The sequence below is a fragment of the Candidatus Pantoea deserta genome (assembly GCF_003813865.1).
Taxonomy (GTDB): Bacteria; Pseudomonadota; Gammaproteobacteria; order Enterobacterales; family Enterobacteriaceae; genus Pantoea; species Pantoea deserta.
The window spans coordinates 1-55,249 of record NZ_RMVG01000013.1; the positions used below are offsets into that span (position 1 = coordinate 1).

Genomic DNA, 55,249 nt, shown 5'->3' on the forward strand with positions numbered 1-55,249 from the left:
TTCTGTAAATCATCTTAATTTCGCAGCCAGAATCTTCTTAGCGACACGATTGTCAATTAAAAGAAATAAAAACAAAAAAAATGCGCAACACACTCTTTGATCTGGATCAAAATTTACTATTATGACAGGCGCATCATATAGCGAAATTGCAAAAGTTTATTTAATAAGGTCACGACGATGAGACATTATTCAATAAGGTTTTGCTGAGCGTTCTCCGGCGCGCGAATAATCAACCGCGCCTCAACAAAGCCTGAATAGTTTCCTTTTAACTTGCAGACCACACTATGAACATGAAAACGACGCTGAAAGACGCTGCGCAAACCGCGCCCGTCCCGCCGCCGGGACAACATAAACGCTGGCTGATGCTGGCTCTTCCCATTCTCGTTACCGTGCTGTTGCTGCTGGTGCCGACGCCTGCGGGGCTGGAGCCTTACGCCTGGCACTTCTTCGCCATTTTCGTCGGCGTCATTGTCGGTCTTATCTTTGAGCCGCTGCCGGGCGCAGTGATCGGCCTTACCGGCGTGGTGGTCATCGCGCTGTTCAGCCAGTTCGTGCTGTTCAGCCCCGCTGAGCTGGCTAAGCCGGGCTTTAAGGTCGCCTCCGAAGCCTTTAAATGGGGCGTGAGCGGCTTCGGCAACTCCACCGTCTGGCTGATTTTCGGCGCCTTTATGTTCGCCGCAGGCTACGATAAAACCCAGTTTGGCCGCCGTCTGGCGCTGATCCTGGTGAAATATCTGGGCCGCCGCAGCCTGACGCTCGGCTACGCCATTACCTTCGCCGATCTGCTGCTGGCGCCCTTTACCCCGTCCAACACCGCGCGCAGCGGCGGCACTATCTACCCGATTATCGCCAACCTGCCGCCGCTGTACGGTTCTAAACCTAATGACCCCAGCGCGCGCCGTATCGGCTCCTACCTGATGTGGGTCGCGATCACCGCCGCCTGTATCACCAGCTCAATGTTCCTGTCGGCGCTGGCCCCGAACCTGCTGGCGCTGGCGCTGGTAAAAAATATTATCGGCTTCGATATTTCCTGGGGGATGTGGTTTATCGCCTTTCTGCCGCTCGGCGTGCTGTTGATTTTAACCATGCCGCTGCTGGCTTACTGGCTCTATCCGCCTGAAGTGAAGGTGAACGATGAAGTGCCGCGCTGGGCCACGGCCGAACTGCAAAAGTTAGGCAAGCTGTCGCGCAATGAAATCCTGCTGCTGATTTTTGTGGTCTGTGCCCTGCTGATGTGGATTTTCGCCACCTCATGGATTGAACCGGCGATGGCCGCCCTGCTGGTTATCGTGCTGATGCTCTGGACCGGCGTGCTGAACTGGAATGACATTACCAGCAATAAAGCCGCGTGGAATACCTTTGCCTGGTTCGCCACCCTGGTGGCGCTGGCGGACGGGCTGGCGCGCGTGGGCTTTATCGCCTGGCTGGGTAAAGAAGGCGGAATGCTGTTGCAGGGTTACGATCCGCAAATTTCCGCCGTGGTGCTGCTGATCGCGTTCTATCTGCTGCACTATCTGTTTGCCAGCACCACGGCGCACACCACCGCCCTGCTGCCCGCGATGCTGACTATCGCCGCCGCTATCCCAGGCATCAACATGCCCGTGTTCTGTCTGATGCTCTGTACGTCGCTCGGCGTGATGGGGATCATTACCCCTTACGGCACTGGCCCTAGTCCGATTTACTATGGCAGCGGCTATCTGCCCACTAAAGACTACTGGCGTCTTGGCACCATCTTCGGCATGTTGTTCCTGGCGCTGCTGATGCTGGTCGCCTATCCATGGATGGAAATGCTCTATTAAATCAGGCGACGAACCAGGTTAATAAAGTGTAAAATCTTTTCCCTTCTGCTTACGTCGGCCGCGTTCCGCGCGGCTGACGAAATAAAAACCAACAATATTTGCCGCTGTTAATCGCGCGTCAGGCGCGCCAGCGACGCAGTATTAAGTGAGCCGAGATGTCAAACAAACCTTTCTACTATCAAGATCCGTTTCCGCTGTCCCACGATGATACCCAATACTATCTGCTGACCCGCGAGCACGTCTCCGTCGCCAGCTTCGAAGGTCAGGACGTCCTCAAGGTCGAGCCGCAAGCGCTGACGCTGATGGCGCAGCAGGCATTTCACGACGCCTCCTTTATGCTGCGCCCGGCGCACCAGCAGCAGGTCGCCTCTATCCTCGCGGACGATGAGGCCAGCGAAAACGATAAATATGTTGCGCTTCAGTTCCTGCGTAACTCGGAAATCGCCGCCAAAGGCGTGCTGCCCACCTGTCAGGACACCGGCACGGCGATTATTATGGGCAAAAAAGGGCAGCGCGTCTGGACCGGCGGCGGTGACGAAGCCGCGCTGTCGAAAGGCGTCTACAACACCTTTATCGAAGACAATCTGCGCTACTCGCAGAACGCCGCGCTGGATATGTATCGCGAAGTGAACACCGGCACCAACCTTCCCGCGCAGATCGATCTCTACAGCACCGACGGCGATGAATATAAGTTTCTCTGCATTGCTAAAGGCGGCGGCTCCGCGAACAAAACCTATCTCTATCAGGAGACCAAAGCGCTGCTTGCGCCCGGCAAGCTGAAAAACTACCTGGTGGATAAGATGATGTCGCTGGGTACGGCGGCCTGTCCGCCCTACCACATCGCCTTTGTCATCGGCGGCACCTCGGCAGAGAGCACGCTGAAAACCGTGAAGCTGGCCTCAACGCACTACTATGACGCTTTGCCAACCGAAGGCAACGAGCATGGTCAGGCCTTCCGCGACGTGGCGCTGGAGCAGGAGCTGCTGGAAGCGGCGCAGCAGCTCGGCCTGGGCGCGCAGTTTGGCGGCAAATATTTCGCGCACGATATTCGCGTCGTGCGTCTGCCGCGTCACGGCGCATCCTGTCCGGTGGGCATGGGCGTCTCCTGCTCTGCCGACCGCAATATCAAAGCGAAAATCAACCGCGACGGTATCTGGATTGAGAAGCTGGAAGATAACCCGGCGCAGTATATTCCCGAAACGCTGCGTCAGCAGGGCGAAGGCGACGTGGTCAGCGTCGATCTGAACCGTCCGATGAGCGACATCCTGGCGCAGCTCTCCGCTTATCCGGTCTCGACGCGCCTGTCGCTGAGCGGCACCATTATCGTGGCGCGCGACATCGCCCACGCGAAGCTGAAAGAGCGTATCGACAATGGCGAAGGGCTGCCGCAGTACGTGAAAGATCACCCGATCTACTATGCCGGTCCAGCGAAAACGCCGGCGGGCTATGCTTCTGGTTCGCTGGGTCCGACTACGGCGGGCCGCATGGATTCCTATGTCGATCTGTTGCAGTCGCACGGCGGCAGCATGATTATGCTGGCGAAAGGCAACCGCAGCCAGCAGGTAACGGATGCCTGTCATAAACACGGCGGTTTCTACCTCGGCAGCATTGGTGGTCCGGCGGCCGTACTGGCGCAGCAGAGCATTAAAAAGCTGGAGTGCGTGGAATATGCTGAGCTGGGTATGGAAGCGATCTGGAAGATTGAAGTGGAGAATTTCCCGGCGTTTATCCTGGTGGATGACAAGGGCAACGACTTCTTTAAGCAGATCCAGGACAGCACCTGCGCACGCTGCGTGAAATAGCACCTCAGGCGCGCCCTGTCGATAAGGCGCCTGCGCGAATGGCTGAGTCCAGTCGCAAAGGCGCTTAACGCTTCTCGTCCTGCGACATCACTGTTGCGGGACGTTTTGCTTTTCAGGCCCGGCTATTGGCGTTGTAAACGGACTCGCCGTCCTGAATGAGCCGAATGTGAAATTGCGGCGGGTTACCAGAAACGAGGCGTCTCTGGCGTAGGACACGCCTCTGCCGCGAGCAGCCGCTCGGTTTCATCGCTGTCCAGCCGGTAAGCCGTCTGACGGCCCGGCAGGTTAACGGCAATAATGCTGTTCTCCAGCCCGTCCAGCACCTCATCATGTTCAGTCAGTACGTTATAGAACTCGTTCATCAACATTCCTTATTCAGTTCGGCCTCTGGCCCGTCAGGAACCACCGTCCTGACCATGCCACAGCAATCTTACGCTGTCATGACAGTAAACAATGGGTCGAAAAAACGCTAAATACGCCGGGATAAATATGAAACAAAAACGGCGTGTTGCCCAGCGCGCAACACGCCGACCGCCGCAGAATCAGAAGAAACCGAGCGGCTGCACGCTATAGCTCACCAGCAGGTTTTTGGTCTGCTGATAGTGGTCCAGCATCATTTTATGCGTTTCACGCCCAATACCCGATTTCTTGTAGCCGCCAAAGGCGGCGTGCGCCGGATAGAGGTGATAACAGTTTGTCCAGACGCGCCCGGCCTTAATGGCGCGCCCTACCCGATAGGCGCGGTTAATGTCGCGCGTCCAGACGCCTGCGCCCAACCCATAAATAGAGTCATTGGCGATGGCGATCGCTTCCGCTTCATCTTTAAAGGTGGTGATGCCGATAACCGGCCCAAAAATCTCCTCCTGGAAGACGCGCATGCTGTTATTGCCCTTCAGCAGGGTGGGCTGAATGTAGTAGCCGCTGGCGAGATGCCCCTCCAGTTTCTCTACGCCGCCCCCGGTCAGCACCTCTGCGCCCTCCTGCTGGGCAATCTCCAGATAGGAGAGGATTTTGTCGAACTGCTGCTGCGACGCCTGCGCGCCCACCATCGTCTCGCTGTCCATGGGATCGCCGCGTTTGATGGTTTTAATGCGCTTCATGACCGCCGCCATGAAAGGCTCAAAGATCGACTCCTGCACCAGCGCGCGCGACGGACAGGTGCAGACTTCGCCCTGATTCAGGAAGCCGAGCACCAGACCTTCGGCGGCCTTGTCGATAAAGCTCTCTTCCGCCTGCATGATGTCTTCAAAAAAGATATTCGGCGATTTGCCGCCCAGCTCGACGGTCGAGGGGATCAGGCTTTTCGCCGCCAGCTCCAGAATATGGCCTCCGGTCGCGGTCGAGCCGGTAAAGGCGACTTTGGCGATGCCCGAATGCGACGCCAGCGCTTCGCCCGCCTCTTTACCGTAGCCATGAACCACGTTCACCACGCCCGGCGGCAGCAGATCCTTAATCAGCTCGATAAACAGCGTAATACTCAGCGGCGTCTGCTCAGCCGGTTTCAGCACCACGCAGTTTCCTGCTCCCAGCGCCGGCGCCAGCTTCCAGGCCGCCATCAGCAGCGGGAAGTTCCACGGGATAATCTGTGCCACCACACCCAGCGGCTCATGAAAATGGTAGGCGGCGGTAAACTCATCAATCTCGGCAGCGGTGCCCTCCTGCGCGCGGACGCAGCCCGCAAAGTAGCGGAAGTGATCCACCGCCAGCGGCATATCAGCGGCCAGGGTTTCCCGTACCGGCTTGCCGTTATCCCAGGTCTCATTCACCGCCAGATATTCGAGGTTTTGCTCCAGCCGATCAGCAATTTTCAGCAATACCAGCGCCCGCTGCTGCGGCGAGGTTTTGCCCCAGCTGTCGGCGGCAGCCTGCGCGGCCGCGACGGCGTTATCCACGTCCGCCTGGTCAGAGCGCGGAAACTCGCCGGCAACCGAGCCGTTAACCGGCGAGGTGTTAGTGAAGTAGTTCCCGTTCACCGGCGTAACAAACTCACCGTTGATAAAGTTGCCATAACGCTGTTGTAGCTGGATCAGAGAACCCTGTTCTCCGGGAGGGGCATAACGCATGGTGAATCTCCTTATGGGCCAGGAAATGAAACATCATTGAAACTTGTCATTAACAATGAATGAACAAACCAAGCCTGTCAGATGTTGCTGTCGGAAACTGTGACCGCCGCAGAGGAAAAGCGCGCCGCGCGCGCCCACAGATAATTCTGAGAATATGCCGGGAGGCGAAACCTCCCGCGAGAGAAGGGTCAATACAGAAGGTTATCAACAGGAGAGTGACATGCTGGCTTCGGCTTTTACCCTTATGCGCGCAAAAGCAGACTTTATTCACCAGTTTATTCGCCATCCGCGCAAGATGGGCAGTGTTACGCCCTCTTCGGCGACGCTGTGCCGCGCCATGAGCGACAGCGTTTGCTGGAACAGCGCTCTGCGCGTGGCCGAACTCGGCGCAGGAGACGGCGTGCTGACGCGTCATCTGCTGGAACGCATGCTGCCGCAGGCGCAGCTGGATGTGTTTGAGATCAACGCTCAGCTGGCCGATAAACTACGCGCGCGGGAGGATGCGCGCATGCAGGTGCTGACCTGTTCCGCTGAATACCTGAACGGCGAGTATGACGCGATTTTTTCTGGCTTGCCGCTGCTTTCGCTGCCGCCTGCGCTGCGCGACCGCATTCTGCGCGCGGTATTTAACGCCATCGGCGAAGACGGCGTGTTTATCCAGTTTCAGTACACCTCGGCCACCCAGCCCGACCTGTCGCGCTACTTTATCTGGCAGCGGCAGCGGGTGCTGAAAAATCTGCCGCCCGCCTGGGTCTATCGCTGCACGCGATCCTATGCGCCCTGAGCCTGCTTCGCCTGCGGGCGCGTCTGCTGCCAGAAGGCCACCAGCAGCTGTCGCGCCCAGTCGGTGCCCTCTACCTCCGCCACGCTGCTGTCGCGGCTCTCCGGCGGCAGGCAGGCCAGCATAATGCGACGTGAGAACTCTGGATGAAACTGCACCGACAGGGCATGCGGCGAGTAGCGCAGGATCTGGCAGCCATCTTTATCAGAGGTAGCCAGCACCTGCGCCTGCGGCGGCGGCGTAATCACGGACTGGCGGTGCGACAGCCAGGCGCTGAACCGCGCGGGCAACGTCGCCAGCAGCCCGTCGCGCTGCGCCTGCTCTTCGCACACCACCGGCAGCAGGCCGCGCTCCCAGCCGTTGGGATTATCTTCCACCTTTCCCCCCAGCGCGTAAGCCATTAGCTGATGACCGTAGCACACGCCCAGCAGCGGCAATCGGGCGTCGATGGCCGCGCGCACCCAGGCGGCGCTGCGCTCGCTCCACTCTGCATGATCGGTCACCATCGCCCAGGAGCCGCTGAGAATGGCGCCGCTGATCTGGTCAAACTGCGGCAGAGATTCGCCCAGGTGGGGCCGTACAATCACATATTCATCTGGTTGCAGGTCAAGCGCGTCGATAAACCAGCGCGGCTGCTCGCCAATGCGTTCAACAACGGCAGCAGGCGGAACTTCTAACTGAATCAGAGCAAGAGGTAAGGCAGAAGTGAGAGTCATACCGAATCGAATCCTTGGCAGATGAACGTTTCGGTGAACCAGTCTGACAGCAAAGCGGCAGCTTGTCTTATGATTTTCCCGCCGCGGTCATAACAGAAAAATATTTATCGCCGCCTGTCGGCAGCGCCCTGCTTCATGCCATCATTAGGGCGTGGCGAAAAATAAAAGCGAAGGATGTGACTGTGGCGTTGCGGCATTTTTTTCTGGTGTTAATGGTGGTGTCCATCTGGGCATTTAATAACGTCGCGGTGAAGTGGGGATTACTGGAGCTGCCGCCGCTGTTTCTGACCTGGATGCGCTTTGTGGTTGTCGCCATCGTGCTGATCCCCTTTTGTCGTATCACGCGTCAGCAGCTCCCCTGGCTTATCGCGCTGGCGTTTACCTTTGGTTTTATGCACTTTTCGCTGCTGTTTGTCGGGATGCGCTACACCGACGCCGGAACCGGCGCGATTGTGGTACAGCTGGGCACGCCCATTGCCATGCTGCTGGCGATGGCGGTGCTGAAAGAGCGGTTAAAGGCAATCCAGCTGGTCGGCATCGCCATTTCGCTGTGCGGCGTGGCGGTGCTGTCAGGCAGCCCGACCATTCCGTCCTGGTGGGTGCTGCTGATTTTACTCTGTAGCGCCACCGGCTGGGCGGTGAGTAATCTGATCGTGAAGAAATCGCCGCCGATTAATCCGCTGGCGATGACCGGCTGGATCGCTTTTCTGGCGGTGCCGATCGTCGGTCTCTCTACCTTTGTGATGGAGTCACATCAGTTTTACGCCCTGAGCCAGGCGGGATGGCGCGGCTGGTTTGGCATTCTTTACAGCGCGCTCGCCTCCTCTATTGTCGCCTATACCCTCTGGTACGGGCTGCTGAAGAAGTACAACGTTAATCTGATTATGCCCTACTCGCTGCTGACGCCGGTTCTGTCGGTGCTGATGGGAATTGTAGTGCTCGGCGACAGTCTCAACAGTTTTAAAATTATCGGAGCCTCGCTGGTGGTGTGCGGCACGGCGATCGCGGTGATCAATCTGCGCAGCCTGCGCATGCACGCCCGCTTTCCGCGTCTGCGCCGCCGCTGAAAAAGCGGTGCTATGCTTCAGAGACATTCTTTTCTGGAGAGCCATTATGGATTATCAGCGCGCCGCGTCGCTGTGGCAGCAGCTGTGGCAAGGATTGCGTGGCCCTGGCGACGCAACCGCCCCACCCACCTTTCTCGATCGGGCCGCCTTTGTCTCCGCCTTTGCCGTCAGCGAGCTGGCGGCCGCCAGCACCGCCCTGGCGACGCGCGCCGCGGCGGATTTTATCGGTTCCGACCAGCCCGTCAGCGTTAACGTACGCCTGGCTTCGCGCTGGTTTCAGTCGAGCTTTATGCCGCATAACCGCCCTGCGCCGGCGCTCTGGGACGCTTTTGCCGGTGATTACCGCAGCGCAGACGGCTGGATCCGGCTCCACACTAATGCGCCTCACCATCGGGCCGCGATGACGCGCGTGCTGGGTCAGCCGCGTGACCGCGACGCGCTGGCGCAGCAGGTTGCGCGCTGGCAGGCTGAGGCGCTGGAGCAGGCGGTGATCGACGCTGGCGGCTGTGCCGCGCGCATGCGCAGCGAGTCAGAGTGGCGCGCGCATCCTCAGGGCCAGGCCGTAAGCAACGAGCCGCTGATTAGCTGGCAGCCAACTCTGAACGGCGACACGGTAAGCTGGCCAGTGCCCACGGCCCGACCGCTGCTCGGCGTGCGCGTGCTGGATCTGACGCGGGTCATTGCCGGACCCGTCGCCACCCGTTTTCTCGCCAGCCTGGGGGCGCAGGTGCTGCGCATCGATCCGCCCGACTGGGATGAGCCGTCGCTGAATGAAGAGATGAACTGCGGCAAACGACGCGCCGTGGTGGATGTTAAAACGGCGGCAGGCCGCGACCGGCTGCGCCAGCTGCTGCAACAGGCTGATGTGCTGGTGCATGGCTATCGCGCCGACGCGCTGGAACGGCTGGGGTTTGACGCCGAATCTCGTGCGCGCCTGTCGCCCGGCCTGGTCGATATCGGCCTGAACGCCTGGGGCTGGCAGGGTCCCTGGCGCAACCGGCGCGGCTTCGACAGTCTGGTACAGATGGCGTGCGGCATTGCGCACAGCGGCATGACCTGGTCTGGTCGGGATACGCCGACACCGCTGCCGGTGCAGGCGCTGGATCACGCCACCGGCTATCTGATGGCCGCCGCCGCGCTGGAGGGGCTGCGCCAGCGGCGCGCAACGGGCTACGGCGTACAGGCGCGGCTGTCGCTGGCGCGCACGGCGCTGTTGTTGCAGCAGCATCCTGTCAGCGACGCGCCGTTGTCAGCCGGTATCAGCGCGCACAGGCAGGATACGCTGTCGACGACGGAGCTTACCCCCTGGGGCATTGGCGAACGACTGCGCGCCGCCGCCCGCCTGCCGGGCACGCCGCAGCTGTGCGCCACGCCGGGTTGCCAGCCAGGCACGCATCCGGCGCGCTGGTAGAAAAAGATGCAGCCAGCATGCCCGGCCCGGCTGAAAGCCGTAGGCTTAGTTAAAGCGGTAAGCTTAGTTAAAGCCGTAGGCTTAGTTAAAGCGGTAGGCTTAGTTAAAGCCGTAGGCTTAGTTAAAACCGTAGGCTTAACTAAAGCGCCAGGCTTAGCCAAAGCGCCAGCTTAGCCAAAGCGCCAGCCTGGCTAGTGCGCCAGGCTTAGCCGTTGTCCTCTGCCGCCTCGTTCAGTTCATCCCACATCGCCTGAATAGCCTCACGGCTCAGCGCCGCCAGCGTGCGATAGAAAGCCGTGGCGGCATGCGCCTCGACTTTACCCAGAAACGCGCCGCACCAGGGGAGCAGATACTCATCGAACAGCGCGAACTGCGCCGCGCTCTCATCCTCTGCCGACTGATCTTCCAGCCATGAGGCCGCCAGCATCAGCACGCCGAAATGGTCGGCCGGCGCGTCGCTGAGCGGCATTCCGCGTGACGACAAAAAGGCGCGCACCTCGGCTTCCGGCTTGCCCTGCGGCCACTGCGACGCATAAGGCGGCACGCGGCAGTCAGGACCCACGAACAGCGCATTGTAGTCCGCCGCCAGCGCCTGGGGATCGCTGTTCTGTTGCAGACGCTGCAACAGTTCATCCTGCTCCAGCGGCCATTGCGCGCTGAGTTTGCCCTCACGCAGCAGCGTAAACAGCGGAACCAGCAGAGGATCCTGCGGCTGACGATTAAACAGGGAGCCGATCACGCGGCACAGGATAGAGAACTCGTTCATGCACTATTCCAGAGGCAAAGGGTTAAAAGTCCGCCAGTTCGGCAATCTGCTTGCCGGTGCGCTGCTCCAGAAAATCAAGCAGGCGGCGCGGCGTGACATTTAACACGCGATCTTCCGGAAAATCCACTTCGCGCGTAATACGCAGGCAGTGCGCGAAGTCTCCCAGCGTAAAAGCGGTATGGGAATCAGAGCCAAACGCCAGCCTGCCGCCCGCGTCGCGTACGGCTTCGGCAATGGCGCGGCAGTTGGGTTCGCTGCCGGGACGGGAGGTGGTAAAGGAGGAGTTGTTGATTTCCAGCGCGACGTTATAGTGCGCTGCCGCCTCGGCAATGGCGCGGATGTCTACCGGGAACTTCGGGTTGCCCGGATGGCTAATAATATGCGCGACGCCGTTGGCCATAGTGGCGATCATGGCGTCGGTGTGATGGGTCTTATCCCGCGGCGCGTAAACCGGCTCGTGGAAACCGGCGATGATCAGATCCAGCGAGGGGAGCATGGGACCGGAACAGTCGATCTCCCCCTGCTGATTTTTGATATTGGCTTCAATGCCGCGCAGAATGCCGACGCCGTCGATCACGCGCGGCCAGATTTTCATATTAACGAAATGCCAGTAGTGCGGCGCGTCGGCCATATCAGGGCCATGATCGGTGATGGCAAATAGCTTAATGCCGTTTTTTTTCGCCTGGGCTACATAGTCATGCAGCGTGCTGTAGGCGTGCGTACTGGCGACGGTGTGCATATGTAAATCAACCGGATACATCATTTTCTCCTTAGCGCCGCCCGCACCGGGCGGAAAATACATGGGCTGTGACTATCAGTAACCACGCTGTCGGTCAACGCAGCCCGCTGGCTGCCTGCCCGCTTCCAGATCCTGAATTCCCTGGGCAATCGCGTCCATCGCGTTATCCACCAGCGTTAATGCGGCAATATGCGGCGTTACGGTGACGCGCGGATGACGCCACAGCGGATTGTCCTGCGGCAGCGGCTCCTGCTGGAAGACATCCAGCGCCGCCGCGCGCAGCTGGCCGCTATTCAGCGCCGCCAGCAAATCGGCCTCGACGACCTGCGCGCCGCGCGCCATATTGAGAAAGCAGGCGCCCTGCGGCAGCTGGCTCAGGGTCCGGGCATCAAACAGGTTTGTGGTTTGCGGCGTCGTCGGCAGCAGATTAATTACCACCTGCGTGCCGCGCAAAAAATCATCCAGCGCTTCAGGCCCGGCAAAACAGGCCACATCCGCAATCTGCTTTGGCGAACGGCTCCAGACGCGCAGCGGAAACTGCCAGGGCTTCAGCGCCTCCACCACGCTCAGCCCCAGCACGCCGGCCCCCATGACGCCCACGCTGAACGCTTCGCGCGCGACCGGCTGAAGCGGCTGCCACTGCGCCTGCTGCTGCTGTTGCCGGTAGTCGTCAAAGCGACGATACCAGCCGAGCACGCAGCAGACCGCATACTCCTGCATCTGCTGCGCCATGCCGTTGTCTTCGAGACGGATCAGCGGCACCGACGGTGCCAGCATCTCCGGATAGCGCGCCAGCTGGGCGAGAATATCGTCCACGCCCGCGCCCATGGCAAAGACCCCGCGCAGAGTGGGACGATTTATCAGCATGTCGCGCGGCGGCTGACGCACAATCGCGTAGTCGGCAGGCGCGTCGTCGCCCGGCTGCCAGCGGCGCACGCGCGCCTGGGGAAAGCGGCGCTGCATGCCTTCCAGCCAGATGCTGCCGTCCTGCGACGGGTGATACCAGATAATATCCATGTCGTGTTCCCTTTTTTTGCCCCCAGCCTCCGGTAAAAGCAGCCTGAGGGCAAGGAAAATCCCCTTACTGTCGTCATGCTCAGCACCACTCTGCTTCACATTTCCGCTGCGTCGTCGCGCCATGCTGCCAGATTAGGACTAAAGTTGTTCGAGTGGTCAATGCGTTACGCGCGGCCGCCTTTCGGACAAGGAGAAAAACCGATGAAGAAAACTGTCGTTACCGCGCCTGTCGGGCGTCAGGGAGTCGCGCCAGTGGTGCTGACTCTGCTGCTGAGTTTACCTGCCCTGGCGGCGCATGCGGATGATAATACCCGTATGCTCAGCAACCAGCCGCAGCCGCCGGATGTGCGCCTCGGACCGCTATTTAACGCGGTGCAGCAGGCAAAATTTTATCCCGACCAGAAGACCTTCGCCGACGCCGTGCCTAAATACGATCCGGCGTCCATTCTGGCGGACTGGCAGATGCAGAAAAACCAGCGAAACTTCGACCTGAAGCGTTTCGTCGCCAGCAATTTCACCCTGCCGGCGGCCGGGGAAAAATATGTGCCGCCCGCCGGTCAGAGCCTGCGCGCGCATATTGACGGCCTGTGGCCGGTGCTGACGCGCACGGCCAACAGCGCCGGACGCTATGATTCGCTGCTGCCGCTGCCGAAACCCTATGTGGTGCCCGGCGGCCGTTTCCGCGAGGTCTACTACTGGGACAGCTATTTCACCATGCTCGGTCTGGCCGAGAGCGGCCACTGGGATCGCGTGCAGGATATGGTGGATAACTTTGCCTGGGAGCTGGATACCTACGGCCATATTCCCAACGGCAACCGCAGCTACTATCTCAGCCGCTCCCAGCCGCCGTTCTTTAGCCTGATGGTCGATCTGCTGGCTACGCATCAGGGCGACGCCGCCTATACCAGGTACCTGCCTCAGCTGCAAAAAGAGTATGACTACTGGATGGCGGACAGCGACACGGTCCCTGCTGGCCAGGCGACAAAGCGCGTGATCAAGCTGGCGGACGGCACCCTGCTCAACCGCTACTGGGACGCGCGCGACGTGCCGCGCACCGAATCCTGGATGGATGATGTCAATACGGCGAAGAAAGCGCCGCAGCGTGATAAAAACGAGCTGTACCGCGAACTGCGCGCCGGTGCGGCCTCTGGCTGGGATTTCAGTTCACGCTGGTTCAGCGACGCGCACAATCTGGCGTCGATTCGCACCACCCAGCTGGCCCCGGTCGATCTCAACAGCCTGCTGTTCCATCTGGAGCAGACGCTCGCCAACGCGTACCGCCTCGACAAACAGCAGGATAAGGCGAAGCAGTTCGCCGACCTGGCGGAGAAGCGTCAGGCCGCAGTCAATCGCTATCTGTGGGATGAGAAACAGGGCTGGTACGCCGACTACGACATCAAAACGCATCAGGCCAGTCCGCATCTGACGGCGGCGGCGCTGTTCCCGCTCTATATGCAGCTCGCCAGCGACAAACAGGCCGATCGCACCGCGGCCGCAGTGGAAAAGCAGCTGCTAAAAGCCGGCGGCCTGCTGACCACCACGGTGAACAACGGTCAGCAGTGGGACGCGCCTAACGGCTGGGCGCCGCTACAGTGGGTGGCGGTAGAAGGCCTGGATCGCTACAACAAGCCTCAGCTGGCGCAGCAGGTTGGCCTGCGTTTCCTGCAAAACGTGCAGACCACCTATGATAAAGAGCACAAGCTGGTAGAGAAGTATGTGGTCGACGGGCCGAATCTCGGCGGCGGCGGCGGTGGCGAATACCCGCTTCAGGACGGCTTCGGCTGGACCAACGGCGTAACACTGATGCTGCTCGATAAGTACTGCCCGAAAGATAAAACCTGTAACAGCGTGCAGGATATTCCTCAGGCTACAGCAGCCGCTAAATAACGCTTTACCTCAACGGGGCGGCGCGCGTCGCCCTTTTTTATCTCTTTTTAACCTCCTGCCCTCTAACAAACCTTGAAACACTTTTCACATATTGATAATAATTCTCACTCTGATAGTGAGAACCTTTATCATACTCGTGCCGCCAGCAAGGGCGCACTGAACAAGGACAGGATATGACATTGCCGTTTACCCCTCATCGCTGCGCGCTGCTGTGCGCGCTGGCGATCGCTCAGCCCGCTGCCAGCCTGGCGGCCGAGACGCTGGTGGTCACCGCCGCGCCGCAGGAAGATGCTGAAAGCCCCACGCAGGGCTATGTGGCGACCACCAGCGCGGGCGCCACCAAAAGCGACCGTCCGCTGGTCACCACCCCGCAGTCGGTCTCAGTGATTACCCGCCAGCAGATGGATGATCAGGGGGCTATCGATCTCAATCAGGTGCTGAACTATACGCCTGGCGTTTTCACCAACTTCGGCGGCGCGGCGACGCGTTACGACACCGTGTCGCTGCGTGGCTTCCACGGCGGCGATGTGGATAACACCTTTCTCGACGGCCTGCGCCTGATGAGCGACGGCGGCAGCTACAACATTTTACAGGTCGATCCCTGGTTTCTGGAGCGCGTTGACGTGATCAAAGGTCCCTCTTCCGCCCTCTATGGCCAGACGGTGCCGGGCGGACTGGTGAACCAGACCACGCGTCGCCCGCAGTTTAGCGAGGCGGGACACTTCCGGCTGTCGGCGGGCAATCACGCCACCAGCGGCGCAGCCTTCGACTATACCAACGCGATTAACACCGAGTGGGCGTTTCGCCTGACCGGCATGACGCGCAACAGCGACACGCAGTACGACCATACGCGCGAAGAGAAGTATGCCCTGATGCCGCAGCTGATGTGGCAGCCGAGCGAAGATACCCAGCTGCTGCTGCGCGCCTATCTGCAAAAAGATCCGTCGGGCGGCTATCACGGCTCGGTGCCGGGTGACGGCGCGCTCTACGCCCATAATGGCGCAAAGCTCAGTACCGGCTTTTACGACGGCGATCCGTCGCTGGATCAGTTTAAGCGCCGCGAACAAATCTACAGCTATGATTTTCGCCACCGTTTCAATGACGTCTGGTCTTTTGCCTCAACCGGCAGCTATAGCCATTCCACTACCGATCTCGATCAGGTCTATCAGATCGGCTGGCAGGCCGCCGACAGTGCTGTGCTGAACCGCTACTACTCTGGCGAACGCTCTTCTCTTTCGGCCTGGGCGACGGATAACCGCATCACGGCGGAGTTTGCCACCGGTGAGCTGGAACACCGGCTGTCGCTGGGCGCGGAGTATCACCGCTATAAAAACGCGTTAACCGACGCGGGCGGCGAGGCCAGCGCGCTCAACGCCGCGACGGGCGAAGCGCTCGGCCCAATGCCGGACTATAGCTGGACGCAGGAGACGCGCCGCTACTATCAGACCGGCGTCTATGTGCAGGATGAGATGGTGTGGGATCGCTGGCATCTGGATCTCTCTGGCCGTTACGATCGCATTGTCGCCGACAACAGCGGCACGGCGCGCCGTCAGGATGACCACGTCAGCGGGCGCGCGGCGCTGCTCTACGCCTTCGATAACGGCGTTTCGCCCTATGTGAGCTATAGCCAGGCCATTACCCCTACCGCGCTTACTGGCGCAGACGGTAATCTGCTTCAGCCAACCACCGCAGAGCAGTATGAGACGGGCATCAAATATCAGCCGGTCGGCACGCGCGATCTCTATACCCTGGCGCTTTACGATCTGACGCAGAAGAATGTCGCCACGCGCAATATTATTGACGCGACCTATTCGCCTACGGGCAAAGTGCATTCACAGGGGATTGAGCTGGAGGCGCGTAACCAGCTGACACCAAGACTGAGCACGGTGGCGGGCTATACCCTCAACCATCTGCGCTATAAGGAGACAGTCGACGGCAACGACGGACATACGCCTTACGTCACGCCCAACAGTTTCGCTTCACTGTGGGGACACTATCAGTTTGATGGCGGCATCAGCGCTGGCGCAGGCGTACGCTATATCGGCAAACAGTGGGCGGATAATGAAAACACGCGCCGCGTACCCTCGGTGACGCTGTTCGACGCCTCGGTGCGCGCCGATCTGGGCGTCTGGCAACCCAGTCTGCGCGGCGCATGGCTTCAGGTCAGCGCCAATAACCTGACCGACCGTCACTATGTCGCGGCCTGCTATGGCACCGGATATTGTTACTGGGGGGCGGAACGCTCATTGCTGGTAACGGCGGGCTATGATTTTTAAGCTATAACGTAAAACGGGACGACAGTGTCGTCCCGTTGAGGTTCTTGCGCTGAGTGTATCAGCTACGCACTTTGCGGTAGATAAACAGCACGACAATAGCGCCAATAACTGCGACGACAAAGCTGCCGAAGTTGAAGCCGTCTACCCGACCAAAGCCAAACAGCGTACTGATCCAGCCGCCGACCACCGCACCTACGATACCCAGAATGACGGTTACGATAAAACCGCCGCCATCCCGACCCGGCATGATCCATTTAGCGAGAATACCGGCGATTAAACCAAAGATGATCCATGAGAGAATGCCCATCAACTACTCCTTCCTTTTGCGTTTAGGTTGTGACCGCCTGATTAATCAGGAGAATTACAGGAATAAGTATAGACAGGAAATTTTACAATGGTGGTTAAACGAGGACAAAAATTGGCGTTAAGGCGTAAAGCTTCCACGTAAACCGCCGATAACGGTGAGAGAATAAAGGATCGACGAACAGCAAATTTGCCCTTTTTGGAGCCAGGAAGTGAAAGAAGCCGACAACGAACAGTATCTCAAACGCGGCACGCTGGCCGTATTAGGCGTGATGAAGGATCTGCTGCGTTATCAGACGCCCCTGATGGTGTCGTTTTCGCGCGGCCAGTTTATCAGCCGCCTGCTGGACGCCGATGAAGCGCGTATTGTTTTCGATCTCGGCAGCAACAACCTCGACAACGACGCTATTCTCTCCTGCGATGATGCCAGCATCTCTGCGGAAACCCATGGCGCTAAGGTTGAATTCAGTCTCGACGCGCTGGAGAGAACCACCTTCGACGGCCTGCCGGCCTTTAGCGCGCCGCTGCCCGCCCTGCTGTGGCAAATTCAGCGCCGCGAATTTTTCCGCATCTGTGCGCCGCTGGAGCCGACCTTTTACTGTCACAGCGAATGGCCCAACGGCAAGAAAGTGCGTTTTCGCCTTCAGGATCTGTCACTGGGCGGCGTCGGCGTGCTGGTGGACGAGCCGCTGCCTGAGGGACTGAACAGCGGCGATAAATTTGAAAAACTGCGCGTCGAGCTGGGCGAGTATGGCCAGTTTGAGGTCAGCGGGCAGCTGTTGCATATCGGCGAACGCAGCGTGATCAGCAGCAAAAACGAAACGCGCGTGACGCCGCGTCTCAGCTTCCGCTTTACCCGGATGCAGCCGGTGCAGGAGCGCCAGCTTCAGCAGGTCATTTTCGCGCTTGAGCGTCTGGCGCGCGATAAAGCCAGTCGTTTTCAGTAACTCTTCAGTGATATGCGCGGCCTTCTCGCGCATCCAGGCTATGCTTCTCCTTGCTCTCTTTTTTAAACCGGCTCCCAGCAAGGAGAATCTCCCCAATGGAAAACTGGCTTTCGTCTGGCTATTTTCAACGTCTTTTTCTTCATGAAACCTTCTGGATCAATAGCGCTATCGTGATAGCAGGCACGCTGGCGATCTACTGGCTGCTGCGCAGCGCCATCCGTTTTATCTCCAGCCGCATCGCGCGCTACAGCGAACAGCGGCACGTGCGCTTTACCGCCATCCTGGTGGAAATACTGCGCAGCACCAGCCAGCTGCTGCTGCTGATTTTTTCGCTGCTGCTCGCCCTGCGCTTTGTCGATGTTCCCGCCAGCTGGCGCGCCTTTATTTCCCACGGCTGGTTCCTGGCGCTGGCGGTGCAGCTGGCGATGTGGATTGACTGCGGCATCCGGCTCTGGCTGCATAGTCTGCTGCGCGATCCGCTGCACGTTCGCAATCCCGTCACCACCGTGATCCTCGGCATTCTGCTGCGCGTGGTGGTGTGGGTCATGATGCTGCTCGCCATCCTGTCGAACATGGGCATCAACATTACCGCGCTGGTCGCCAGTCTCGGCGTGGGCGGTATCGCCATTGCTCTGGCGATTCAGACGGTGCTGAGCGACGTCTTCGCCTCGCTGGCCATTGGCTTTGATAAGCCTTTCGAGCACGGCGATTTTATCGTGTTTGGCGATATTGCCGGCTCTATCGAGCATATTGGTCTGAAAACCACGCGCCTGCGCAGTCTGAGCGGCGAGCAGATTGTCTGTTCGAATACCATTCTGCTACAGCAGACCATCCATAACTACAAGCGCATGCAGCAGCGCCGCATCGTGTTTCGTTTTGGTCTGAGCTACGGCACGCCTTCTGCCCAGGTGCGCGAAGTGAGCCAGCAGGTAAAAACCATTATCGAAGGCATTGAGATGACCCGCTTCGACCGCGCGCATTTCTTCGCTTTTGAAGACTCAAAGCTGACCTTTGAGGTAGTCTATTTCGTCCTCGACGCCGACTACAACAAATATATGGATATTCAGCAGGAGATTAACCTGCAGCTGATGGCGGCGCTGGAGCAGCGCGATATTCGTTTCGCCTTCCCGATTCGTCAGGTGGAGTTTAGCGGCGGCCGGATTCCGCCAGTAGAGATGCTGCGAGCGGAGAACGATGAAGAAGAGGCGCGCCGCGCCTAGTCTGGCAGGCTGCGGCGCGTTGCGTTTCGCGCGGGGTCAGGGACGTTTCGCCTGATGGCAAAGAGAGCATGCGGACTCCCTGTGCCTTGTCGCGGGCCGTCTCTGGCTGGCGACGCTTTGCCGTGCGGGCGCCTGGGCTTTTACGACGCTTTGTTCTGCTGATGTCTTATCGCGCCAGCATTCAGGCCGGCTGAAACCGGCAGCGTGCCACCGCTTCGATCCAGCCCTGATAATTCTCCCGCATGGCCTGCGCCCGCTCGGCGCGCGGCTCCACGCGCGTGCCGCCCTGTAATGCCTGCATCTCGCTGCCCTGCCGCCACCAGCCGAGCACTTTGCCCGCGAGCAGCGCCGCGCCCAGCGCCGACACCTCTGCCGTGGGCGCGCGCAGCAGCGGCCGCTGCAACACGTCCGCCTGTAGTTGCATCAGCCAGTCGTTGGCGGTGGCGCTGCCGTCAACGCAGAGCGCCGACAGCCGCTGGCCGCTGGCCTGCTCCATAGCAAAAAACACGTCGGCGATCTGATAGACGATCGACTCCAGCGCCACGCGCGCCAGCACGGCAGGCGTGGCGGCATCGGTCAGCCCACACACCATGCCGCGCGCTTTGAGATCCCACCACGGCGCGCCCAGGCCTGACAGCGCCGGGACAAAATAGATGCCCTGATGATGTTCAGTGGTCTGCGCCAGCGCGGTCAGCTCGCGCGGATCGCTGATGCCGAGCATCTTGCCCAGCCAGGCCGCGCCAGAGCCGGTATGGGTAATATTGCCTTCAAAAGCGAAGCGCAGTTCGCCGTCGTGCCAGGCCACCGTGGTGCTGAGTCCGTTGTCGGTCAGCAGCGGCGTCGCCATGGACATCATCAGCGAGGAGCCGGTGCCGTAGGTCGCCTTTACCACCTCTTCGTCGCCGCGCCGCTGCGCCTGAAGCGCCGCATGCGAATCGCCGATGCGCGCCAGGATCGGCGTGCCCGGCAGCAGGCCGGGAATATCGTCGATCGCCACCGCGCCCTGCTCGCTGGCCGAGGGCGCAATAACGGGCAGCGCAGCGCGCGGCAGCTGAAACAGCCGCAGCAGCTCGTCGTCCCAGCTGTTGCTGTGCAGGCTGTAGAGCTGAGTGCGCGCTGCGTTGGCGTGATCGGTCACGAACACCTCGCCCGCGCTGAGCTGCCAGCTCAGCCAGCTGTCCACCGTGCCGATGCACAGTTCGCCGGCGGCCGCGCGCGCCGCGCCGTCCGGGATCCCGGCCAGCATGCCGGTGAGTTTGGCCGCCGGGAACATCGGATCGACCGCCAGACCGGTCAGGCCGGTAATGCGCGTGGCGTTGCCTGCGGCGCGCAGATCGCGACAAAAGGCTTCAGAACGGCGATCCTGCCAGCTGACCAGCGGCGTCAGAGGTTTGCCGTCGCGCCGCTGCCAGATCAGCACCGACTCGCGCTGGTTGCTGATGGCCACCGCCGCGACGCGCGCGCCATCGCACTGCGTCAGGCAGTCCGTCACCGCCTGTTTTACCGCCTGCCAGATCGCCAGGGGGTCCTGCTCCGCCAGCCCCGGCTGCGGATGCGACAGCGTCAGCGGCTGGCTGCCGCGCGCGACGACGCTGCCCTGACGATTGACGGCTATCGCTTTGGCATTAGTCGTGCCTTCGTCGATCGCCAGAATAAGGGCGTCTTCCATTATCAGGCTCCCGTGCAGATGCGTACTGCGCTGTTAACCACGCTCGCGGCGTCAATACCGTGACGGGCGCGGGTAGAGGCGCGATCGCCCGCGATAGCGTACTGCCCATCCGGAATGCCCAGCCGCAGCAGCGGAATGCCGCAGCCGCCCTCGGCCAGCACCTCTGCCACCAGGCTGCCGACGCCGCCGTTGACGTTGTGCTCTTCTACCGTGATGACCGCTGGATAGTGATGTAACAGGTTGCGCAGCTGTTGGGTATCGCAAGGTCTGATGGATGGAACGCCGATCACACCGGCTGAGATCCCTTTTTCAGCCAGTTGCTCCGCCGCGTGAACGATCTCATGCACCGTCGATCCCATCGCCACCAGCGCAATATCTTTTCCTTCGCGCAGCTGGTCGATTTTGCCCGGTTCGAAGCGGTAGTTTTCGTCGTGCAGCTGCGGCAGATCTTTGCCATCAAGACGGATATAGACCGGGCCGACGTGCTCAAGGGCGTAGTCAATAATCTGACGGCACTCCAGCGGACAGGAGGGGGCATAAATTTCGATATTGCCGAAGCCGCGCATTACCGCGATGTCGTCAATGCTGTGGTGGGTGCTGGCAAGCGGGCCGTAGCTGGCACCGGCGTTGAGACCAAACAGCTTGACGTTGGTATTGTTGTAGCAGACGTCAACTTTGACCTGCTCGTTGGCGCGCGAAATCAGGAACGGCGCAGCGTTACAGGTGACGGCGATCTTACCGCCCAGCGCCAGACCGGCGGCGGTGCCGACCAGCGTTTGCTCGGCGATGCCCACATTAACCAGCCGATCGGGAAACGCCTTAATAAAGGGAGAGATTTTGGCGGTTGAGGTGGAGTCCGCCACCACCGGCACCAGATCGACGCCGCGATTTACCGCGTCGATAAACGCGTCCACCATGACGTTAGCTAAGTGTTGCGCATTACTCATCTTTCAGTTCCTCCAGGGCCAGTTCAATCTCTTCGCCTTTCGGCACGCGGTGGTGCCACTCCGCCTTACTCTGAATAAAGGAGATGCCATACCCTTTCTCGGTATGGGCTACGATCACCTGCGGCTTACCGTTCTGCGGCAGGCTCTCGATGGTATTCACGATCTGCGCCATGTCGTTGCCGTTGCACTCGGTGACCTCAAGGCCAAAGGCGCGCCATTTCTCCGGCAGCGGATCGGTGTTCATGATGTCGCGTGTCGCGCCCGCCAGTTGCAGTTTGTTCTTGTCGTTAATGATGATCAGGTTATCAAGACCATAATGAGCCGCGACCAGCGCCGCCTCCCAGTTGCTGCCCTCCGCCAGCTCGCCGTCGCCGGTCACCACGAAAATGCGTCGCTTGCTGCCATCTTTTTTCGCCGCCAGCGCCAGTCCTACCGCCACCGGCAGGCCGTGGCCGAGCGCGCCGGTATTCAGCTCGACGCCCGGCGTTTTCTGCCGCACCGGATGGCCTGGCAGATGCGAATCTGAGTGCTGATAGGTCGCCAGCCAGTCGGCAGGAAAATAGCCCGCTTCGGCCAGCACGCAGTAATATCCGCCCACCGCATGGCCCTTCGACTGGATATAGATGTCGCGCTGCGGGTCGTCGATGCGATCCGGCGCGCAGTTCAGAATGCGAAAGTAAAGCGCGGTGACAATGTCCGCCTGCGACAGATCGGCTCCGGTATGGCCGCCCGCCGGGCTGCCCGCGTTTAGCTGAATAATGCGGCGGCGCACGGCGCGCGCCTTACGCTGTAATTCGTCGACCGGAAGTTTGAAAGGATTCATACAACACCTCTGAATTTAAAATCATGATCGAATATATATTCATACTGAGTAAAAAAAGGGGTGCAGCAAAGGTGGATGCCTGCACCTCAACCGATTAAGTCTTTGACGGCTCGCCCTCCTCGATCAGCGCCTTCTGCGCCACCACCGCCGCTTTCTGCTGCATGCGGTTCTGCATCTGGTCAATGATGACGGCGATAATAATGACGATGCCCTTGATCACCATCTGCCAGAATTCACTGACGCCCATCATAATCAGGCCGTCGGCGAGAAAGCCGATAACAAATGCGCCCACCAGCGTGCCGAGAATGGTGCCGCGGCCGCCTGCCAGCGACGTTCCCCCCAGTACCACCGCCGCGATGGCGTTCATTTCAAAGGAGGTGCCGTTCGCCGGATGGCTGGCCACCAGCTGCGACGACACCACGATGCCCGCAATCGCCGCGCAGAAGCCGGAAAGGGTATAAACCCAAATCTTCACCTGTTTGACCTTCACCCCGGACAGCTCGGCGGCGCGTTCGTTGTCGCCAATGGCGTAGACCTGACGGCCAAACGGCAGGCGGCGCGCGACATAGGCGATCGCGATGGCCAGCACGATCATCATCCAGATAGCGTATGGCAGGCCAAGCAGCGACCCGGCGCCGATGCGGTCAAAACCGGTATTGCCGAGCAGCGGATTGCCCTGAAGTCCGGGGAAGGTCTCGCCGCCGGAGGTCAGCATCGCCGCGCCGCGCAGGATATACATGGTGCCGAGCGTGCAGATAAAGGGGGCGACGTTGTAGCGCGTGATAATCCAGCCGTTGGCCGCGCCGATAATCCCGCCCACCAGCAATACCAGCGGCACAATCACCCAGACGCTGGGAAAGATGGCGATGCCGAACATCGGCAAAACGATCCCTTTGGTGATCAGCCAGCCGGCAATCATGCCGCACAGCCCCAGGGTTGCGCCGATAGAGAGGTCGATACCGGCGGTAATGATCACAAAGGTGATGCCCAGCGCCAGAAAGGCGTTAATCGCGATGTGTTTCACCATAATCACCAGACTGCCCGGCGCGAGAAAGTCCGGCACGGTAAGCGCGAAAAAGCCTACGATTAAAAACAGCGCGATAAAGGTGCGCAGCTTCAGCAGCAGCAGAATAATGCTCTCGCGCGAGTTGAACGCCTTCGCCGGTCTTCCCGCCATCGTCATAGCGTTGTTGCCTTTCATGCTCAGAACCCCTGTGCGCTTGCTTTGACCAGCGCTGACTCTTCCGCGTCACCGCGCATCATGTCAGCCGTAAGTTTGCCGCCCGACATCACCAGAATGCGGTCGGCTACCGCCATGATCTCTTTTAAATCTGAGGTGGAGAACAGCACCGCAATGCCCTGCTCCGACAGCCGCACCATCATGCGGAACACCTCGGCCTTCGCGCCGACGTCAATGCCGCGGCTCGGCTCGTCCAGCAGCAGCAGGCGCGGACTGGTCAGCAGCGAGCGGCCAATCACCACTTTCTGCTGATTGCCGCCGCTCAGCGCGCTGATGGCGACCTCCGGCGAGGAGATTTTGATCGCCAGATTGCCCACGGTTTGCGTAACCGCCTCCTGCTCCTGCTGCTGCGCGATGGCGAAACGTCCCGACAGGCGGCGCCACAGGCTGGCGATGGTGAGGTTGCTGGACACCGAAGACGCCGGGAAAATCCCGGCGCGCTTGCGATCCTCCGGCACCAGGCTCATGCCCATACGGATGCGCTCGGCGGGCGGCAACCGCGTCGGCACCGGTTTGCTGTCGAGCCAGACCTTGCCGAGATAGCTGCGCTCGCTGCCGAGCAGGCATTCAAACAGCTCGGTGCGCCCCGCGCCCATCAGCCCGTAGATGCCGACAATCTCACCGGCGCGCACGTTAAAGGTAACGTCGTCAACCAGCGTATTGCCGTTGGGACTGACGCAGGTGAGATGCTCCACTTCCAGCACCGCCGCGCCAAAGGCGCGTCCGTCGGGCAGGAAGTTGCTCATCGGCTCGCTGCCGAGCATTTCCCGCACGATCCAGGGCACGTCGATGTCGCTGACCCTGGCCTCCGCCTGAAAGCGGCCGTCGCGCAGAATGGTAATCATGTCGCCAATCGCCATCAGTTCTTCGAGGCGATGGGAGATGTAGATAATAGAGACCCCCTGACGCGTCAGTTCACGGATGACGCGGAACAGCACTTCTACCTCGGTTTTACTCAGCGCCGAGGTGGGTTCGTCGAGGATCAATATATCGGCGTCTTCCGCCAGCGCCCTGGCAATCTCCACCAGCTGCTGTTGACCCACCTTGAGATTGCCGACCAGCTCTTTCGGCGAGATGGGCTGATCGAGGCGCGCCATCAGCGCGGCGGCGCGCCGCTCCTGTTCGGCTTCATTAATGGGCATAATGCCGCGTTGCAGCTCGCGGCCGAGAAAGATGTTTTCCGCCACCGACAGGTTTTCAAACAGGTTTAGCTCCTGATGCACCATGCCGATGCCCAGCTTCGCGGCGGCGCGCGTGCTGTTCAACACCACTTTTTCGCCGTTAAGAAACAGCTCGCCGCTGGTCGGCTGCTGTACGCCTGCGAGGATTTTCATCAGGGTCGATTTGCCTGCGCCGTTTTCGCCGATGATCACGTTGACCTTGCCGCGCCAGACGCGGTAGTCGACGCTGTCCAGCGCCAGCGTGCCGGGAAACAGCATAGAGACACCGTGCGCGCTCAGGATGATGTCGTCGCTCATGGCGTCGCCCCCTGCTTCAGCTCGACCGCCATCACGTCGTTAACCACGCCATGACCCATCTCTACCGCCAGCAGCGCCTGCGCCGGTTTGCCTACCCAGCTCGCGTCAACGGCGGGCAGCTGCTGCACCGCATGGCGGTTCAGCGCGCGGGTCAGCTGCGCGTACTGCACCTGATTGGTAAACTCTTCAAAGCGGACCCCCGCCGCATCGCGCAGCGCGTTGCTGCGGATCACCGGCCCCAGGTTCACTTTTACCGGCTTGCCGTTCAGGGTCAGCGTCAGAGAGCGCTCGCGCTGATTGCTGTCGTCCAGCGCCGCAACCGTGCCGCTGGCGCGCACAAAGACGCTTTCGCTGCCGCCTGCCCTGACCGTGCTGCTTTTGGTTTCCATATCCGCCCAGCTCATCGCGTGCTGGTGCGCGGTGTCGAGCACCCGGCTTTGCCAGCTCGATTCGGCAATCTGCTGCGGCGTCTGATTGCTGTAGCTCGGTTTCGCATGGGGATCTTTCGGCATGATCGGATTGCCGCTGGCGTCCAGATCCACCACGGTACAGCCGCCTGTTGTCAACGTCAGGATGACGATCAGCACAGCGCTTATCCGACTCATGCCGCCTCCGCTTACTTCGCCAGGTTGAAGTTTTTCAGCTTCGCCGCGTTGCTGTCGTCAATCAGCACGCAGTCCATCAGCTGTTTCTCTTCTTTCTGCGCTTTGCCGTTTTTCAGGTAGTAGTCCGCCTGCTCCACGGCCATCTGCGCCTGCGCCCAGCCCGGCTGTAGCACCGTCGCTTTGATATTGCCTTTATTGATAATGGAATCGCGGGTGTAGTCGCTGCCGTCGAAGCCCACCACGATGACGTTGGTTTTGCCCGCCGCCTTGAGCGCGGCCTCTGCGCCCAGCGCCATGGTGTCGTTACCCGAAATCACGCCGACAATATTCGGGTTGCGCTGCAAAATGGTTTCCATACGGCTGAACGCTTCGGTCTGGCTCCAGTTCGCGCTCTGCTGCGCCACCATCTTCATATCGGGGTAGTCATCCAGCACGTCGTGGTAGCCCTGCGAACGCACCCCTGCGTTGGTGTCTGACTCTTTGCCCAGCAGTTCGACGTAAGTGCCTTTACCGTTGAGCAATTTGGCGAATTTCTCTGCGCCAAGCTGCGCGCCCTGATAGTTGTTCGATACGATCTGCGCCACGGCGACGCCGGTCTTATTGATTTCGCGGTCGATAAGGAAGGTGGGAATACCGGCGTCTTTCGCTTTCTGCACCGGGCCGACAGTGGCGTCCGCCCCGGCGTTGTCGAGGATTATCGCCTTCGCTTTACGCGCAATGGCGGTTTCGATCAGCTGGTTCTGTTTGTTAACGTCATCGTCGTGGGAAGCCACCAGCGTGGTGTAGCCGAGCGCTTTGGCTTTTTCCTGCGCGCCGTCGGCTTCCGCTTTAAAAAACGGGTTATCGTGCGAAGGGGTAATAATCGCCAGCAGGCCTTTATCGGCGGCGAGCGTCGCGGCTGAGAGCGTCATCAGTGAAGCCAGTAGGGTAATTTTGACGAGAGGTAGGTTCATCAGTTATTCTCCGCTTGAATAAATATTCAATTGCGATTTTATATTCATTATGACTATGCACCTGCTCCGGCCGGGCGCGCAACCCGGATTGTTTAAAAAGCGAAAAGGATCACAAAATGTCCTGCGTTGTGATTTGCGGCATCCTGGTTAACAATACCAGGCCGATACAGAGAGGAAGGATGAATGGCGAAACAGGATGAGCAACGGCTGATGGTGAAGATTGCTACGCTTTACTACAGCGAAGGGATGAAACAGTCAGAGATCGCACAGCTGCTGAAATTGTCGCAGTCGTTTGTCTCGCGCATTCTTAACCGCAGCGTGAAAGAAGGCGTGGTGAAGATCAGCGTCGTTCCCCCCGCCAATGTCTTCCCGGCGCTGGAGAAGGCGATCGAACAGACCTACGGGCTGCCGCAGGCGATTGTGGTAGACGTGGCGGAATCCGCCTCATCGCAGCAGATTAAACAGGCCATTGGCTCGGCGGCGGCGCACTATCTGGAAACCCGCCTGCGCGCCGACGAGCTGATCGGCATCTCCTCCTGGAGCGGCACCATTCGCGCGATGGTGGATGCGCTGCATCCGCTAAACGTGCCCTGTAAAGGGGTGATCCAGCTGCTGGGCGGCGTGGGGGCCAATGGCAACGTGCAGGCCACCATTCTGACGCAGAACCTGGCGGCCCTGCTTAACTGCTCCTGCTGGCTGCTGCCGTCGCAGTCGATTGAGCACTCGGTGCAGGATCGTCAGCGATTAGCCGCCAACCCCGACGTGGCGGAGGTGCTGGAGAAGTTTGAACAGGTGGATCTGGCGATTGTCGGCATTGGCGACCTGGAGCCATCGGCGCTACTGCGCAACTCCGGCAACTATTACGATGAAGAGATGCTGCGCACGCTGGCCCAGCGCGGCGCGGTCGGCGACATCTGCCTGCACTACTTCGACGCGCAGGGCCAGCCGGTGCTGCGTCCGGAAGAAGATCCGGTGATCGGTATGGAACTGAGCCAGGTGCGGCAGTGCCCGCAGGTCGTGGCGCTGGCGGGCGGCAAAGAGAAAGCGCACGCCATTCGCGGCGCACTGCGCGGCGGCTACGTCAACGTGTTGATTGTGGATTACCCCACCGCGCGTCTGCTGGTGGAGTAAGGGTTAAATGGTGCGGTACGCCGTGGTGACTTTCCACAGATAACGCGGGGCCTGCGCGGCCGGATGTTTGTTCTGGACGTGCTGGTAAAATTCGTCCGGCGACATGGCGTTAATCATGGCGATCGCCCGATCGCGGTCGCGGGAGAAGGTGCGCAGCAGCGCGCCCGCGCCATTGGCGTAAGAGACGATGGTGGCGTAGCGCAGCGTCAGCGGATCGCGGATGCCTGACAGCGCCGACTCTTGCAGGATTTTGAGATAGGCGGTGCCAATATCGATATTTTTCGCCGGATCGCGCAGCTCGGCCGTCGAGGGCTGGCCGCGACGTCCCTGCGCGCGATAAACCTCCCGGCCCGCCGTCGAGGCTTTAATCTGCATCAGGCCGACCGCGTTAGAGCGGCTGACCACGCCAGGATTGCCGCCCGATTCGACAGTAATAATGGCGCTGATCAGCTTCTCATCAACGCCATAATGACTGGCGGCATCTTCGGTGAACATCGCCCAGGCCGCATTGATATTTGACGGCGGCGCCTGGGTTAACGGCGTGTTTCGCTGTTTAACAATCTGTTTTGGCGGTTCGCTGGCGCAGCCTGCCAGCAGCAGTGCAGAGAGGGCAAGGTATCGAAATTTCACCAATTATTCATCCTGATGCAATAGGGTCGCAGGCTATCATACCTGGCGCGCGCGGCAGCAAAATTACCGTTTATCCTAATTGCGCAAAAAAGCGCGCGGCGCAGTGACTTCCGTCGCGCTTTTCGTCATCATCGGCCAGATAATCGCCCGCTAACCGCAGGAATAGCTTTATGATTTCGCGTTCTTTTCATCTTGTTTCGCCCTCCGGATATTGCCATAACCAGCCCGCTGCCTGGCGCGGCGTTGAGCGGCTGCGCGCCGCAGGCCATCAGGTTAATAATCTGGAGACGATTACCCGCCGCTTTCAGCGCTTCGCCGGGACGGATGCGGAACGGCTGGCCGAGCTGAATCAGCTGGCGCAGCTGGAATCCCTGCCCGACATCGTGCTGGCGGTACGCGGCGGCTACGGCGCCAGCCGACTGCTGGCGCAGATTGACTATGTGGCGCTACAGCGTCGTCTGCTTAACCAGCCGCTGGCCCTGTGCGGCCACAGCGACTTTACCGCCGTTCAGCTTGCGCTGCTGGCGCAGACCGGCCTGATCACGTTTAGCGCGCCGATGCTGGCGGGAAATTTCGGCGCAGAGACGCTCTCTGACTTTACCCAACGGCATTTCTGGCAGGCGCTGACTTCGCCCACCGTCCATGTGGACTGGCGCAGCGAAACGCCAGACAGCGGCAGCTGGCAGGGTACGCTGTGGGGCGGCAACCTGGCGATGATCTGCTCGCTGATCGGCACCCCCTGGCTGCCGCAGTTTGAGGACGGCATTCTGGTGATCGAGGACGTGAATGAGCATCCGTTCCGCATTGAGCGCATGCTGATTCAGCTACAGCAGAGCGGCATTCTGGCGCGGCAGCGCGCTATAATTACCGGTAGCTTTACCAGTACCGCGCTGAGCGACTATGACAATGGGTTTGATTTCTCCAGCGTCTGGCGCTACCTGCGCGAAACAACGGGCCTGCCGGTCATCACCGATCTGGCTTTTGGCCACGACGCGGATACCGTCACGCTGCCGCTCGGCGCGCGCGCGCAGCTGCGCGTGGCGAATCATCAGGCCGAGCTACAGGCCACTGGCCATCCCATTTTGCCTGGGCAATAAGCCGCTGTCAGGGAGATCGCCATTGAAGCCGCTGTATGACGATTTGTGGATCTCCACGCCTGAATTTCCGGCGGAAGATGCCGTTAATGATTTAATGATGCACGGCTTTATGCTGCGCCACCCGCGCGGCAATCTGCTGATTGGCCGCGTGGAGCATCCGCTCGATCTGGAGATACTGGCCGATGAGGGCGGCGTGATCCGCCACTATCTTACCCACTGGCATGAGGCCGCGCCCGGCGCCGTCGCGATTCAGCAGCGTTTTAACAGCGCGCTTTACTGCCACAGCCGCTCGCTGGGTCCGGTTAGTCGCATACTGGAGCCAGACGATACCTTTACCCATCAGGAAGTGCATTTCGGCGATTTCCATCTGCTGCCGACGCCGGGCCATACGCCGGGCAGCAGCAGCTTTCTTTATGCGTCGCCGCTGGGACGCACCTACCTTTTTGTCGGCGATACCCTGACGCGCGATCACCACCGCTGGATCACCGTGCTGGTGCCGGAAAGCAACCCTCACGAGCTGCAACAGTCGCTGGAGTTCTACCGCACGCTGCGGCCCGATGTGGTATTGATGAGCACCACGCGCGGGCATCTTCCGTGGGTGGAGGTGACGCTGCAAAGCTGGCTGGCGGCCATTGACGAGGCGGAGCAGCAGCCGCTGGATATGCGCCAGCAGCCGCTGTTTTGATTACAGTGTTTTGCTGAGATAGTGGCGCTGATGGTGACGCGGGTAGTTATCCAGACTGAAGCGCAGAGAGTAGCCTGACTTTTCGTAGAACGGCCGCGCCTGAAAGCTGGCGGTATCGACCTGCGCATAGCAACAGCCGCGCCGACGCGCCTCCTCTTCGGCCGCTTTTATCAGCCTGCTGCCCACGCCCTGCCCGCGCAGCTCGTCGCTGACCCACAGCATATCGATGCGTAGCCAGTTGCCAGCGGTCGAGCCGGTCAGCCCCGCCCGTTTTTTGCCCTGCTCATCGGTAACGAAGACGCCGATGGCTTTAATCTCATCGATATTAATAAAACGGCTGTTGAAAGCATTCAGGCCAAGGCGCACCTCATCCAGATCATGATGCGTAACGGTGTCTGTAACCTCTAGTTGCATAAACTCTCCGGCTAAGATCGGTCAGGAGTGGGGATGGTCGCGATCGTCATAAGGCTCAAGGGACAGTTGATCGACATCGCGCGTTTCGCTGCGGCTACAGGGTAACAGCCGGTCGCTGTCGTGGTAAACGAAGAAGGTTTCTTCATTCGCTTTATTAATGACCAGCTGGTCGCCGTTTCGAAAACGGGTAATGGAAACCTTATCGCCGCCGTCCAGGCGGGTACGCTGCTGTCCGGCAGCGATCTGGAAATGGCGTTGCGGCCAGCTCAGGGTGCTCAGACCATACTGCGCGCGGGAGATGGTCATGGTCGGTCGGCCTGGACAGGTGATCTGGAACTGGGTATCGCTCCAGGCGGGCGCGATACAGCTGCTCAGTAAGCCAAGGGTAAAAAGTGTGGCCTTCATTAGCGGCTCCGTGAAAGTGATGCTCTGATTTAATTAACTATTTTCAGGGTACCACATCGCACGACAGGAAAAAGCGCAACGACCCGCGCAAGGCGGGTCGAAGTGTGTCAAAAACTGTCGTCAGTTGCCGACTTCGGACATATCTTTAATAGTGTCGCGATTAATCTGCTGCTCTTTACCGTAGACATCTTTGTAGGTGATCATACCGGTATCGTCATCTACTTTGGGCTTGCCCTGCGCCACTATGGTGCGACCGTCAGTGGTGTGCAGAACGTGGTCGTTGGCGCAGCCAGCCAGCAGCAGGCCCAAAGTGAAGGTTCCAGCCAGCATCAGCGTTTTTTTCATATGTCCTCCTTGTGTGGGTTCGCTTTAGGTTTAGCACAGCCTGGGGAAAGCGAAACCAGGAACAGGTTGAAAACGCATTGATTCCTAAAGGAGAGTATATGAACCGGCAAGACGCCCTGTTTCAGCGTCTGGCGCAGTCGCCGTTTCGCCGCCGTTTTCACTTAGGCGTAAAAGAGCGCGACTATTGCCTGGCTAAAGGTCCTGAGGTTATTGATCGGCACGCGGCCGATTTTGTTGCGCAGCGGCTGGCGCCGGCGGAACCGAAAAACGACGGCAAGCAGACGCCGATGCGCGGTCATCCGGTCTTTATCGCCCAGCATGCTACGGCAACCTGCTGTCGCGGCTGTCTGGCAAAGTGGCACGGGATTGCGGCTCATCAGCCGTTGAGTGAAGCCGAGCAGGCCTGGATTGTCGAGGTGATCCATCGCTGGCTGGTCGGTGAAATGAACCGGTAAATGTCCGGCGTCGCCTGTCGCCACGCCGGACGGAAGATTAGTCTGCCGCGACCTCTGCGGCGATCAGCATCAGCGCCAGCGAGGCGCTTTCCGTATCGAATGCCTGCATGACGTCGCGAATTGCGCCCACGCAGGCCATCACCTGTTGCTTCTTTTCCGCCTCAAGCTTCTCAATCGCATGACGGATAATCATTAGACTCGCTTCTTCTTCTTTCATAACATTCCCCCTGAATCGCCAAATTTATGCGCAAAGATGGCAAGAATACCTTTAATGTGCTACTCAAGTCACCCTCTGGCACATGCAGAGCTTAACTATTAATCAAATACCAAATGGGAAGCCGCGCCAGACCTGCTATGATCACAATAGCCGGAACGTAATACGTCAAAATTAGCGCCACGACATTCTCAGGGACAGAAGCAGGTACAGGATATGTTGCGACTCACCTTACTGATTATCATTACGCTGCTCGCGGGCTGCGCCTCAGGTCCCAAAGGGGTAGACTGCCCCGGCGAGGTCAGCACTATCTACGGTCAGCCTATGGGCCAGACGCAGGCGACAATTTTTGACCTCGTTAACGCCTTCACCGTCAGCCGCGACGGCGTCCGCGTAGAGAGTGGGACACTCCACTCGCTGAATCGTTTCAAATATGTGCCCTCTTCTGTTACTGCGGAAGGCTATTATGCGCAGCGGCTGTCAGATAAGCAGTTCCGCCTGATTAATCCGCATCAGGACACCATGATTACCTGGACCTGTCCTTAGGCGTGCGTCCCGCCGCCAGATCGTTTATTGTCAGGGGCTTGTCAGACAGCAGGCTAAGCTCCTATGGAAAAGCGACTGGATAACAACGGCTACATTGATTTTCCCTTTCCCGCCACGCGCAACGAAGACGGCTCGCTTAATCCGTGCGGAATCGATCTGACGTTGCAGACAGAGCGCATTGATGAGATTGCCGTGCTGGCGCTGTCGGCGAACCTGCGTCGTTTGCTGGAAGAGGTGAATTTACAGGATGGGCTGTTTATGACGCTGGCCTGCGACTGGCAGCAGCGCGCGGATGCGGTATGCGGCTTTATTGACGTCGCCTTTCGTCCTGACGTCGCCGTGGCGCAGCAGGAGACGCTGGCGCTGGATCAGGCCTTTGCGCGCTATCTGCGCGAACAGGCAGCGCAGCACGCGATGGAAACCGATGCGCTACTGAACTATGCCCGCGGCGTGCTCGACTGGGGCTGGTCGCCGCTGCGCCAGCGCCAACGCGAGTATGAAAAGGTGACGGTGATGTACTACTGTCAGCAGCGTGACGAGGCGGAGTGGTGCCTCGACCACCTGCGGCATTTTCTGGTGAGCTGGTATCCCGCCTGCCGCCAGGAGCTGAGGGTATCTCAGGCGTAATGCGATCGGCGCGCTGCCCCGGCGTCAGGGTTTTACCAGACGAATAGCGTGCTCAAGCATACGCTGTTCATCGCGCTCGCTGTGAGAGCGATGCTGGCGCGCACGCTTCAGCAGGCCGGTAATCTCTTCCCGTTTTGTCTCGTGGCCCGATTCCGCCAGCACCACCACCGCATCGCCAATCACGCGACAGACTTCATCATAATCATCTTCGTTTAATACATCGCGCTTCATGGCTCCTCCTGTCTGGAAATCGGTTGTTAAAAAGCGTATCCAGAAACAGTAGTCATGATTAACAGGCCCTGCAAACCCTGCGACAGGGAAAGCCGGGGCCTGCGGCGGCGCGCCTGCGATCAACGCCGCGATAAATATTCACGTACTCGCTGTCGCCTCAGCCTCCCTGACAGTCGTGTCGGCAAGCGCGCCACCACAGAGAGCGGTGTGTCGCTCTCTGTGCATTAGCGCATCCCTGCCTTCTGATGCTCGTGTCGTTGTTAACGGCAATATCATTTTCCTGTGTGTGTTGCCCACCCGGCTGAATAGCTATCTGCCCGGTCTGCCATGTTTTCCCATCAGGAGCCGATGAAACAGATGGTAATGATTTTTCGCCAGGCGCTGAGAAGGACGCCAGACTGGCCTGCGCGCCAGGCTCTCACCCTGCGCCAGCCCTGCGATACGCGCCGCTGCGCAGTCGTCGGCGGGCGCGCCAGAGAGTCGCGCGCCGGTTACTCCGCGTCGGTTATGCAGCGATAAAAGGTAACAAAATCGTAAGTATCCAGCATATCCGTTGGGCTTTGCTACGCTTTACAGAGTGCTAACCCAAAGGAGACGAACTATGTCAGGAAAAATCGAAGATACCGTTAAAGAAGTTGCCGGTGCCGCTGAGCAGCAGTGGGGCGAAGCCACCGATTCACCGCGTCATCGCGTGCGCGGCGCTGCGCGTCGTTATACAAACCAGGCGTCCTATGCTGCGCGCGACGCGGCGGACTGCATTAAAGATCAGGTTCAGTCAAATCCCCTGGCTGGACTGGCCGTTGCCGGCGCCGTCGGCGTGGTAATCGGCTTCCTGCTGGGACGTAAGTAATCCCGCGCGCCTCCCTGCGTGATGCCGGGAGGCTTGAAAGGGACGCCCGTCCCTTTCTGCTTTATTTCGGCTGTCGCCGCAAAATCGCCATACGGCCCTCCAGCGTCCGCGCGATCGCCTTCTGCCGATAAGGCGTAAGCTTGCGCCACTCCTGCGCCTCTTTGCGGGTGCGCCCACAGCCTTCGCACCAGCCGCTTTTCCCCTCAAATACACATAAATCGATACAGGGAGATTTTACCGCCATAACGTCGCCTCTTAATCTGTTTGCACTGGCCACAGTCTGCTTTTTAGTCGCTTGCAAAGCAGCAAAATGCGCTCTATGCTTCGCCTCAATATACTATACCCCAGTATAGATAATAAGAGAGGATTTATGGCGCATACCCAAAAAAACCAGAAGAGTTTGCTGACCCGCGTTCGGCGCATCAAAGGTCAGGCGGCATCGCTGGAAACGGCGCTGGAATCGGGCGAGGAGTGTCTGAAAGTCTTGCAACAGGTGGCAGCGGTACGCGGCGCGGTCAACGGCCTGATGAGCGAATTACTGGAAGGCCATATTCGCGAACACCTGATGAATGGCCATGCCACGGCGCAGGAGCGCAGCGACGACCTGGAAGACATCGTGGCGGTGATCCGCTCTTATCTTAAATAGACAGGCTGGAACGGCTCTGACGGGCAGGTTCAGTCACAGGTGAGAAAAAATGCTCTGGCTTATCTCAAAATATGCGATTACCGCGTTTATGGTGGTGTTGATCTCAGAAACGGCCAGGCGCAGCGATCGCCTGGGCGGCCTGATTGCCGCGCTGCCGCTGGTCACCGTGCTGGTGCTGATCTGGATGAAGCTGGAGGGGCAGACGCAGGAGAAGATCGCCGCTCATGCCTGGTATACCTTCTGGTATGTGGTGCCCACGCTGCCGATGTTTATCCTGTTTCCTTATTTGTACCAGCGCACCGGCTTCTGGCCGACGCTGGGCCTCTCCTGCGTCATTACCGTTGCGCTATTTGTGCTGTGGGCATTGCTGCTAAAACGCTTTGGCATTGCGCTGATGTAGACGCGCGGCGGCTGGCTACAGCCGCTGCTGACGATCGCTTTTCTCTAGCGTCATCAGCGCCGGAATGCTGATCAGCGCCGTCGCCACCACATACCAGGCAGGAATATCCAGATTACCGGTTTGCTTCATTAGTCCGGTAATAATCAGCCCGGCGCAGCCGGAGAACAGCGCGTTTGACAGCGAATAGGCCAGCCCCAGGCCGGTGTAGCGCACCTGGGTGGGAAACATTTCGGCCAGCATGGCGGGTCCCGGCCCCGCCAGCAGACCGACAATGCCGCCGGCAATAAATACCACCAGCGCGCTGACCGCCAGCGAGGTCGTTTCGCCCTGCAATATTTTCAGCAGCGGAAAAGCCAGCAGCAGCAGTAACAGGCTGGCGGTCACCATCACGCGCCGCCGCCCAACTTTATCGCTGAGCCAGCCCGCGGGCAGAATGGTGGCGGCAAACCCCAGGTTCGAGATCACCGCGATCAGCAGCGCCTGATTAAAGCCGGTATGCAGCGCCAACTGCAAATACGTTGGCATGATCACCAGACAGGTGTAGCCCGCCGCCGACCAGAGCATCACGCGCGCGATGGCCAGCAGGATAGTTTTTACCGTCTGGCTGACGCTGGCGCGCGGCGGTTGCGGCTGCTGATGCTGGCGGATAAAACTCGGCGTCTCCTCCATGCTCAGACGCAGCCACAGCGCAATCAGCCCCAGCGGCAGCGCCAGCAGAAAGGGAATCCGCCAGCCCCAGCTCAGCATCGCCCCGGCGCTCAACAGCCCGGAGAGCAGCGCCACCACCCCTGCCCCTGCCAGCAGCCCCAGCGCCACGGTAAAAGATTGCCATGCGCCGTAAAGGCCGCGCTTGCCCGGCGGCGCAAACTCGGTCATCAGCGACACCGCGCCGCCATATTCGCCGCCCGCGAACAGCCCTTGCAGAATGCGCAGCCCGGTCAGGATCAGCGGCGCGGCGATGCCCAGCGTCGCCTGGGTCGGCACCAGGCCGATCAGCGTGGTCGCCAGCGTCATCAGCAGCAATACCGCAATCAGCGTGGGCTTGCGTCCGGTACGGTCGCCGATGCGGCCAAAAATAATCGCCCCAAGCGGGCGAAAAAAGAAGGCGATAGCGAAAGAGGCGTACGTCAGGATCAGGCTGCTGAGCGCCGATGCGCCCTCAAGCTGAAAAAAATTGTGCGCGATCAGGGTGGCGAGAAAGCCGTAAACGGCAAACTCATACCACTCGATAAAATTGCCGACCGAACCGGCAATCAGCGCGCGTCGCTGGCGCTGCGCCAGCAGTTGAGGATTTTCCACAGGCGTATCCTTTATGACGGGCCGCGTAATGGAGCTAAGTATAGAATTGGGTCGCGCGTTCGACCTTAGCGCGCAACAACGCGACGCGGTTTCTCCATGCGGAACCCCAGCCCGATCAGCCGACCAAAGACAAAGCGCAAAAACGGCCATTTGCGCAGAATGCGCGGCATCGGGTTTTTACCGCCCGTAGCGGAGCCTTTGCGGCTCATTTTGATTTGCAGAAACTGGGTCGCGACGGTGGGAAACTGGCGGCGCTTCTGCACGCGCGCCAGATCGCGCAGGCTTACCCTGCCGCGCCGCAGCGGCACGGTAAGATAATTAGCGGCAGCCACCGCATCCTGAATCGCCAGGTTGACCCCTACGCCGCCGACAGGCGACATGGCATGCGCCGCATCGCCGATACACAGCAGGCCGGGCTTCATCCACTTCGTCAGTCGGTCGATGCGAATCGACAGCAGCCGGATCTGCGACCAGTCGCTTATGGTTTCCAGCCGTTCGGCGTTAAAGGGCGCTACGCTGGCGATGCGCTGTTTTAGCGCGTCCAGTCCGGCGTGCTGCAACGCCTCAAACTCCCCTTTCTGAATGGTAAAGCCGCACTGCCAGTAATCGCCGCGGTCGATGAGGATAAAATTATTGCGCGGCCCGCTGTGGCCGGTGCCCAGCGCCGGATCCTCCGGCTGCTTATCCAGTCGGAACCAGATCACGTCGCGCGGCATGCCAAACGAGCGCCCCGTCAGCCCCGCTTTTTCTCTGACGGCGGAATGCCGACCGTCCGCGCCGATCACCAGCTTTGCGCGCACGCTAAGCGTTTCCCCGTTATGCTGCGCAGTCACGCCGCATACCTGGCCCTGTTCCACAATCAGATCGCTGAGCGCCGTCGAGGTTAATAGCCTGAAGCCGGGAAAGGTTGCGCACTCGCTGGCAAGGAAATTGAGGAAGTCCCACTGCGGCATAAAGGCGATAAAGCGGCAGCGCACCGGCAGGCGCGAAAAATCCGCCATCGTGACCTGTTCGCCGCCCATGTCCGCCTGCAATTTTTCAGCGCGCTGATGCGGCAGCGACAGCAGCCTGTCGAGCAGCCCCAGATGATGCATCACCTCCAGCGTTGAGGGATGAATGGTATCGCCGCGAAAATCGCGCAGAAAATCGCCATGTTTTTCCATGACCACGACCTGCAGGCCGGCACGCGCCAGCAGATAGGCGGTCATCAGGCCAGCCGGGCCGCCGCCGACAATGCAGCAGTCAACGGACAGAGCGGTTTCAGACATAAAGCCTCCTTAGTTATCGCCAGACAGTCCAGCTGTCAGCCATAAAATACAGCCTGGTTGCCGGGATTTTGCCGTCTGGCTTGAACGATCCCGTCTGGCTGCCAGGCTTAAAGATAACGTCAACTACCCACATTAAGGAGAGAGCATGTCGAGATTTACAGGAAAAGTCGTCGTTGTTACCGGAGCGGGATCGGGCATTGGTCAGGCGACGGCGCAGCAGTTTTCCCGTGAAGGCGCTGCGGTGGTGCTGGTCGGCAGAACAGAGCAAAAACTGGAAAATACCCTTAAGCTGCTGACGGCAGGCGACCATCTGGTCGCGCCCTGCGATGTCGCGGACGCGGACCAGGTTAAGGCGCTGCGCGATCGCGTGGCAGAGAAATATGGTCGCGTCGACGTGCTGGTCAATAACGCGGGCAGCGTGGTGCAGGGCCTTATCCACGAGGTGCAGCCGGACGACTGGCATAAGCTGATGAAGGTCGATCTGGATGGCGTTTACTACTGCATCCACTATTTTATGCCGGATCTGCTTAACACCAGAGGCAACGTGGTGAATATCTCGTCGGTCTCTGGTCTGGGCGGCGACTGGGGCATGAGCGTCTATAACGCGGCCAAAGGCGCGGTCACCAACTTTACCCGTTCGCTGGCGCTGGACTACGGCGCCGACGGCGTGCGCGTTAACGCCATCTGCCCCGGTTTCACCTTTACCGATCTGACCGAGGATATGAAAGAGGATAAGGCGCTGCTGGAGCGCTTCAACGACCGTATCGCGCTGCGCCGCGCCGGTCAGCCGGAGGATATCGCCAGTGCCGTGCTGTTTATCGCCAGCGACGACGCGCGCTATATCACCGGGGTTAACCTGCCGGTCGACGGCGGTCTCACCGCCTCTAACGGTCAGCCTAAACAGGCGTAACGCCGAGGAGAAAACATGAACCAGGATTATCTGATTTTTGGCGCTGGCTACCACGGCGAGGTAAAAAGCTTCGAGGCCGGCCAGGTCGAGGTGCAGGTTGAGATCAAAGCGCCGGAGGAGACCGAGAGCAGCACCTCGCCCAGCCGGGAAGCGCTGCAACAGTATACGCTGCCGGTTACCGTTATCGCCGTAGACGGCAAACGCTATAACGTGGCGACGGAAGGCCACCCCAGCGAGGATGAGGTCAAAGAAGCGGTCGAGCGCTGGCAGCCGCAGCCGATCCAGACTGACGAACTGCTGTAACCCGTCAAGGCGCGGCATCACTCCGATGCCGCTGCCGCAGCCTGCTGCATCTCCACCAGCACCAGCGGACACTTCTTTACTTTGCAGGCGTGGCTGTAGGCCAGCGCGCACACCGAACAGAGATCGCCTTCCGACTCATATTCATACTCTGTGAAATAACGGACGCCAGCGCGCTGAGACTGCGCGGCGCGGAATGACGCTTCAGCCAGAATCACATCCAGCTCACGGAAGGTCAGCGCGGAGGGATTATGAAATCCCACTTTGATTCGATAGATAGCCATAAAGGGATTATTCACGCACGGAACGCGGGGAGCCAGACGATAATAGTATTTGGTGTGATAGCTGCGGATTATCAGCAAGATAACCCGCAGCCTGATTTATGCGGCGTCGCTCGCGGTCGCCTTCTCTGTTTCGCCAAAGCGCTCGCGCATCAGCGTCTCGATCTGCTCCAGCGATTTGCCGCGCGTTTCCGGCAGCATGGTGGCGACAAACGCCAGCGATGCCACGTTAATCACGGCAAAGATAAAGAAGGTGCTATTGCCCGCCACCGACAGCAGCGGCGGGAAGGCGAAGGCCACCGCCGCGTTGCAGATCCACTGAAACGACACCGCGGCCCCGGTCAGCACGCCGCGCACCTTCATCGGGAACAGCTCTGACATCAGCAGCCAGTAAACCGGTGAGATGCACATCTGCATAAAGAACAGGAACAGCATAATGCAGCCGAGCGCCAGCAGGCTCTGCGTCATGTTTTGCGGCATAAAGACCAGCACCGAACCCAGCGCCAGCTGCGCGGCGATCACCACGCAAAGCCCGGTGATCAGCATGGCGCGACGGCCAAAACGCCCGACCGCGCGAATCCCGGCCATCACCGCCAGCACCGACACTACGCCGTTGCCGATGGTCGCGGCAATCGAGGCGCTGGTGCCCATGCCGGTAGTTTTCAGAATAATCGGGGTATAGTACATAAAGGCGTTGACGCCGGTGAACTGGATAACAATCCCCATGCCCGCGCCCAGCAGCAGCAGGCGTACCACCCATTTCTCGCGCAGCAGCTCGCCGGCCGAAGGCCCGCGCTCGGCTTCGCGCGCCTGCTTGCGCATCGCCGCCATCTCTTTGCGCACCTCGCGCGGCGTTTCACGCAGCCGCTTCATAATGCGCATCGCCTCTTTGACGCGCCCTTCCGCCACCAGCCAGTGCGGCGAAGCGGGAACGAAGAAGGTGCCGATAAACAGCAGCGCGCCGGGGATCATCGCCAGCGCCAGCATATAGCGCCACATTTTCGGATCGTGCAGCAGGTAGCTCATCAGCGCGCTGACCACGTAGGCCAGCAGCTGGCCGGAGACGATCATCAGCTCGTTGCGGCTGACCAGCGGCGCGCGATGGCGCGGCCCGGCAATTTCCGCAATAAATACCGGTACGGTAGAGGAGCCGCCGCCGACCGCAATGCCCAGCAGCAGGCGCATGGCGACCATCACCTCAACGTCAGGCGCGACGGCGGTGCCGATAGCGCCCGCCACAAACAGCAGCGCCAGACTGCGCAGGGTAATGCGGCGACCAAAACGGTCCGAGACATAGCCGCTGAGAAAGGCCCCCACCGCCGCGCCGAAAATCAGCGAAGAGGTGACCAGTCCTTCGGTAAACGGCGTTAAATCCAGGCCGCCCTGATCGGGCGACAGCGTCATATAGGGCAGCGCGCCGGAGATAATACCGGTGTCATAGCCAAAGGCCAGCGCGCCCATCGTGGCGACCAGCACCACAAAAAACAGTCGCTGGCGAACGGTATCTGCCGAGGGTGCGCTGCTGTCGGTTGCTTCAGGTTTAGTCTGCTCCACATTCACTCCATGAGGTTTAACACCCTGAATTTGCGCATAATTTCGCCAACCCAGGCAAGAGTAACAAGTATAGATGCACTTTTTAATTTGTGACGGCGATCACCTGATTTTCCCGCTGAACGCCGTCAGACCCGCGCGACGCCGCTCCGGCAACTCTGCCAGCGTGGACTATGATTGATTTTCGTATGGCGTCGTACTGAGCCAGTCGCGGTCAAAACGCAGGCTGGCGCGGCAGACCAGCCCTCACCGCCGACGGCGTTCCATACGGGTTTCCGTCTCACCTTTTGCCATCTGCATCGCCGCCCCTGTAGCGCGCGGTGTGGTTTATCGATCACATTTGATTCAGACGAGGTCATTGAATGGAGTCAGCATCATTTACCAAAAGCTGGGGCGCTGAATACGTCGCCAGCGATGCCGTTCGCTTTCGTCTCTGGGCTACCGGTCAAAACAGCGTCAGCCTGCGTCTTAATGGTCAGGATACGAGGATGAGTCCTGCGGAAGATGGCTGGTTCGAACTGCTCTCAACCGGGGTCGCGCCCGGCAGCGAATATAACTTTGTGCTGGCCGACGGCACGGTGGTGCCGGACCCTGCCTCGCGCGCGCAAAAAGATGAAGTGAATGGCCCGTCGCTGGTGGTCGATCCCGCGCACTATGTCTGGCAACATCAAGACTGGCGGGGACGCCCCTGGGAAGAGAGCGTGGTGTATGAGCTGCATATTGGCACCTTTACGCCGGAGGGCACCTTCCAGGCGGCGACAGAAAAGCTGCCTTACCTCGCGGAGCTGGGCATTACCATGATCGAGGTGCTGCCGGTTTCCCAGTTCGGCGGCAATCGCGGCTGGGGATATGACGGCGTGCTGCTCTATGCGCCGCACGCCGCCTATGGCACCCCGGATGACTTTAAAGCCTTTATCGATGCCGCCCACGGCCACGGCCTGTCGGTGGTGCTGGATATTGTGCTGAACCACTTTGGGCCGGAAGGCAACTACCTGCCGCTGCTGTCGCCGGACTTTTTCCATAAAGAGCGCGTTACGCCCTGGGGCGCCGGCATCGCCTACGACGTCGACGCCGCGCGTCGCTATATCGTTGAGGCGCCGCTGTTCTGGCTCAAGGAGTATCGCCTCGACGGGCTGCGCTTTGACGCCATCGATCAGATCGAAGACAGCTCAGAGAAACATGCGCTGATTGAGATTGCCGAACGCATTCGCGCGGAGATCGTCGATCGGCCCGTTCATCTCACCACCGAAGACAGCCGCAACGTGATTTTCCTTCATCCGCGCGACGAACAGGGCGGCACGCCGCTGTTTAGCGGTGAATGGAACGACGACTTTCACAACGCCATCCACGTTTTCGCTACGGGTGAAACCCACGCCTATTACCAGGATTTTACCCCGCATCCGGAAAAACATGTCGCGCGCGTGCTGGCCGAAGGCTTTGCCTATCAGGGAGAGGTATCGCCTCACAGCGGCGAGGCGCGCGGCGTCGACAGCCGCGGTCAGCCGCCTGCGGCCTTTGTTGATTTTATTCAGAACCACGATCAGGTCGGCAACCGCGCGCTGGGCGAACGGCTGATTTCGCTGATCGGCGCGGAGCGTAATAAGGTGCTGCTCGCCACCCTGCTGCTGTCGCCCCATATTCCGCTGCTGTTTATGGGCGAAGAGTATGGCGAAACCCACCCTTTCCTTTTCTTTACCGATTTCCACGGCGATCTGGCGAAAGCGGTGCGCGAAGGTCGCGCGAAGGAGTTTGCCGGTCATGCCGGGCATGAGGGCGAAAGCGTGCCGGATCCCAACGCCGAAGAGACCTTTACCCGCTCGAAGCTCGACTGGCAGAAGCCGCAGAGCGAGGAAGGCCGCGCGTGGCTGGCGCTGTCGCGCAAGCTGCTGGCGCTGCGTCAGCAATATATCGTGCCGCTGCTGGCGTCGGCAGGCGGCCACAGCGGCACGGTAGAGCACAGCGCGGAGGGCTTTATTCAGGTGAGCTGGCGTTTTCCTGCCGGTACCCTGTCGCTGGCGCTTAATCTCGGCGAGACGACGCGTCCCCTTCCTGAACAGCCCGGCGAGACGCTGTTCGCCTGGCCGGAAAACAGCCGCGACTTACCGCAAAACGCCGTTATCGTGCGCCTGGCGCAGGGAGACACGCAATGAGTATTCCAGCCTCAACTTATCGCATCCAGTTTCGCAACGGCATGACGTTCGACCGCGCGGCGGCGCTGGTGCCCTATATCAAACGGCTTGGCATCAGCCACCTCTACGCCTCGCCGATTTTCACCGCCACCCGCGGCTCCACCCACGGCTATGATGTCACCGACGCCAATGAGATCGATCCCGCTATCGGCGGCCGCGCCGGCTTCGACCGGCTGGTCGAGACGCTGAAGCAGGCAGGCCTTGAGCTGATTATCGACATCGTCCCGAACCATATGGCCGCCTCGCTGGAGAACGCCTGGTGGCGCGACGTGATTGAGCACGGCGAGCAGAGTCGCTACGCGCGCTACTTCGACATCGACTGGTCGCGCCGCCTGACGCTGCCTTTCTTAGGCGATACTTTCGAAGCTGTACTGGAAAACGGCGAGATCGCCGTTAAGGCCGATCCAGAGAGCGGCAAACCGGCGTTTGCCTACTACGACAGCTTCTATCCGCTGTCGCCGCAGAGCTGGCAGGGACAGGAGGCCGACGTGCTGGCGCTGACGGATAAGGCGCAAATCGCCGCGCTGCACGATCGCCAGCCATGGCGGCTGATGTCGTGGCGCGATGCGCCGCGCGATCTCTCCTATCGCCGCTTTTTTGAAATTACCGGTCTGGCGGGCGTGCGGGTAGAGGACCCGGACGTCTTCGCCGCCAGCCATCGGCTGATTCTGGAGCTGGTGCATTCCGGCGCGGTCAGCGGCCTGCGCGTGGATCACGTCGATGGCCTGGCCGATCCCAAAGGCTATCTGGAGCAGCTGCGCCAGCAGGCGGGTCCGGCGTGCTACATCACCGTAGAGAAAATTCTTGGCGCAGACGAGCAGCTTCCGGCCGACTGGCCGGTTTCCGGCACCACCGGCTATGAGTTTATCGCCTCGCTCTCTGACGCGCTGGTAGACGGCCGCCAGATTGCCGCGCTGCGTCAGGCTTATGATCAGGCCATCGGCGAGCCGGTGGATATGCGCGCCGAGCTGCGCGCCGCCAAACTGCTTATGGCGGATAAAAACTTCGAGGGCGAATTTACCACGCTGCTGATGCTGGCGAACGGCATGGCCAGCGCCTCTGGAGCGACGCTGCCGGAGCGCGATCTGCGCGCCGCGCTGCGCGAGCTGCTGGTCGCCTTCCCGGTTTACCGCAGCTACGGCACCCCGGCGGGTATGCCGCAGGAAGGCGCGGCGCTGCTCCAGCGCGTGGCCGAGACGGTACGCCATGACGCGCCAGACCTGCAACCTGCGGCGCTGGATTTCCTGCTGCGCATTCTTAACGGCGAACTGGCGCCGCAGCTGGCGCACGATGCCGCAACCTTCCGCACCCGCTTCCAGCAGCTGACCGGCCCGCTGATGGCGAAGTCGGTGGAAGATACGCTGTTTTTCCGTCAGCACGCGGCGCTGGCGCTCAATGAAGTCGGCGCAGAGCCGCTGCCGCGCGCCTTTTCGCTGGCGCGTTTTCATGACGAGATGCAGACGCGCCTTGAACGTCAGCCGGACGGCCTGAGCAGCACCTCGACGCACGATACCAAGCGCGGCGAAGATGCGCGCGCGCGCCTCTATACCCTGACCGAAGCCCCGGAGCGCTGGGCGGAGAACGTCGCCCGCTGGCAGCAGATGAACCGCGATGCGGTGGTAGCGCTCAGCGAGGGTCCCGCGCCAGAACCGGCCGTGGAGTGGATGCTTTATCAGGCGCTGGCGGGCGTCTGGCCAGCGTCCGGCGCGCCAGACGCTGAGGATCTGGCCGCGACAGAACCGCGCTTTATCGGCTTTGTCGAGAAAGCCCTGCGCGAGGCCAAGCTGCGCACCAACTGGGCCGACGGCGATGACGCCTATGAACAGGCGGTGCTCGACTATGCGCGTCGTCTGCTCTCTCCGGCTAACGCCGAATTTATCGCGGATTTTAACCAGGCGCTGCTGCCCTTTATCGCCGCCGGTCTGATTAATTCCCTCAGCCAGACGGTGATTAAGCTCACCGCGCCAGGCGTCCCCGATATTTATCAGGGCAGCGAAGCGCTGAACTTTAGTCTGGTCGATCCGGACAACCGCCTTGAGCCGGACTTTGCCGCGCTACAGCAGATGCTGGAGGTAACCGGCGACTTCGCCGCGCCGGAAAGCTGGCAAAGCGGGCAGCTCAAGCAGCAGGTTATCGCCACCCTGCTGCCGCTGCGCCAGCAGTATCCCGCGCTGTTTCGCCACGGCGACTATCTGCCGCTGGTGGTTAACGGCAATGAAGCCTCCCATGCGGTCGCCTTTGCGCGCGCTGACGAGGAGCACGCGCTGATTGTCGTGGTGCCGCGCCTGGCCTTTGCCCGCCAGCGCTACAGCGAAGGCACCGCCATTACGCTGAAAGAGCCGCTGGCGCAGCGCCGCTATCGCCATCTTTTCACAGGAGAAATGTGTGACCTGACCGACCGGCTGAGCCTGGCCGCGCTCAACAGCGGCGCGCCGCTGGTGCTGATCAGCGCCTGACAGAAAAAAAACATGTCATTCATCGCGTGGTTTGTGGATAGCATTTTACTGAATGGAGAGAGATAAATGTCTGAGGGTAAACAGGTTGAAATTACAGCGGGTTCAGGCCATCAGCTGGGGGCTAACTACGATGGCGAAGGGGTTAACTTCGCGCTTTTTTCCGCCCACGCCGAGCGCGTGGAGCTTTGTCTGTTTGATGAGAGCGGCCAGCACGAGATCGCCCGACTCGATCTGCCGGAGTTCACGCATGAAGTGTGGCACGGTTATGTGCCAGGCCTGAAGCCCGGCGCGCTGTACGGCTATCGCGTTCATGGCCCTTACGATCCGGAAAACGGCCACCGCTTTAATCCGAATAAGCTGTTGATCGATCCCTATGCGCGCGAACTGGCAGGCAATATTGAGTGGAACGAGGCGCATTTCGCCTACGATCTGCTGCATGAAGATAAAGACTTAACCTTTGATACCCGCGACAGCGCGCCCTTTATGCCCAAGTGCCGCGTTATCGATCCGAACGCGTTTGACTGGCAGGACAACAACCGTCCCGTTATTCCCTGGCCGAATGCGGTGATCTACGAGACGCATGTCAAGGGCTTTACCCAGCTTAACCCGGCGCTGCCGGAGGCGCTGCGCGGCACCTATGAAGGCATGGGGCATAAAGCCACGGTCGACTACATTAAGAGCCTGGGCATTACCTCGGTCGAGCTGCTGCCGGTGCACTGGTTTCCGGACGATCAGCACCTGCTCGACAAAGGACTGAAAAATTTCTGGGGCTACAACTCCATCGGCTTTTTTGCGCCAGCGCCGCGCTACTACGGGCCGCGCGGCATTCAGGGCTTCCGCGATATGGTGCGCGCCTTTCACGACGCCGGTATCGAGGTGATCCTCGACGTGGTGTACAACCATACGGCGGAAGGCAATGAACTGGGTCCGACGCTGTCGTTTAAGGGCATCGATAACTTCTCCTACTACCGTACCCTGCCCGATCAGCACCGCTATTACATCAACGACACCGGCACCGGCAACACGGTCAATACGTCGCATCCGCGCGTGCTGCAGATGGTGATGGATTCGCTGCGCTACTGGGCCGAATCGATGCATATCGACGGCTTCCGCTTCGACCTGGGCACCATTCTTGGCCGCGAGCCTGAGGGCTTTGATCAGCGCGGCGGCTTTTTCGACGCCATGATGCAGGATCCGGTGCTGTCGAAGCTAAAACTGATCGGCGAGCCGTGGGACATCGGTCCCGGCGGCTATCAGGTGGGCGGTTTCCCGCCGGGCTGGGCCGAGTGGAACGATAAGTATCGCGATACGGTGCGCGAATACTGGAAAGGCGATAACGTCTCGACCGATTTCGCCGCCCGCCTGCTTGGCTCTGGCGACCTCTACGATCAGCGTGGCCGCCGTCCCTGGGCGAGCGTCAACTTTATTACCGCCCATGACGGCTTTACGCTAAACGATCTGGTGTCGTACAACGAGAAACACAACGCGGATAACGGCGAGGATAACAACGACGGGCACAACGATAACCGCTCGTATAACTATGGCGCGGAAGGCCCGACCGAGGATGAAGGCATCAACGCGGTGCGCGAGCGCCAGAAGCGTAATTTCCTCGCGACGCTGTTCTTCTCGCACGGTACGCCAATGCTGCTGGCCGGCGACGAGTTCGGGCGCAGCCAGTTGGGTAACAATAACGGCTACTGTCAGGACAGCGAGATCTCCTGGGTGCACTGGGAGAATCTGCCTGCAAGCGCAGAGGCGCTGCGCGAGTTCACACGCCATATTATTCGCCTGCGCGCGGAGCAGCCGCTGTTGCGTCGGGAAAACTGGCGCGACGGGATGGAAATTAAGTGGTTCAACGCCGGCGGCGGCTTCCAGCAGGCGGAGCAGTGGGAAGAAGGCTCCACGCTGGGCGTCTATATCGGCCGGCCGGATCTGCAAACTGAGGAGGGCATCTGGCACGACGTGCTGATGCTGATTAATCCCTTTGAAGGTACGGTGCCCTTCCGCATCCCGCAGTTTGGTGAGGGAGGCTGGGTGCTGGAGCTGACCACCTCCGACAATGATAACTGCGGGCTGGTCATCACTAAAGAGAAGGATTTTGAGCTGGAAGGCCGCAGTCTCGCCCTGTTCCGACGCCCCTGAGTCCGTTGTCTGACGGTTAAATGCCGCGCCTGTTGTTTCATCAGGCGCGGTATTTTTTGACCTGCCTTAACGGCAGATACCGGCGAAAAACCGGCTTTTTATGTGACGTACATCACATTTCAGCACAAGCTGTTAAATTGTACAACCAGGTTTAAACCTGTACAAAAATAACTTTTTTCCCCTTTGCCGTTAAGCTATTAGGTAATCTTTTATTAGGAAACAGTTATTTCTCAACCTAATTAGCCATAAGTTTCATCCAGAATGTCACATTGCAAAATATGACATCACCTTACATAGTTGAAGCGTATTAGATTCTTTTTAATTCTTGTTTCTTTTTTATAGAGAGGAATTGGTATGACTCAACGACGTGGTGGTGCAGGCAATTTTGCCGCTAATCCAGAAAGGGCGCGCGAGGCAGGAAAAAAAGGCGGCCAGATGAGCAGCGGCAATTTCAAATATAACCGGGAACGCGCGGTAGAAGCTGGTCGGGTCGGCGGCAAGCTCAGCCGCCGCTCAGCTGCGGAAAAGAGTCCCAGTTAATCGTCAAAAACAGCCGGGAAGCTATTCCCGGCTGTTTGCAGAAAAAAACACGCGTTCGATCCCTTTCCTGAAAAATAGTGAGCTGCGGCATTACGCATTTATCATAGCCACCTGCCCGACCTTCAATCTCTTATTTTTCTCTTCTGCCTTCCAGGTCAATTTTATTACCTCTGAACTCTGCCAGAAAAAAAATCGAAACCAGTCTATTGCTGTTATATTTCAAAAAAAAGTTACCGCTTCGTTTTATTTCGCGCCGGGACTTCTGTGGGCAAAAATAACCTCTGCTACCGTGCCGTTTTTGCGCGTCTCCGACTCCAGCACGCGATTCAATACGCTGACATAGTCCATGACCAGTCCCGGCGTCCACGTCATGCCTTCGGCTCTGCTGCGGATCAGGCTCAGCAGCCAGAAGTCGGGATTCAGCAGCGCCTCATAGCCATGCGTGCCCAGCAGCCCTTCAGTGGCGACATCCAGCGCCTGCATCACGCTGGTTGAGCAGTTGCGCGAAGTCAGGTTGTAGCGGCAGTCCTGACCGTGCCTTGCCCAGTAGTGGCTCAGCGCCTGCTGGTTATAGCGGCGCAGCGACAGCCGCTTATCCGGCAGGCACCAGGTTTTCACCTCGCGGGCGAACGAGCGCTGATGAAAACCCGCCACGTCGTTCTCTTCGCGCGCATGCAGCATGCGTAAAAAGCCGCTGAGGTTACAGGTCATATCCTCGACCGGATAGAGACTGACATAGAGGCTGTCGCCCATCTCCAGCGCGGTATGGCCGGTCGACACCTGGCCGCGATGATCGATCGCCGCGACCCAGCGGTCAAACCAGGGGCGACGACCGGCGACGTTGCCGGATCCCAGCGGCGTCCAGATATAAATCGTGAGCGGCGTGCTGACCGGCTCCCCGGCATAAGGCGGGTGCAAATAATCGAAGCCGTGCGGCCTGCGCAGCCCTTTGCGGGTAAACAGCGGCAGCGCCGCGACGCTGGTGTTGGGCGGCAGCGCGCGAATTTGCCACGCCATCTGTAACAGAGAAAATGCCCAGCCCAGCAGCAGAACGGCAAATCCCAGCGGGATGGTGACGCGATGAGGCAGCGGCCAGTCGCTGACAATCAGCAGGCTAAACAGCCACTCTGCGCCGCCGATCGCCAGCTTGTATTGCCAGCGACGACAGCGCATCAGGCTACAGGAGATAATGCGGAAGCCGCCGTCAAAGATAAAGGCGATGGCGAACAGCCAGGCCAGACTGAGACCTTTCACCTGAGGCGCAGCCAGCATCATCGCCCCCAGCACGATCAGCGATAACGCCTTGAGCTTTGCTCGCCAGCCGCCGGATGCCACGACGCGCGCACGCCAGGCCTGCATTAGCCCTTCGACGCTCAGGAAGATGCCCAGCAGGCAGAGAGGAATCAACAGCGTGCTGTGATCCAGCATATCCAGCACAATGCCTGCGCTGGCCGCGATACAGAGCAAGCCGGTAAGCAGCAGCCACGGCCAGCTGGCGCGCAGCGCCGGGCCGCCCATTAATAAAAAAAGCAATCGCAACAAAGCCGTACGCCCCTGTCAAAATGCTCAACGCCTGATTTGTCTTGTTGGATGCCGTGCGGCAAGGGATGTTCCTTTTCCGGCAGGCCATATCCTTATCGTTGAAGGTCGGTTGAATCAGTGAGCGAAGCGTACGAGAGAAAGATTAATTTTCGCTTAATGCGCGGGATAAAAAACGGCCTGAAGCCGGGGAACGCTTCAGGCCGGACGGTTAGTTGCCGCGGTAGGTCGAATAGCCGTAAGGACTCAGCAGCAGCGGAATGTGGTAGTGCTGGTTACTGTTATCGAGCGTAAAGATCACCGGGATCTCCGGGAAAAAGGTTTTCTGTTTTACGCCAGCGTAATAGTCGCCGGTTTTAAACACCACTTTATAAACGCCCTGCTCCGCCTGTTTTCCTGCGGGATACAAGGCACCGATCCTGCCGTTAGCGTCGGTCACGCCCGTTGCCAGCTTTACCCAGTTGCCGTTTTGATTCTGATCCAGCTCCACCGCCACGCCAGGCGTCGGGATGCCGGTTTGTAAATTCAGTACGTGCACGCTGATCGCGTTTTTCATCGCCGCAGGTTCAGCGGCGGAGGCAGAGAAAGCACAGGCCAGAACGGCGGCACCACAGATCGCTAATACACTTTTCATAAGTCATCCTTTTTTATGTTGACGCCATCAGCCTAAACCAGCCGCTGCGTCATGGCGCAACTTCATCCTGCGTATCTGAAATTTCTGAGAAGCGCGTTACTCCGCCCCGCTATCGCGTGAATAACACAAAGGGTTTTATAGCCTGTACGCAACGGCCGGGCGGCCCGCTTTCCCGGCACGCTTTTTTAATTTTCATGCCGCGCGGCGGTTATGGTAATTTAACACTAAACAGGCTATTAATTTTATCCATGACGCGACCCAAATCATCTTCTGCTCCCGCCAGAGAACGAGGCAGACCCAGAGCCTTCGATACGGAAAAAGCCCTTGATGACGCCATGATCGTGTTCCGGCAAAAAGGTTTTCACGCCTCGTCGGTCACCGATCTCAGCGAAGCGATGGGTCTTACCGCAGGCAGCATCTACAAGGCGTTCAAAGACAAGCGCACACTGTTTTTGCGCGTGTTTGAGCGCTATATCTCGATACGCAACAGCGATCTGCGCGGCCGTCTTGAGCACTGTGCTGACGGCAGAGCGCGCATCGCGGAACTGTTGCAGTTTTATCTCGACTCTGCCGAAGAGATTGAAGGACGTCGCGGCTGTCTGGTCGTCGGCAGCACCGTTGAGCTACAAAACCTTGACCAGGATCTTTCAGAACTGGTGCGGCAGGCGGTGCTTCGCAACCGTAATTTTCTTGTCTCGCTGGTGCAACAGGGCCAGCAAGACGGGTCTGTTTCCGCGCGGCTGGATGCTGAAACCGCAGCCGGCGTGCTGTTATGCGTTGCCTTCGGCATGCGTGTGCTGGGTAAAGTTCAGGATGTGACTAATGGCGCGGAAACGATTAATATGCTTCTCGGTATCCTGGACCAGGGTGCTTGCCCTATTAGGAAATAACTGTTTCCTAATACCTCCTGCACAGGTCGCTTTACCTGAAGCGACAGGTTCCTCTGTGCTCTTTCAGGTCGAACAGTCATAAAAAAGTGCGTTTACACATGACTTGTATTTTGTCTTTAGCCCGTTTCAGGAGGCACATTGAAGCACGATGACGCTGCTGATAGCGATGAAATTTACGCGCTGCTTGGCCGGGTAGTCGCGCAAATTTTGCAGCCTGGCGAGGCGCTTCCTTTGCAGGAAATTATCGGCGCGCTGTATCGAACAGGTCAGCGGTCCGGCGACCCAGCGATACAGGCAGCGTGCGAACGCGCCATGCGTTTGCTGGCCAGCAAATTACACTGATCTCTTTCGCGGCGGCAATGGTTCAGTTCAGCGTGGCGCTAATCCATTCGGTAAGCCTCGCCGGTGTGCGGTAAATTAATTTTATTTCATGCTTTTTTTAGTACCGGATCAGCCGCGTGCGCCCCCGCCTGTTTGCGGGAAGAATTTTTATAACCTGTTGTTATTATTTGCGTTGCCGCAAAGAGCAAAAACCAGACAAATGCGGGCAGTTAATCCTGTACAAGCATAAAAAAATTGTATAACTTTAACGCTGACTTCACTGACCATATTTTAATCACGCTGATACTTAAGGGTTGCTTATGCGCCAGACCGACACCACCTCAACAACAGCCAGTGATATTGCCCATTACTTTAGCCAGGCCACGCTTCCTACCGAGCAAGAGACCTTAGGCCAGATTGTGGTGGAGATCCTGCGCGCGGGAAACCCGCTCAGCAGAAAAACGTTATGCGCGAAACTGCTCGCCCGCCTGGAGATGGCGACTTGCCCAGAAGAGCAACAGCATTACCAGAAATTAATCGGCCTGCTATTTGGGCGCTAAAATTAATTGTATGTCGGCCATTGCTTTCAGCGTGTTACCGCAGCATGATTCACCACAGAGCCGGTAAGACAGAGTCACTGCCGCAGGCCGTCCTGTTCCCGCGGCTGGCTTCCACCCAGGCTGCCCGGCCAGCAGGCAAATACTGTTTTTAGAGATGCGGGTATGCACAGAAGTAAACTTGAAAAACTTACGGACTATGTGACGGGCGAAGCCGTTGCCTGGCTGCTTAAGCAAAATGCGCCGGTATCAGGCGCATCGCTGGCGAATCGTCTCAGCGCCATGGCGGCGAAGGAAACCAACCGCGATCGCCAGCAGGCTCTCGCGCTGGCGCTGGCGGAAGTCCGCACAGAGCTTCCTTCCGCCCGTGCCGTCGCTGAGCCGCCCCGGCGCAGCGGTAGCGAGTCGGTATCAGCCGGGGCGAAAAAGCACTGAGCGCGCGCCACCGCTGAGGGACAGCTTATCTGACGATCGGCAGATCGGAAAAACGGGTGGTATAAGCGGGCGACAACATCTCGCGCTTCATCGCCCAGGGCTTATCAATCCCCTGCCCGGCAAACCAGAGCGTTCCCCTGCCATCCTGATTAATACGGTCAACCACCTGCATCAGGGCCTCGCTGTTAGCGCGCGGTCCGCACGGATCGAAGAGCTGTAGCTGCGCCACGCCCTGGCTAAAAAAATCGCCCAGCATGACGCCTGCTTTCATATAACGATAGCCGTCCAGCCAGATACGATCTAACGCCTCTGTCGCTACACGAACAATATCGCGGGTATCACTGGACGGCGTCAGCAGTTGACCCGACGCCTGGTTGCCATAGTAGGTCTCGTTCGCGGCGTGCGGACTGGTTTTCACAAACACGCCGATTTGGCGACAGAACTGCTTTTCCTGGCGCAGCTTTTCAGCCGCACGCTCGGCGTACTGGCAGACCGCCTGCCTTACCTGCTGGTAATCGGTGATGCGCGTGCTAAACGAGCGTGAGCAGACGATCTGCTGCTTTGCTGACGCCACCTCTTCAAGCGCCAGGCAGGACTCGCCGCGCAGTTCGCGCACCGTGCGCTCCAGCACAACGTTAAAGTGTTTGCGTATCACCCAGGTTGAGCTTTCGGCCAGCTGTAGCGCGTTTTCAATGCCCATCTGGCGCAGCTTTTTGCTGATGCGCCCGCCGACGCCCCACACCTCTTCTACCGGCGCCAGCGCCATCAGCTTACGCTGTCGTTCAGGAGACGACAGATCGACGACCCCTTTTGTCGCGCGATATTTTTTCGCCGCGTAGTTGGCCAGCTTAGCCAGCGTTTTCGTCGGGCCAATGCCGACGCCTACCCTGAGGTGAGTCTCTCGCCATACGCGATCCTGAACGGCATAGCCAAATGCCTCAAGCGGCTGACAGAAACTCACGCCGCTCAGGTTAAGAAACGCTTCATCGATGCTGTAGATCTCAACCGCAGGCGACATCGCCTCCAGCGTCGTGATGACCCGGTCGCTCATATCGGCATAGAGCGTATAGTTGGAACTGAATACCTGAACTCTGTGTCTGCGCACTATCTCTTTCAGCTTAAAGAAGGGCGCGCCCATGCTGATGCCGAGCATTTTGGCTTCGTCACTGCGGGCAATCACGCAACCGTCGTTGTTAGACAGCACGACAATAGGCACGCCCTTTAGATCGGGACGAAAAACTCTTTCGCAGCTGGCATAGAAACTGTTTACATCCACTAGCGCATACATATCAGTGCGTCGATTTAATGACGTAGGTCACCACGCCGAAGACTTCCAGCGCTTCGGGCGTGTTAATGGGTATCGGGCTGTGTTTGCTGTTGGCGGGCACCAGTAAAACAGAGGGGTGTAGACGGAGTTGTTTAATCGTAAATTCGCCGTCAAGGGCCGCCACGATAATATCGCCATGTTTCGCCCGCAGAGAGCAGTCAACCACAATCATATCCCCTTCGCAGATCCCTGCTTCAATCATGGAGTCGCCGCTGACCCTGAGAAAGTAGGTCGCGCTGGGATGCTGCACCATTAAATCGTTGAGATCGATTCGCTTCTCAATATAGTCCTGAGCCGGTGAGGGAAATCCACAGGGCACGCGCTCGGCGTAAAGCGGTAAAGGCAACAGATCGCGGACTTCCGCAGGGCGATATAACTTCATGAGAGAGACTCCTTTTATCCTGTACTGTATATAAATACAGTAATATCAAACTCATGATTTAATCAAGGCGCAGCGCGGAGGAAAATGTTGAAACTACTGACGCTGAAGGAATTATTTTTTGTAAGCGTGCGGCGTCAAAGACGGATTTGAGCAAAATATCGACTTAATTCAAACTGATATGGTGATAATCTCGCCACATAAAAGGGAGCTGACACAAGACCTTTCCCTTTGTTTTTCGCGCCGTTCCGACGCCTTTATCGCCTGTTACTGGTCTTGCCGGCCCGCATCAGGAAACGCAGCTTTTTCTTCAGGCGTCGTAACCCTTTTTACGCTAAAGGCGCATTTTTTATCGTTCAGTCACCTTAACCGGCGCGGTTGATTGTCGGTATGCGTTAATCCCGTTACACCTCGCCTGTTTTAACAAAGATAAATTTTTTTTACGTCTTCAAGGTAAATATTCAGGAAAAGATAAGGAAATAGACTTTAATAAAAAAGGAGTACAGGGTGAAAATTAGAGGTCTAACAATACGAGAGTCAGGTAATTATTTATTTTAAATAGCTGGCGCCGTGTTTTTACTATGTTATGATGAAAATGAATTCTGAGCCAAAGCCTCCACCAGAGATATTGCTCTACGAGTCTTTCTTTTCTCTATATGACTTCCCCTGCTATGCGGGGGCATTTTTTATTTCCCTGTTCTGCACGCCGATTTTCCGCTCAAATATCAGACTTACCTTTCCGCGCCGATAAAGGATGGCTGTGCGACGATGTCATTTTTCCCGGCCGCGTCTGGTTTACAGATAATTCTGAGCACGCCTTTACCGTCATAAAAAGGTAATAAATTCAGGCTGTCCTGTTACATAGACTGCTAATGGTTCGACCTCTAATTTTATTTTTCCGCCGTTGGCAGGAAAAATTCCGCAGGCCTGGCTATTTTTAACTGGCTCAATAATGAAATCCATATCTGTTATTGAGCGGCTGTTACTCCAACCCCTTGCCCCCTTTTGGGGGCTTTTTTTATCGCCCTTGACGGTTTTTTCCGCAA

At 59.0% G+C, this 55,249-nt stretch carries 59 protein-coding genes; 29 read left to right on the forward strand and 30 right to left on the reverse strand.

Annotation, left to right across the window (positions count from 1 at the left end; all coding sequences use genetic code 11):
• Positions 1-290: 290 nt before the first annotated feature.
• Positions 291-1,799: an anion permease gene (locus BBB56_RS15645; protein WP_123801999.1), complete on the forward strand. Its 1,509-nt coding sequence runs from the start codon at positions 291-293 to the stop codon at positions 1,797-1,799.
• Between the two features lie 155 nt (positions 1,800-1,954).
• Positions 1,955-3,601, forward strand: coding sequence for a class I fumarate hydratase FumA (gene fumA / locus BBB56_RS15650; RefSeq protein ID WP_123801868.1), 1,647 nt, complete (start codon positions 1,955-1,957; stop codon positions 3,599-3,601).
• A gap of 182 nt (positions 3,602-3,783) precedes the next feature.
• Here fumA and BBB56_RS15655 read toward each other — a convergent pair whose 3' ends face one another.
• Both BBB56_RS15655 and exaC read right to left on the reverse strand, forming a co-directional pair.
• Positions 3,784-3,963, reverse strand: coding sequence for a hypothetical protein (locus BBB56_RS15655; protein ID WP_123801869.1), 180 nt, complete (start codon positions 3,961-3,963; stop codon positions 3,784-3,786).
• A 180-nt stretch (positions 3,964-4,143) separates the two neighbouring features.
• Positions 4,144-5,664: an acetaldehyde dehydrogenase ExaC gene (gene exaC / locus BBB56_RS15660; RefSeq protein ID WP_123801870.1), complete on the reverse strand. Its 1,521-nt coding sequence runs from the start codon at positions 5,662-5,664 to the stop codon at positions 4,144-4,146.
• 220 nt (positions 5,665-5,884) lie between these two features.
• Here exaC and BBB56_RS15665 point away from each other — a divergent pair, with 220 nt between their 5' ends.
• Positions 5,885-6,448 (forward strand): class I SAM-dependent methyltransferase, encoded by a 564-nt coding sequence (locus BBB56_RS15665; protein WP_123801871.1) that lies wholly within the window; start codon positions 5,885-5,887, stop codon positions 6,446-6,448.
• Here the strand turns inward: BBB56_RS15665 and BBB56_RS15670 are convergent.
• Positions 6,436-7,161: a glutamine amidotransferase gene (locus BBB56_RS15670; RefSeq protein ID WP_123801872.1), complete on the reverse strand. Its 726-nt coding sequence runs from the start codon at positions 7,159-7,161 to the stop codon at positions 6,436-6,438. The two genes, BBB56_RS15665 and BBB56_RS15670, sit on opposite strands and share 13 nt — an antisense overlap.
• A 182-nt stretch (positions 7,162-7,343) precedes the next feature.
• Here BBB56_RS15670 and BBB56_RS15675 point away from each other — a divergent pair, with 182 nt between their 5' ends.
• Together BBB56_RS15675 and BBB56_RS15680 are read left to right on the forward strand one after the other, a co-directional pair.
• Positions 7,344-8,228: a DMT family transporter gene (locus BBB56_RS15675; protein WP_123801873.1), complete on the forward strand. Its 885-nt coding sequence runs from the start codon at positions 7,344-7,346 to the stop codon at positions 8,226-8,228.
• Between the two features lie 46 nt (positions 8,229-8,274).
• Positions 8,275-9,639 carry a CoA transferase gene (locus tag BBB56_RS15680; protein ID WP_123801874.1) on the forward strand — a complete coding sequence of 455 codons (1,365 nt, stop codon included), beginning with the start codon at positions 8,275-8,277 and terminating at the stop codon, positions 9,637-9,639.
• Between the two features lie 205 nt (positions 9,640-9,844).
• Here BBB56_RS15680 and BBB56_RS15685 read toward each other — a convergent pair whose 3' ends face one another.
• From BBB56_RS15685 to ghrA, 3 genes are read right to left on the reverse strand one after another with little or no spacing between them, the layout of a single operon-like run.
• Positions 9,845-10,405, reverse strand: a complete 561-nt coding sequence (locus BBB56_RS15685; RefSeq protein ID WP_123801875.1) for a TorD/DmsD family molecular chaperone — start codon at positions 10,403-10,405, stop codon at positions 9,845-9,847.
• 22 nt (positions 10,406-10,427) lie between these two features.
• Positions 10,428-11,165: a phosphatase gene (locus tag BBB56_RS15690; RefSeq protein ID WP_123802000.1), complete on the reverse strand. Its 738-nt coding sequence runs from the start codon at positions 11,163-11,165 to the stop codon at positions 10,428-10,430.
• Positions 11,166-11,219: 54 nt separating this feature from the next.
• Complete coding sequence (gene ghrA / locus BBB56_RS15695; RefSeq protein WP_123801876.1) at positions 11,220-12,161, reverse strand: glyoxylate/hydroxypyruvate reductase GhrA; 942 nt, start codon at positions 12,159-12,161, stop codon at positions 11,220-11,222.
• Between the two features lie 201 nt (positions 12,162-12,362).
• On the opposite strand from ghrA, the gene treA reads away from it, so the two are divergent.
• Together treA and BBB56_RS15705 are read left to right on the forward strand one after the other, a co-directional pair.
• On the forward strand, positions 12,363-14,048 hold the full coding sequence (gene treA / locus BBB56_RS15700; RefSeq protein ID WP_123801877.1) for an alpha,alpha-trehalase TreA: 1,686 nt from the start codon (positions 12,363-12,365) through the stop codon (positions 14,046-14,048).
• Between the two features lie 173 nt (positions 14,049-14,221).
• Positions 14,222-16,324 (forward strand): TonB-dependent siderophore receptor, encoded by a 2,103-nt coding sequence (locus tag BBB56_RS15705; RefSeq protein ID WP_123801878.1) that lies wholly within the window; start codon positions 14,222-14,224, stop codon positions 16,322-16,324.
• Between the two features lie 58 nt (positions 16,325-16,382).
• Here the strand turns inward: BBB56_RS15705 and BBB56_RS15710 are convergent, their stop codons facing one another.
• Positions 16,383-16,631 carry a GlsB/YeaQ/YmgE family stress response membrane protein gene (locus BBB56_RS15710; RefSeq protein ID WP_123801879.1) on the reverse strand — a complete coding sequence of 83 codons (249 nt, stop codon included), beginning with the start codon at positions 16,629-16,631 and terminating at the stop codon, positions 16,383-16,385.
• 208 nt (positions 16,632-16,839) lie between these two features.
• Between BBB56_RS15710 and BBB56_RS15715 the strand changes: the two genes are divergently transcribed.
• Both BBB56_RS15715 and BBB56_RS15720 read left to right on the forward strand, forming a co-directional pair.
• Positions 16,840-17,574, forward strand: coding sequence for a flagellar brake protein (locus BBB56_RS15715; RefSeq protein ID WP_123801880.1), 735 nt, complete (start codon positions 16,840-16,842; stop codon positions 17,572-17,574).
• A gap of 95 nt (positions 17,575-17,669) precedes the next feature.
• Positions 17,670-18,794, forward strand: coding sequence for a mechanosensitive ion channel family protein (locus BBB56_RS15720; RefSeq protein WP_123801881.1), 1,125 nt, complete (start codon positions 17,670-17,672; stop codon positions 18,792-18,794).
• Positions 18,795-18,975: 181 nt separating this feature from the next.
• On the opposite strand, the gene BBB56_RS15725 is transcribed toward BBB56_RS15720, so the two are convergent.
• From BBB56_RS15725 to BBB56_RS15755, 7 genes are all read right to left on the reverse strand, one after another.
• A complete protein-coding gene (locus BBB56_RS15725) occupies positions 18,976-20,463 on the reverse strand; it encodes an FGGY family carbohydrate kinase (RefSeq protein WP_123801882.1) in 1,488 nt (495 codons plus the stop codon).
• 2 nt (positions 20,464-20,465) lie between these two features.
• The gene (locus tag BBB56_RS15730) at positions 20,466-21,410 is read right to left on the reverse strand and encodes a transketolase family protein (protein WP_123801883.1); all 945 of its coding nucleotides are present in this window, start codon (positions 21,408-21,410) and stop codon (positions 20,466-20,468) included.
• Complete coding sequence (locus BBB56_RS15735; protein ID WP_123801884.1) at positions 21,403-22,233, reverse strand: transketolase; 831 nt, start codon at positions 22,231-22,233, stop codon at positions 21,403-21,405. Before BBB56_RS15735 ends, BBB56_RS15730 begins: the two co-directional genes overlap by 8 nt.
• Before the next feature lie 94 nt (positions 22,234-22,327).
• Positions 22,328-23,434, reverse strand: a complete 1,107-nt coding sequence (locus BBB56_RS15740; RefSeq protein WP_123801885.1) for an ABC transporter permease — start codon at positions 23,432-23,434, stop codon at positions 22,328-22,330.
• 2 nt (positions 23,435-23,436) lie between these two features.
• On the reverse strand, positions 23,437-24,951 hold the full coding sequence (locus tag BBB56_RS15745; protein ID WP_123801886.1) for a sugar ABC transporter ATP-binding protein: 1,515 nt from the start codon (positions 24,949-24,951) through the stop codon (positions 23,437-23,439).
• Positions 24,948-25,556 carry a DUF2291 family protein gene (locus BBB56_RS15750; RefSeq protein ID WP_123801887.1) on the reverse strand — a complete coding sequence of 203 codons (609 nt, stop codon included), beginning with the start codon at positions 25,554-25,556 and terminating at the stop codon, positions 24,948-24,950. Before BBB56_RS15750 ends, BBB56_RS15745 begins: the two co-directional genes overlap by 4 nt.
• Before the next feature lie 11 nt (positions 25,557-25,567).
• Positions 25,568-26,509 carry a D-ribose ABC transporter substrate-binding protein gene (locus BBB56_RS15755; RefSeq protein WP_123801888.1) on the reverse strand — a complete coding sequence of 314 codons (942 nt, stop codon included), beginning with the start codon at positions 26,507-26,509 and terminating at the stop codon, positions 25,568-25,570.
• Between the two features lie 183 nt (positions 26,510-26,692).
• Here BBB56_RS15755 and BBB56_RS15760 point away from each other — a divergent pair, with 183 nt between their 5' ends.
• On the forward strand, positions 26,693-27,640 hold the full coding sequence (locus tag BBB56_RS15760; protein WP_123801889.1) for a sugar-binding transcriptional regulator: 948 nt from the start codon (positions 26,693-26,695) through the stop codon (positions 27,638-27,640).
• A 3-nt stretch (positions 27,641-27,643) separates the two neighbouring features.
• On the opposite strand, the gene emtA is transcribed toward BBB56_RS15760, so the two are convergent.
• Positions 27,644-28,273, reverse strand: coding sequence for a membrane-bound lytic murein transglycosylase EmtA (gene emtA / locus BBB56_RS15765; RefSeq protein WP_123801890.1), 630 nt, complete (start codon positions 28,271-28,273; stop codon positions 27,644-27,646).
• A 167-nt stretch (positions 28,274-28,440) separates the two neighbouring features.
• Between emtA and ldcA the strand changes: the two genes are divergently transcribed.
• Together ldcA and BBB56_RS15775 are read left to right on the forward strand one after the other, a co-directional pair.
• Positions 28,441-29,367: a muramoyltetrapeptide carboxypeptidase gene (gene ldcA / locus BBB56_RS15770; protein ID WP_123801891.1), complete on the forward strand. Its 927-nt coding sequence runs from the start codon at positions 28,441-28,443 to the stop codon at positions 29,365-29,367.
• A 22-nt stretch (positions 29,368-29,389) separates the two neighbouring features.
• Positions 29,390-30,052, forward strand: coding sequence for an MBL fold metallo-hydrolase (locus BBB56_RS15775; RefSeq protein WP_123801892.1), 663 nt, complete (start codon positions 29,390-29,392; stop codon positions 30,050-30,052).
• Here BBB56_RS15775 and BBB56_RS15780 read toward each other — a convergent pair whose 3' ends face one another.
• The 3 genes from BBB56_RS15780 to BBB56_RS15790 all read right to left on the reverse strand — a co-directional run bounded on the left by BBB56_RS15780 (position 30,053) and on the right by BBB56_RS15790 (position 31,216).
• The gene (locus BBB56_RS15780) at positions 30,053-30,466 is read right to left on the reverse strand and encodes a GNAT family N-acetyltransferase (protein WP_123801893.1); all 414 of its coding nucleotides are present in this window, start codon (positions 30,464-30,466) and stop codon (positions 30,053-30,055) included.
• A 21-nt stretch (positions 30,467-30,487) separates the two neighbouring features.
• Positions 30,488-30,871, reverse strand: coding sequence for a hypothetical protein (locus BBB56_RS15785; RefSeq protein ID WP_123801894.1), 384 nt, complete (start codon positions 30,869-30,871; stop codon positions 30,488-30,490).
• A 120-nt stretch (positions 30,872-30,991) separates the two neighbouring features.
• Entirely contained in the window at positions 30,992-31,216 is a 225-nt protein-coding gene (locus tag BBB56_RS15790; RefSeq protein ID WP_123801895.1) for a YgdI/YgdR family lipoprotein, read from the reverse strand.
• Between the two features lie 98 nt (positions 31,217-31,314).
• Between BBB56_RS15790 and BBB56_RS15795 the strand changes: the two genes are divergently transcribed.
• Positions 31,315-31,671, forward strand: coding sequence for a DUF4186 domain-containing protein (locus BBB56_RS15795; protein ID WP_123801896.1), 357 nt, complete (start codon positions 31,315-31,317; stop codon positions 31,669-31,671).
• Between the two features lie 37 nt (positions 31,672-31,708).
• On the opposite strand, the gene BBB56_RS15800 is transcribed toward BBB56_RS15795, so the two are convergent.
• A complete protein-coding gene (locus BBB56_RS15800) occupies positions 31,709-31,888 on the reverse strand; it encodes a hypothetical protein (RefSeq protein ID WP_123801897.1) in 180 nt (59 codons plus the stop codon).
• A 213-nt stretch (positions 31,889-32,101) separates the two neighbouring features.
• Here BBB56_RS15800 and BBB56_RS15805 point away from each other — a divergent pair, with 213 nt between their 5' ends.
• Both BBB56_RS15805 and BBB56_RS15810 read left to right on the forward strand, forming a co-directional pair.
• Positions 32,102-32,431, forward strand: coding sequence for a hypothetical protein (locus tag BBB56_RS15805; RefSeq protein ID WP_123801898.1), 330 nt, complete (start codon positions 32,102-32,104; stop codon positions 32,429-32,431).
• A 63-nt stretch (positions 32,432-32,494) separates the two neighbouring features.
• Entirely contained in the window at positions 32,495-33,058 is a 564-nt protein-coding gene (locus BBB56_RS15810) for a hypothetical protein (protein ID WP_123801899.1), read from the forward strand.
• Between the two features lie 24 nt (positions 33,059-33,082).
• Here the strand turns inward: BBB56_RS15810 and BBB56_RS15815 are convergent, their stop codons facing one another.
• Positions 33,083-33,289 (reverse strand): DUF2767 family protein, encoded by a 207-nt coding sequence (locus BBB56_RS15815; protein ID WP_123801900.1) that lies wholly within the window; start codon positions 33,287-33,289, stop codon positions 33,083-33,085.
• 348 nt (positions 33,290-33,637) lie between these two features.
• Between BBB56_RS15815 and BBB56_RS23505 the strand changes: the two genes are divergently transcribed.
• Both BBB56_RS23505 and BBB56_RS15820 read left to right on the forward strand, forming a co-directional pair.
• Positions 33,638-33,808 (forward strand): hypothetical protein, encoded by a 171-nt coding sequence (locus tag BBB56_RS23505; protein WP_158673940.1) that lies wholly within the window; start codon positions 33,638-33,640, stop codon positions 33,806-33,808.
• Positions 33,809-33,890: 82 nt separating this feature from the next.
• A complete protein-coding gene (locus tag BBB56_RS15820; protein WP_123801901.1) occupies positions 33,891-34,139 on the forward strand; it encodes an ElaB/YgaM/YqjD family protein in 249 nt (82 codons plus the stop codon).
• A gap of 61 nt (positions 34,140-34,200) precedes the next feature.
• Here BBB56_RS15820 and BBB56_RS15825 read toward each other — a convergent pair whose 3' ends face one another.
• Positions 34,201-34,383: a DUF1289 domain-containing protein gene (locus tag BBB56_RS15825; protein ID WP_123801902.1), complete on the reverse strand. Its 183-nt coding sequence runs from the start codon at positions 34,381-34,383 to the stop codon at positions 34,201-34,203.
• A gap of 126 nt (positions 34,384-34,509) precedes the next feature.
• On the opposite strand from BBB56_RS15825, the gene BBB56_RS15830 reads away from it, so the two are divergent.
• A complete protein-coding gene (locus BBB56_RS15830) occupies positions 34,510-34,785 on the forward strand; it encodes a metal/formaldehyde-sensitive transcriptional repressor (protein WP_123801903.1) in 276 nt (91 codons plus the stop codon).
• Positions 34,786-34,834: 49 nt separating this feature from the next.
• Positions 34,835-35,185 carry a DUF3147 family protein gene (locus tag BBB56_RS15835; protein WP_123801904.1) on the forward strand — a complete coding sequence of 117 codons (351 nt, stop codon included), beginning with the start codon at positions 34,835-34,837 and terminating at the stop codon, positions 35,183-35,185.
• A gap of 15 nt (positions 35,186-35,200) precedes the next feature.
• On the opposite strand, the gene BBB56_RS15840 is transcribed toward BBB56_RS15835, so the two are convergent.
• Positions 35,201-36,484 (reverse strand): MFS transporter, encoded by a 1,284-nt coding sequence (locus tag BBB56_RS15840; protein ID WP_233593043.1) that lies wholly within the window; start codon positions 36,482-36,484, stop codon positions 35,201-35,203.
• Between the two features lie 65 nt (positions 36,485-36,549).
• On the reverse strand, positions 36,550-37,752 hold the full coding sequence (locus BBB56_RS15845; RefSeq protein WP_123801906.1) for an FAD-dependent oxidoreductase: 1,203 nt from the start codon (positions 37,750-37,752) through the stop codon (positions 36,550-36,552).
• 145 nt (positions 37,753-37,897) lie between these two features.
• On the opposite strand from BBB56_RS15845, the gene budC reads away from it, so the two are divergent.
• Both budC and BBB56_RS15855 read left to right on the forward strand, forming a co-directional pair.
• The gene (gene budC, locus BBB56_RS15850) at positions 37,898-38,662 is read left to right on the forward strand and encodes a meso-2,3-butanediol dehydrogenase (protein WP_123801907.1); all 765 of its coding nucleotides are present in this window, start codon (positions 37,898-37,900) and stop codon (positions 38,660-38,662) included.
• Positions 38,663-38,677: 15 nt separating this feature from the next.
• Positions 38,678-38,965 carry a hypothetical protein gene (locus BBB56_RS15855; RefSeq protein ID WP_123801908.1) on the forward strand — a complete coding sequence of 96 codons (288 nt, stop codon included), beginning with the start codon at positions 38,678-38,680 and terminating at the stop codon, positions 38,963-38,965.
• 17 nt (positions 38,966-38,982) lie between these two features.
• Here BBB56_RS15855 and BBB56_RS15860 read toward each other — a convergent pair whose 3' ends face one another.
• Together BBB56_RS15860 and BBB56_RS15865 are read right to left on the reverse strand one after the other, a co-directional pair.
• A complete protein-coding gene (locus tag BBB56_RS15860; protein WP_123802001.1) occupies positions 38,983-39,246 on the reverse strand; it encodes a hypothetical protein in 264 nt (87 codons plus the stop codon).
• 96 nt (positions 39,247-39,342) lie between these two features.
• Complete coding sequence (locus tag BBB56_RS15865; protein WP_123801909.1) at positions 39,343-40,797, reverse strand: sugar porter family MFS transporter; 1,455 nt, start codon at positions 40,795-40,797, stop codon at positions 39,343-39,345.
• Positions 40,798-41,156: 359 nt separating this feature from the next.
• Between BBB56_RS15865 and treZ the strand changes: the two genes are divergently transcribed.
• The 4 genes from treZ to BBB56_RS15885 all read left to right on the forward strand — a co-directional run bounded on the left by treZ (position 41,157) and on the right by BBB56_RS15885 (position 48,121).
• Positions 41,157-42,944: a malto-oligosyltrehalose trehalohydrolase gene (treZ, locus tag BBB56_RS15870; protein WP_123801910.1), complete on the forward strand. Its 1,788-nt coding sequence runs from the start codon at positions 41,157-41,159 to the stop codon at positions 42,942-42,944.
• The gene (gene treY, locus BBB56_RS15875) at positions 42,941-45,439 is read left to right on the forward strand and encodes a malto-oligosyltrehalose synthase (protein ID WP_123801911.1); all 2,499 of its coding nucleotides are present in this window, start codon (positions 42,941-42,943) and stop codon (positions 45,437-45,439) included. Before treZ ends, treY begins: the two co-directional genes overlap by 4 nt.
• 66 nt (positions 45,440-45,505) lie before the next feature.
• On the forward strand, positions 45,506-47,581 hold the full coding sequence (gene glgX, locus BBB56_RS15880; RefSeq protein WP_123801912.1) for a glycogen debranching protein GlgX: 2,076 nt from the start codon (positions 45,506-45,508) through the stop codon (positions 47,579-47,581).
• A gap of 354 nt (positions 47,582-47,935) precedes the next feature.
• A complete protein-coding gene (locus tag BBB56_RS15885) occupies positions 47,936-48,121 on the forward strand; it encodes a con-10 family general stress protein (RefSeq protein WP_123801913.1) in 186 nt (61 codons plus the stop codon).
• A 243-nt stretch (positions 48,122-48,364) separates the two neighbouring features.
• Here BBB56_RS15885 and BBB56_RS15890 read toward each other — a convergent pair whose 3' ends face one another.
• Both BBB56_RS15890 and uraH read right to left on the reverse strand, forming a co-directional pair.
• Entirely contained in the window at positions 48,365-49,663 is a 1,299-nt protein-coding gene (locus BBB56_RS15890; protein ID WP_123801914.1) for an HdeD family acid-resistance protein, read from the reverse strand.
• 208 nt (positions 49,664-49,871) lie between these two features.
• A complete protein-coding gene (gene uraH / locus BBB56_RS15895) occupies positions 49,872-50,294 on the reverse strand; it encodes a hydroxyisourate hydrolase (protein WP_123801915.1) in 423 nt (140 codons plus the stop codon).
• Between the two features lie 248 nt (positions 50,295-50,542).
• Between uraH and BBB56_RS15900 the strand changes: the two genes are divergently transcribed.
• The 4 genes from BBB56_RS15900 to BBB56_RS15915 all read left to right on the forward strand — a co-directional run bounded on the left by BBB56_RS15900 (position 50,543) and on the right by BBB56_RS15915 (position 52,497).
• On the forward strand, positions 50,543-51,184 hold the full coding sequence (locus tag BBB56_RS15900) for a TetR/AcrR family transcriptional regulator (protein WP_123801916.1): 642 nt from the start codon (positions 50,543-50,545) through the stop codon (positions 51,182-51,184).
• A gap of 138 nt (positions 51,185-51,322) precedes the next feature.
• On the forward strand, positions 51,323-51,526 hold the full coding sequence (locus tag BBB56_RS15905) for a hypothetical protein (protein WP_123801917.1): 204 nt from the start codon (positions 51,323-51,325) through the stop codon (positions 51,524-51,526).
• Between the two features lie 299 nt (positions 51,527-51,825).
• Positions 51,826-52,065, forward strand: a complete 240-nt coding sequence (gene ycgZ / locus BBB56_RS15910; RefSeq protein WP_123801918.1) for a regulatory protein YcgZ — start codon at positions 51,826-51,828, stop codon at positions 52,063-52,065.
• Positions 52,066-52,227: 162 nt separating this feature from the next.
• Positions 52,228-52,497 (forward strand): hypothetical protein, encoded by a 270-nt coding sequence (locus BBB56_RS15915; RefSeq protein WP_123801919.1) that lies wholly within the window; start codon positions 52,228-52,230, stop codon positions 52,495-52,497.
• A gap of 25 nt (positions 52,498-52,522) precedes the next feature.
• Here the strand turns inward: BBB56_RS15915 and umuC are convergent, their stop codons facing one another.
• The 3 genes from umuC to BBB56_RS23510 form a co-directional block, all read right to left on the reverse strand.
• Positions 52,523-53,785, reverse strand: a complete 1,263-nt coding sequence (gene umuC, locus BBB56_RS15920) for a translesion error-prone DNA polymerase V subunit UmuC (RefSeq protein WP_123801920.1) — start codon at positions 53,783-53,785, stop codon at positions 52,523-52,525.
• A gap of 1 nt (position 53,786) precedes the next feature.
• A complete protein-coding gene (gene umuD, locus BBB56_RS15925; RefSeq protein ID WP_123801921.1) occupies positions 53,787-54,206 on the reverse strand; it encodes a translesion error-prone DNA polymerase V autoproteolytic subunit in 420 nt (139 codons plus the stop codon).
• Between the two features lie 822 nt (positions 54,207-55,028).
• Positions 55,029-55,166 carry a hypothetical protein gene (locus BBB56_RS23510; RefSeq protein WP_158673941.1) on the reverse strand — a complete coding sequence of 46 codons (138 nt, stop codon included), beginning with the start codon at positions 55,164-55,166 and terminating at the stop codon, positions 55,029-55,031.
• Between the last annotated feature and the right edge of the window lie 83 nt (positions 55,167-55,249).

Coding starts and splice junctions, on each gene's coding strand:
- BBB56_RS15800 (WP_123801897.1), bottom strand. CDS start 31,888: ATGAAAGAAGAAGAAGCGAGTCTAATGATTATCCGTCATGCGATTGAG.
- ghrA (WP_123801876.1), bottom strand. CDS start 12,161: ATGGATATTATCTGGTATCACCCGTCGCAGGACGGCAGCATCTGGCTG.
- BBB56_RS15790 (WP_123801895.1), bottom strand. CDS start 31,216: ATGAAAAAAACGCTGATGCTGGCTGGAACCTTCACTTTGGGCCTGCTG.
- umuC (WP_123801920.1), bottom strand. CDS start 53,785: ATGTATGCGCTAGTGGATGTAAACAGTTTCTATGCCAGCTGCGAAAGA.
- BBB56_RS15685 (WP_123801875.1), bottom strand. CDS start 10,405: ATGAACGAGTTCTCTATCCTGTGCCGCGTGATCGGCTCCCTGTTTAAT.
- BBB56_RS15835 (WP_123801904.1), top strand. CDS start 34,835: ATGCTCTGGCTTATCTCAAAATATGCGATTACCGCGTTTATGGTGGTG.
- ldcA (WP_123801891.1), top strand. CDS start 28,441: ATGATTTCGCGTTCTTTTCATCTTGTTTCGCCCTCCGGATATTGCCAT.
- BBB56_RS15845 (WP_123801906.1), bottom strand. CDS start 37,752: ATGTCTGAAACCGCTCTGTCCGTTGACTGCTGCATTGTCGGCGGCGGC.
- BBB56_RS15735 (WP_123801884.1), bottom strand. CDS start 22,233: ATGAATCCTTTCAAACTTCCGGTCGACGAATTACAGCGTAAGGCGCGC.
- BBB56_RS15670 (WP_123801872.1), bottom strand. CDS start 7,161: ATGACTCTCACTTCTGCCTTACCTCTTGCTCTGATTCAGTTAGAAGTT.
- BBB56_RS15730 (WP_123801883.1), bottom strand. CDS start 21,410: ATGAGTAATGCGCAACACTTAGCTAACGTCATGGTGGACGCGTTTATC.
- BBB56_RS15645 (WP_123801999.1), top strand. CDS start 291: ATGAAAACGACGCTGAAAGACGCTGCGCAAACCGCGCCCGTCCCGCCG.
- BBB56_RS15690 (WP_123802000.1), bottom strand. CDS start 11,165: ATGTATCCGGTTGATTTACATATGCACACCGTCGCCAGTACGCACGCC.
- BBB56_RS15815 (WP_123801900.1), bottom strand. CDS start 33,289: ATGAAGCGCGATGTATTAAACGAAGATGATTATGATGAAGTCTGTCGC.
- uraH (WP_123801915.1), bottom strand. CDS start 50,294: ATGAAAAGTGTATTAGCGATCTGTGGTGCCGCCGTTCTGGCCTGTGCT.
- BBB56_RS15785 (WP_123801894.1), bottom strand. CDS start 30,871: ATGAAGGCCACACTTTTTACCCTTGGCTTACTGAGCAGCTGTATCGCG.
- BBB56_RS15795 (WP_123801896.1), top strand. CDS start 31,315: ATGAACCGGCAAGACGCCCTGTTTCAGCGTCTGGCGCAGTCGCCGTTT.
- treA (WP_123801877.1), top strand. CDS start 12,363: ATGAAGAAAACTGTCGTTACCGCGCCTGTCGGGCGTCAGGGAGTCGCG.
- BBB56_RS15680 (WP_123801874.1), top strand. CDS start 8,275: ATGGATTATCAGCGCGCCGCGTCGCTGTGGCAGCAGCTGTGGCAAGGA.
- treZ (WP_123801910.1), top strand. CDS start 41,157: ATGGAGTCAGCATCATTTACCAAAAGCTGGGGCGCTGAATACGTCGCC.
- BBB56_RS15760 (WP_123801889.1), top strand. CDS start 26,693: ATGGCGAAACAGGATGAGCAACGGCTGATGGTGAAGATTGCTACGCTT.
- BBB56_RS15860 (WP_123802001.1), bottom strand. CDS start 39,246: ATGGCTATCTATCGAATCAAAGTGGGATTTCATAATCCCTCCGCGCTG.
- BBB56_RS15705 (WP_123801878.1), top strand. CDS start 14,222: ATGACATTGCCGTTTACCCCTCATCGCTGCGCGCTGCTGTGCGCGCTG.
- BBB56_RS23510 (WP_158673941.1), bottom strand. CDS start 55,166: ATGGATTTCATTATTGAGCCAGTTAAAAATAGCCAGGCCTGCGGAATT.
- BBB56_RS15745 (WP_123801886.1), bottom strand. CDS start 24,951: ATGAGCGACGACATCATCCTGAGCGCGCACGGTGTCTCTATGCTGTTT.
- BBB56_RS15885 (WP_123801913.1), top strand. CDS start 47,936: ATGACTCAACGACGTGGTGGTGCAGGCAATTTTGCCGCTAATCCAGAA.
- BBB56_RS15740 (WP_123801885.1), bottom strand. CDS start 23,434: ATGAAAGGCAACAACGCTATGACGATGGCGGGAAGACCGGCGAAGGCG.
- BBB56_RS15810 (WP_123801899.1), top strand. CDS start 32,495: ATGGAAAAGCGACTGGATAACAACGGCTACATTGATTTTCCCTTTCCC.
- umuD (WP_123801921.1), bottom strand. CDS start 54,206: ATGAAGTTATATCGCCCTGCGGAAGTCCGCGATCTGTTGCCTTTACCG.
- fumA (WP_123801868.1), top strand. CDS start 1,955: ATGTCAAACAAACCTTTCTACTATCAAGATCCGTTTCCGCTGTCCCAC.
- BBB56_RS15915 (WP_123801919.1), top strand. CDS start 52,228: ATGCACAGAAGTAAACTTGAAAAACTTACGGACTATGTGACGGGCGAA.
- exaC (WP_123801870.1), bottom strand. CDS start 5,664: ATGCGTTATGCCCCTCCCGGAGAACAGGGTTCTCTGATCCAGCTACAA.
- ycgZ (WP_123801918.1), top strand. CDS start 51,826: ATGCGCCAGACCGACACCACCTCAACAACAGCCAGTGATATTGCCCAT.
- glgX (WP_123801912.1), top strand. CDS start 45,506: ATGTCTGAGGGTAAACAGGTTGAAATTACAGCGGGTTCAGGCCATCAG.
- BBB56_RS15725 (WP_123801882.1), bottom strand. CDS start 20,463: ATGGAAGACGCCCTTATTCTGGCGATCGACGAAGGCACGACTAATGCC.
- BBB56_RS15720 (WP_123801881.1), top strand. CDS start 17,670: ATGGAAAACTGGCTTTCGTCTGGCTATTTTCAACGTCTTTTTCTTCAT.
- BBB56_RS15855 (WP_123801908.1), top strand. CDS start 38,678: ATGAACCAGGATTATCTGATTTTTGGCGCTGGCTACCACGGCGAGGTA.
- BBB56_RS15900 (WP_123801916.1), top strand. CDS start 50,543: ATGACGCGACCCAAATCATCTTCTGCTCCCGCCAGAGAACGAGGCAGA.
- BBB56_RS15655 (WP_123801869.1), bottom strand. CDS start 3,963: ATGAACGAGTTCTATAACGTACTGACTGAACATGATGAGGTGCTGGAC.
- BBB56_RS15710 (WP_123801879.1), bottom strand. CDS start 16,631: ATGGGCATTCTCTCATGGATCATCTTTGGTTTAATCGCCGGTATTCTC.
- treY (WP_123801911.1), top strand. CDS start 42,941: ATGAGTATTCCAGCCTCAACTTATCGCATCCAGTTTCGCAACGGCATG.
- BBB56_RS15805 (WP_123801898.1), top strand. CDS start 32,102: ATGTTGCGACTCACCTTACTGATTATCATTACGCTGCTCGCGGGCTGC.
- BBB56_RS15825 (WP_123801902.1), bottom strand. CDS start 34,383: ATGGCGGTAAAATCTCCCTGTATCGATTTATGTGTATTTGAGGGGAAA.
- BBB56_RS15820 (WP_123801901.1), top strand. CDS start 33,891: ATGTCAGGAAAAATCGAAGATACCGTTAAAGAAGTTGCCGGTGCCGCT.
- BBB56_RS15830 (WP_123801903.1), top strand. CDS start 34,510: ATGGCGCATACCCAAAAAAACCAGAAGAGTTTGCTGACCCGCGTTCGG.
- BBB56_RS15780 (WP_123801893.1), bottom strand. CDS start 30,466: ATGCAACTAGAGGTTACAGACACCGTTACGCATCATGATCTGGATGAG.
- BBB56_RS15665 (WP_123801871.1), top strand. CDS start 5,885: ATGCTGGCTTCGGCTTTTACCCTTATGCGCGCAAAAGCAGACTTTATT.
- BBB56_RS15755 (WP_123801888.1), bottom strand. CDS start 26,509: ATGAACCTACCTCTCGTCAAAATTACCCTACTGGCTTCACTGATGACG.
- BBB56_RS15750 (WP_123801887.1), bottom strand. CDS start 25,556: ATGAGTCGGATAAGCGCTGTGCTGATCGTCATCCTGACGTTGACAACA.
- budC (WP_123801907.1), top strand. CDS start 37,898: ATGTCGAGATTTACAGGAAAAGTCGTCGTTGTTACCGGAGCGGGATCG.
- BBB56_RS23505 (WP_158673940.1), top strand. CDS start 33,638: ATGAAACAGATGGTAATGATTTTTCGCCAGGCGCTGAGAAGGACGCCA.